The 57,671-nt window shown below is 49.6% G+C and carries 41 protein-coding genes (1 of these 41 only partly in view); 30 read left to right on the forward strand and 11 right to left on the reverse strand.

Features of this window, described 5'->3' with window-relative positions; translation table 11 throughout:
• Positions 1-1,042 carry the 3' portion of a helix-turn-helix transcriptional regulator gene (locus MHH48_RS06455; protein ID WP_076322788.1) on the forward strand. It extends 332 nt beyond the left edge of the window, so 1,042 of the gene's 1,374 nt are visible here — the last part of the coding sequence; its start codon lies off the left edge, out of view; the stop codon is at positions 1,040-1,042.
• Positions 1,043-1,172: 130 nt separating this feature from the next.
• Here the strand turns inward: MHH48_RS06455 and MHH48_RS06460 are convergent, their stop codons facing one another.
• Complete coding sequence (locus MHH48_RS06460; RefSeq protein ID WP_256720562.1) at positions 1,173-1,274, reverse strand: DUF5780 domain-containing protein; 102 nt, start codon at positions 1,272-1,274, stop codon at positions 1,173-1,175.
• Positions 1,275-1,496: 222 nt separating this feature from the next.
• Between MHH48_RS06460 and MHH48_RS06465 the strand changes: the two genes are divergently transcribed.
• The 10 genes from MHH48_RS06465 (at position 1,497) to MHH48_RS06510 (ending at position 14,997) form a co-directional block, all read left to right on the forward strand.
• Positions 1,497-3,311 (forward strand): alpha-L-fucosidase, encoded by a 1,815-nt coding sequence (locus MHH48_RS06465; RefSeq protein ID WP_076322789.1) that lies wholly within the window; start codon positions 1,497-1,499, stop codon positions 3,309-3,311.
• 6 nt (positions 3,312-3,317) lie between these two features.
• Positions 3,318-4,352: a glycoside hydrolase family protein gene (locus tag MHH48_RS06470; RefSeq protein ID WP_076322790.1), complete on the forward strand. Its 1,035-nt coding sequence runs from the start codon at positions 3,318-3,320 to the stop codon at positions 4,350-4,352.
• Between the two features lie 379 nt (positions 4,353-4,731).
• The gene (locus tag MHH48_RS06475; protein WP_076322791.1) at positions 4,732-5,682 is read left to right on the forward strand and encodes an ABC transporter permease subunit; all 951 of its coding nucleotides are present in this window, start codon (positions 4,732-4,734) and stop codon (positions 5,680-5,682) included.
• 16 nt (positions 5,683-5,698) lie between these two features.
• Positions 5,699-6,571 (forward strand): carbohydrate ABC transporter permease, encoded by an 873-nt coding sequence (locus MHH48_RS06480; protein ID WP_076322792.1) that lies wholly within the window; start codon positions 5,699-5,701, stop codon positions 6,569-6,571.
• Positions 6,572-6,711: 140 nt separating this feature from the next.
• Positions 6,712-8,292, forward strand: a complete 1,581-nt coding sequence (locus tag MHH48_RS06485; RefSeq protein WP_076322793.1) for an extracellular solute-binding protein — start codon at positions 6,712-6,714, stop codon at positions 8,290-8,292.
• 212 nt (positions 8,293-8,504) lie between these two features.
• Entirely contained in the window at positions 8,505-9,530 is a 1,026-nt protein-coding gene (locus MHH48_RS06490) for a response regulator (protein WP_076322794.1), read from the forward strand.
• On the forward strand, positions 9,527-11,368 hold the full coding sequence (locus MHH48_RS06495) for a sensor histidine kinase (RefSeq protein WP_076322795.1): 1,842 nt from the start codon (positions 9,527-9,529) through the stop codon (positions 11,366-11,368). Before MHH48_RS06490 ends, MHH48_RS06495 begins: the two co-directional genes overlap by 4 nt.
• Before the next feature lie 617 nt (positions 11,369-11,985).
• Positions 11,986-13,071 (forward strand): YrpD family protein, encoded by a 1,086-nt coding sequence (locus MHH48_RS06500; RefSeq protein ID WP_076322796.1) that lies wholly within the window; start codon positions 11,986-11,988, stop codon positions 13,069-13,071.
• Positions 13,072-13,188: 117 nt separating this feature from the next.
• Positions 13,189-14,343 carry a copper amine oxidase N-terminal domain-containing protein gene (locus MHH48_RS06505; RefSeq protein WP_076322797.1) on the forward strand — a complete coding sequence of 385 codons (1,155 nt, stop codon included), beginning with the start codon at positions 13,189-13,191 and terminating at the stop codon, positions 14,341-14,343.
• 477 nt (positions 14,344-14,820) lie between these two features.
• Positions 14,821-14,997: a hypothetical protein gene (locus MHH48_RS06510; RefSeq protein WP_179090635.1), complete on the forward strand. Its 177-nt coding sequence runs from the start codon at positions 14,821-14,823 to the stop codon at positions 14,995-14,997.
• A gap of 358 nt (positions 14,998-15,355) precedes the next feature.
• Here the strand turns inward: MHH48_RS06510 and MHH48_RS06515 are convergent, their stop codons facing one another.
• Positions 15,356-17,188 carry a glycoside hydrolase family 97 protein gene (locus MHH48_RS06515; RefSeq protein WP_076322798.1) on the reverse strand — a complete coding sequence of 611 codons (1,833 nt, stop codon included), beginning with the start codon at positions 17,186-17,188 and terminating at the stop codon, positions 15,356-15,358.
• A 285-nt stretch (positions 17,189-17,473) separates the two neighbouring features.
• Here MHH48_RS06515 and MHH48_RS06520 point away from each other — a divergent pair, with 285 nt between their 5' ends.
• Both MHH48_RS06520 and MHH48_RS06525 read left to right on the forward strand, forming a co-directional pair.
• Positions 17,474-20,254: a discoidin domain-containing protein gene (locus MHH48_RS06520; protein WP_076322799.1), complete on the forward strand. Its 2,781-nt coding sequence runs from the start codon at positions 17,474-17,476 to the stop codon at positions 20,252-20,254.
• Between the two features lie 72 nt (positions 20,255-20,326).
• Positions 20,327-22,933: a glycoside hydrolase family 95 protein gene (locus MHH48_RS06525; protein ID WP_076322800.1), complete on the forward strand. Its 2,607-nt coding sequence runs from the start codon at positions 20,327-20,329 to the stop codon at positions 22,931-22,933.
• A 206-nt stretch (positions 22,934-23,139) separates the two neighbouring features.
• Here MHH48_RS06525 and MHH48_RS06530 read toward each other — a convergent pair whose 3' ends face one another.
• On the reverse strand, positions 23,140-23,685 hold the full coding sequence (locus MHH48_RS06530) for a cupin domain-containing protein (protein ID WP_076322801.1): 546 nt from the start codon (positions 23,683-23,685) through the stop codon (positions 23,140-23,142).
• A 337-nt stretch (positions 23,686-24,022) separates the two neighbouring features.
• Between MHH48_RS06530 and MHH48_RS06535 the strand changes: the two genes are divergently transcribed.
• From MHH48_RS06535 to MHH48_RS06545, 3 genes are all read left to right on the forward strand, one after another.
• Positions 24,023-25,519, forward strand: coding sequence for a PQQ-binding-like beta-propeller repeat protein (locus MHH48_RS06535; RefSeq protein ID WP_083659668.1), 1,497 nt, complete (start codon positions 24,023-24,025; stop codon positions 25,517-25,519).
• Positions 25,520-26,220: 701 nt separating this feature from the next.
• Entirely contained in the window at positions 26,221-26,403 is a 183-nt protein-coding gene (locus MHH48_RS06540; RefSeq protein WP_144023453.1) for a hypothetical protein, read from the forward strand.
• A gap of 145 nt (positions 26,404-26,548) precedes the next feature.
• Positions 26,549-27,511: a phosphotransferase gene (locus tag MHH48_RS06545; RefSeq protein WP_076322803.1), complete on the forward strand. Its 963-nt coding sequence runs from the start codon at positions 26,549-26,551 to the stop codon at positions 27,509-27,511.
• A 181-nt stretch (positions 27,512-27,692) separates the two neighbouring features.
• Here the strand turns inward: MHH48_RS06545 and MHH48_RS06550 are convergent, their stop codons facing one another.
• Together MHH48_RS06550 and pyk are read right to left on the reverse strand one after the other, a co-directional pair.
• Positions 27,693-28,910 carry an L-dopachrome tautomerase-related protein gene (locus tag MHH48_RS06550; protein WP_076322804.1) on the reverse strand — a complete coding sequence of 406 codons (1,218 nt, stop codon included), beginning with the start codon at positions 28,908-28,910 and terminating at the stop codon, positions 27,693-27,695.
• Between the two features lie 151 nt (positions 28,911-29,061).
• A complete protein-coding gene (gene pyk, locus MHH48_RS06555) occupies positions 29,062-30,477 on the reverse strand; it encodes a pyruvate kinase (RefSeq protein ID WP_076322805.1) in 1,416 nt (471 codons plus the stop codon).
• A 159-nt stretch (positions 30,478-30,636) separates the two neighbouring features.
• On the opposite strand from pyk, the gene MHH48_RS06560 reads away from it, so the two are divergent.
• Entirely contained in the window at positions 30,637-31,416 is a 780-nt protein-coding gene (locus MHH48_RS06560) for an AraC family transcriptional regulator (RefSeq protein ID WP_076322806.1), read from the forward strand.
• Between the two features lie 51 nt (positions 31,417-31,467).
• Here MHH48_RS06560 and MHH48_RS06565 read toward each other — a convergent pair whose 3' ends face one another.
• Positions 31,468-32,424: an LCP family protein gene (locus MHH48_RS06565; protein WP_076322807.1), complete on the reverse strand. Its 957-nt coding sequence runs from the start codon at positions 32,422-32,424 to the stop codon at positions 31,468-31,470.
• Positions 32,425-32,608: 184 nt separating this feature from the next.
• Here MHH48_RS06565 and MHH48_RS06570 point away from each other — a divergent pair, with 184 nt between their 5' ends.
• Positions 32,609-33,358, forward strand: a complete 750-nt coding sequence (locus MHH48_RS06570; protein ID WP_076322808.1) for a MerR family transcriptional regulator — start codon at positions 32,609-32,611, stop codon at positions 33,356-33,358.
• A gap of 68 nt (positions 33,359-33,426) precedes the next feature.
• On the forward strand, positions 33,427-33,477 hold the full coding sequence (locus MHH48_RS06575) for a hypothetical protein (RefSeq protein WP_340390699.1): 51 nt from the start codon (positions 33,427-33,429) through the stop codon (positions 33,475-33,477).
• 141 nt (positions 33,478-33,618) lie between these two features.
• Here MHH48_RS06575 and MHH48_RS06580 read toward each other — a convergent pair whose 3' ends face one another.
• Positions 33,619-33,957: a helix-turn-helix domain-containing protein gene (locus MHH48_RS06580; protein WP_071221283.1), complete on the reverse strand. Its 339-nt coding sequence runs from the start codon at positions 33,955-33,957 to the stop codon at positions 33,619-33,621.
• A gap of 160 nt (positions 33,958-34,117) precedes the next feature.
• On the opposite strand from MHH48_RS06580, the gene MHH48_RS06585 reads away from it, so the two are divergent.
• Together MHH48_RS06585 and MHH48_RS06590 are read left to right on the forward strand one after the other, a co-directional pair.
• A complete protein-coding gene (locus MHH48_RS06585) occupies positions 34,118-35,056 on the forward strand; it encodes an aldo/keto reductase family protein (RefSeq protein WP_076322809.1) in 939 nt (312 codons plus the stop codon).
• A gap of 275 nt (positions 35,057-35,331) precedes the next feature.
• A complete protein-coding gene (locus MHH48_RS06590) occupies positions 35,332-39,393 on the forward strand; it encodes a tail fiber protein (protein ID WP_076322810.1) in 4,062 nt (1,353 codons plus the stop codon).
• An 82-nt stretch (positions 39,394-39,475) separates the two neighbouring features.
• Here the strand turns inward: MHH48_RS06590 and MHH48_RS06595 are convergent, their stop codons facing one another.
• Positions 39,476-40,450 (reverse strand): aldo/keto reductase, encoded by a 975-nt coding sequence (locus tag MHH48_RS06595; protein ID WP_076322811.1) that lies wholly within the window; start codon positions 40,448-40,450, stop codon positions 39,476-39,478.
• Positions 40,451-40,654: 204 nt separating this feature from the next.
• Here MHH48_RS06595 and MHH48_RS06600 point away from each other — a divergent pair, with 204 nt between their 5' ends.
• The 6 genes from MHH48_RS06600 (at position 40,655) to MHH48_RS06625 (ending at position 46,164) form a co-directional block, all read left to right on the forward strand.
• A complete protein-coding gene (locus MHH48_RS06600; RefSeq protein ID WP_076322812.1) occupies positions 40,655-41,119 on the forward strand; it encodes a DinB family protein in 465 nt (154 codons plus the stop codon).
• A 128-nt stretch (positions 41,120-41,247) separates the two neighbouring features.
• The gene (locus MHH48_RS06605; protein ID WP_076322813.1) at positions 41,248-41,757 is read left to right on the forward strand and encodes a CYTH domain-containing protein; all 510 of its coding nucleotides are present in this window, start codon (positions 41,248-41,250) and stop codon (positions 41,755-41,757) included.
• Between the two features lie 363 nt (positions 41,758-42,120).
• On the forward strand, positions 42,121-42,792 hold the full coding sequence (locus tag MHH48_RS06610) for a PAS domain-containing protein (RefSeq protein WP_076322814.1): 672 nt from the start codon (positions 42,121-42,123) through the stop codon (positions 42,790-42,792).
• A gap of 56 nt (positions 42,793-42,848) precedes the next feature.
• Positions 42,849-44,021 (forward strand): MalY/PatB family protein, encoded by a 1,173-nt coding sequence (locus MHH48_RS06615; protein ID WP_083659669.1) that lies wholly within the window; start codon positions 42,849-42,851, stop codon positions 44,019-44,021.
• 146 nt (positions 44,022-44,167) lie between these two features.
• A complete protein-coding gene (gene nhaC, locus MHH48_RS06620) occupies positions 44,168-45,694 on the forward strand; it encodes a Na+/H+ antiporter NhaC (RefSeq protein ID WP_076322815.1) in 1,527 nt (508 codons plus the stop codon).
• An 83-nt stretch (positions 45,695-45,777) separates the two neighbouring features.
• Positions 45,778-46,164, forward strand: a complete 387-nt coding sequence (locus MHH48_RS06625; protein WP_076322816.1) for a RidA family protein — start codon at positions 45,778-45,780, stop codon at positions 46,162-46,164.
• A 110-nt stretch (positions 46,165-46,274) separates the two neighbouring features.
• Here MHH48_RS06625 and MHH48_RS06630 read toward each other — a convergent pair whose 3' ends face one another.
• Positions 46,275-47,030, reverse strand: coding sequence for a YheC/YheD family protein (locus tag MHH48_RS06630; protein ID WP_076322817.1), 756 nt, complete (start codon positions 47,028-47,030; stop codon positions 46,275-46,277).
• Between the two features lie 210 nt (positions 47,031-47,240).
• Between MHH48_RS06630 and MHH48_RS06635 the strand changes: the two genes are divergently transcribed.
• Positions 47,241-47,606, forward strand: a complete 366-nt coding sequence (locus MHH48_RS06635; protein ID WP_076322818.1) for an MmcQ/YjbR family DNA-binding protein — start codon at positions 47,241-47,243, stop codon at positions 47,604-47,606.
• 124 nt (positions 47,607-47,730) lie between these two features.
• On the opposite strand, the gene MHH48_RS06640 is transcribed toward MHH48_RS06635, so the two are convergent.
• Positions 47,731-49,005, reverse strand: a complete 1,275-nt coding sequence (locus MHH48_RS06640) for a chitinase (RefSeq protein ID WP_076322819.1) — start codon at positions 49,003-49,005, stop codon at positions 47,731-47,733.
• A 395-nt stretch (positions 49,006-49,400) separates the two neighbouring features.
• Between MHH48_RS06640 and MHH48_RS06645 the strand changes: the two genes are divergently transcribed.
• Positions 49,401-50,753 (forward strand): MATE family efflux transporter, encoded by a 1,353-nt coding sequence (locus MHH48_RS06645; protein ID WP_076322820.1) that lies wholly within the window; start codon positions 49,401-49,403, stop codon positions 50,751-50,753.
• A gap of 221 nt (positions 50,754-50,974) precedes the next feature.
• Here the strand turns inward: MHH48_RS06645 and MHH48_RS06650 are convergent, their stop codons facing one another.
• Positions 50,975-53,596 carry a LuxR C-terminal-related transcriptional regulator gene (locus tag MHH48_RS06650; protein ID WP_076322821.1) on the reverse strand — a complete coding sequence of 874 codons (2,622 nt, stop codon included), beginning with the start codon at positions 53,594-53,596 and terminating at the stop codon, positions 50,975-50,977.
• 191 nt (positions 53,597-53,787) lie between these two features.
• On the opposite strand from MHH48_RS06650, the gene MHH48_RS06655 reads away from it, so the two are divergent.
• Positions 53,788-57,651, forward strand: a complete 3,864-nt coding sequence (locus tag MHH48_RS06655) for an S-layer homology domain-containing protein (RefSeq protein WP_076322822.1) — start codon at positions 53,788-53,790, stop codon at positions 57,649-57,651.
• Positions 57,652-57,671 lie beyond the last annotated feature (20 nt).

A 57,671-nucleotide genomic window follows, 5' to 3' on the forward strand; every position in this document is an offset into this window, starting at 1 on the left:
TTATGTGCCGATGCTTTATGACACAGCAGAGGATTTGTTTAATCAGGGTAAAAATTCAGCTGCCTCAATTATTTACGAATCAGTAGCCGAGAGTGAGAAATATCAACATTCTGAACGGTTAGCTCTGTGCCATTATCGACTGTTTACAATCTCATTAGGTCATGACCAGGAAAAAAATCTTCGGGCAGCCACCAAATTTGAGGAATTCGTCGCACGTTTAGATGAAGTGGATCAGCTTGATGCACTAAAAGATTTGGCCAATGTATACTGCTCTCTGCGCCATTGGAGTAAGGTTGATATGTTGGCTAAAGAGATGGGACGAAAGGCAAAGATTCAATATGCTTTTAAATATGAGAAGGATGGCATTCGCTATCATCATGATAAAGAGCCCCAAAAGCCATTGTTTTTATATATCATTTATTCATATTTGATGTGTTCAGCTGTCTGTGATGAGCGTGGTGATTATGAGCAGGCATTACGATATGTGGCATTATATTCCGACTTGAGCTGGGTTAAAGAGGACTCGGAAGAAGCACTTGCGATTAAAGATAATTTTAAAATGTGGGCTATAGCGAATACATATTTATATAAGGTAATGATGGGTGATTTTGAAATTATTACTGAATATGTGGGATTTATTGAAACAAAAGAAGATGAAATCCTGCCTGCGTTAACCAAGATTTTTCAAGCTGCTAATCGTTTTCAGTTCGATATAGATCATGTTTTACTAAAGTTTGAAGATCATATTTTATCATTAAATCAAAAGGACGACGGTACATATAATTATTTAGTAAGGGCAGAGCGATATGTGCGGTTTCAGGCCGAACTGTCACGTTATTATTTTACAAAAGGAAGATATGATGAGGGAGCTAGAAGTGCTTTAGATGGGCTTACGTCTGCTATTAAAATTCGCAATGAAAATGCGACACTGCAATGTGTAAAATTATTTGAACAATTCAGACATGGAGTATCTGATGAAGATCAGCAACGTTATGACAATTTATGGGAACGGTTAGAGTATCGTGGTCTTAACGCTTGGTAATTCCCATATGGTAATTTGTTGGATATAGGAGAGTACTTGGACAAAAGCACATGAATAATTCGATGGGTGATTATAAAACTCAAGCATTAACAGGGATTATTTCTTCAATGCTTGGTTTTTTCTCAGTTCATCATTTCAGCGGCTTCTCTAACTGTTCTTGCACCCAGCTAGGATAATATTCATTGGTCCAGGTTGTCCCGTCATAGTACTGGACTTCCTTGACGCAAGCGATGAACGTAACCGCTTCAGTTGTTCATATCCCATGGTAAGTTTCCAACTCCTGTCTACCCAGAATGTGCTTAAAGGCTGTATGTTTTCTGCTTCTCCTTCGACCCCCCACCTCAACAAAACACAACCCCAACCCAAAAAAACAAAGAGGCTGTACCAGCGTTACTTCTATAATGGAGGTTATTAGACAGTTTGAGCCAATGGCAAGCGAGTGAGGAGGGCATATATGAAGCGGGATGAATACATGGATGGGGCAGGACTGGAGCAGGGAAGGTCGGATGCTCTCATGAGCGATAAACGGGTAACCGATCATGATCATAACCGTCGGATAGCCTGGTGGAGGGAAGCACGCTTTGGGCTTTTTGTGCATTGGGGGCCTTATTCGATACTGGGCGGGATGTGGAACGGTGAACGGGTGGATGCCAATTATTCGGAGCATATCCAGTTAAGGGGAAAGATTCCGGTGACCGAGTATGCGGAGGCCGCAGCCGGGATGAACCCGGAGGCTTTCGATGCGCATGAATGGGTTGCGCTGGCCAAGCGGTCCGGAGCAAAATATGTTATCGTGACAGCCAAGCATCATGATGGGTTTGCGATGTACGATTCCAAGGTCAGCGAGTATTCGATTACTCGTCATGCTCATTTTCCGAGAGATCCGATCAAGGAGCTGGCAGAGGCCTGCGAAGCGGAGGGGATTCGCCTGGGAATCTATTATTCCCATGCCATGGACTGGCATCACCCGGATTCGCAGGGGAACACGCTGGATTACCCGGGGAATATCGGCGCATGGGATCAACTGGAGGAATGGATCGAAGATGACGATAAGCGGGAACGCTTCGAACGTTACCTTCACGAGAAAGCTCTTCCTCAAGTAGAGGAGCTGCTGACCGACTATGGCCCGATTGGGTTGATGTGGTTTGATTGCGGTCATAAGATCAGCGACGAGCATGCCGTGTGGTTCTATGATCTGGTACGCCGGCTGCAGCCGGATTGCTTGATTAACAAGCGGCTGAGGGATGACCGATTTGCCGATTACGGCAATCCGCATGATAACCAGCTCCGGTTCCACCCGGTGCAGCGGGACTGGGAATCGATTCATACGCTGAATGATTCCTGGGGGTTCCGATATGACGATGACCATTGGAAGAGTCCGGACGAATTGATCGAACAGCTGCTGCGCGTGGCAGCCACAAACGGTAATCTGGTACTGAATGTCGGGCCGCTCGGAGACGGAGCGATTGACGATACATCGAGAAGTCTGCTGGAGACGGTGGGCAGCTTCTTGGAACGGAACGGCGAGGCGATATACGGCACGAGCGGCAGTCCGATCGGTACGCCGCAGTGGGGTTATTGCACATGGAAGCCGGAAGAGAACATCTTGTACCTGCTGGTTAGAGATTGGCCGCAGGGCGGTTTCTTGATCCTGCCCGGTCTCGCTAGCGGAGTTCAATATGCGAGGCCTATCGGAGCAAAGGCGAAGATGGGCCACCTGCCGTTCCGAAAGCTTGGGCCGTGGGATTGGCAGATTGATGTACGTTCGGTACCTCAGGACGCCTATGCTACTGTGATTGAGCTGAAGCTTAACGGGGAGCAGTTGGAGAGCAACGGGACTCCTAGATTCATATCTTCAATGCCGAATACGTTCTGGGCCTATGATGGTGTTATCGAGGGCGATGGCCTGCGATACGATAATGGAAAACGTGGTCATGATGGTGTTACCGGTTGGACCGCTCCAAATGTAGCTGTTCAATGGACGTTCCGTTCGGAGGAAGAAGTGCCCGTCCAGTGCCGAGTGATCGTCACCTTGGCCGCCGGAGCGGATCAGGCAGGAGGACGTTACGAGTTGTCTCTGGATGGACAAAAGCTGACTTGTACCGCTTTCGATACGGGTGGGGACGGATGCTGGGGAGAATTTGAAATGGGTCAACTGACCATTCTCTCGGCAGGCGTACATCATCTTGAAGTACGGGGACTATCGTTGGTTTCTGATTCATTAATGAATTTGCGCAAGGTTACGCTACTGCCAATAGAGAGGGTGTGATGATTCATGAAAATCGTATTTGATCCTGCACCGGTTGCAGGAGGCTTTCGAATGCCGGGTTACTGGATATGGTGCGGCAGCGTCATCAAGGGTGAGGATGGCCGGTACCATATGTTTGCTTCGCGCTGGCCGAAATCTTTGCCTATGCATCCCGGCTGGCTTGTGGCCTCGGAGATCGTCCGAGCGGTCTCCGACCATCCGGCCGGACCGTATGTATACGAGGAGACGGTACTCGGGGCCAGATCCCCGGCCTATTGGGACGGATGCAGCGTGCACAACCCGCATATCGTGAAGGTTGAGGGCTCATACGTCCTCTATTACATGGGCACGACGTTTCCGTTTCCCCTCCCTGAAGAAGGGGAGCCGCTGCTTCCGAATGATCCGCTCGTCGTGGTTGCCAGGGCGAACAAACGGATCGGGGTTGCGACCGCTCCTTCCATAACCGGCCCTTGGACACGGAGGGACCATCCGGTTCTGTTGCCGCGTCCAAATCATTTTGACAGCTTCTTGGTGTCTAATCCTGCCCCCTGTGTTCATGAGGACGGTTCGGTGAAGCTCATCTATAAATCTCGTCCCTATGAAGGGCATTCCTATGGCAACATGCAGCTGGGCTTGGCCTGCGCCGAATCGGTGTACGGTCCTTACACCCGTCAGCCTGAACCGCTGTTTCCCCCGGCGATTCATATTGAAGATCCCTTCATTTGGCGTACGGCACGCGGGTACGAAATGATTGCCAAGGACATGGACGGCTCCATCTGCGGGGAGCGCTATAGCGGAGTCCATGCGTGGTCAGCGAACGGGGAACAGTGGAAGATAACAACCAAACCAGGGGAACCCGTGTACTCTCGCAGAGTACGGTGGGACGATGGCACGGAACGGTTGATGGGTAACCTCGAACGCCCGTTTTTGCTCATGGAGGACGGTCGTCCGGCCTGGATGTTTGCTGCGACTTCAGACGGGAGCCGCGGGTTTTACGATTGTACGGAGACCTGGAACATGGCGATTCCGATTCGGGAGATTACGGAGAACGACGACGAATAAGAGCGATCCATATCCGACTCGAAGCATGATAAACAGCACCAAAAATGGAAGGTCGACCACCGTCATGCAATGCATGCACCATGTATGGGGAGAACGCGCGGTGAGAAATGCCAATTACTCTCAGCGGCCCATGCTCTCATGTACGGCAGCGTTTTACTTCCCCGTTTTCTTCCCCTTGCAAGCCCTTCTGCTTACCATGGCCGGATAGACCATGATAGCAGAAGGGCTTTTTTCTCTATTCCGCCTCAAATCCCCCATTTTGAACAACCTCTTATTCACAATCGTAAAAAAACACATCGACAAACAAATGCCGCCATTGTTGGCAAGGCCCTCCGCTTATACGATGAATACGAAGGAAAACTTACAACGGGAGGTCCTTATGGCGAACATCAGCCCAAGCACGCGGTTAACACCGTCAGCGCGGAGCCGGGAATGGTTATCCAGCTTTCGCAAGTACAAGGCGATATACCTCATCTCGATTCCGGGCATCCTCTATTTTTTGGTATTTAAATATGTCCCTTTATTTGGCAGCGCCATGGCTTTTCAGGAGTACAACTTATTTAAAGGCATATGGGAAAGCCCATGGGTGGGGCTGGATCAGTTCTATCGCATGTTTCAGTACGAAGAGTTTCTGCGGATCTTCTGGAACACCCTTCTGATCGGGATGTACAGCATCGTATTCGCTTTTCCAATCCCGATCATTCTGGCCTTGCTGTTGAACGAGATTCGTCTTGTCCTGTACAAGCGGGTGCTGCAAACCGTTATCTACATGCCGCACTTTCTGTCCTGGGTCATTATCGGGGGGATTGCGGTAGGCATTCTGTCTCCGACCACGGGCATCATGAATCAGATTCTGATGTGGGTGGGACTCGAACCGATTTACTTCCTTGGTGAGGAAAGCTATATTCGCAGCATTCTGATCGGCTCCGGCATTTGGAAGGAAGCGGGATGGGGGACGATCATTTACCTGGCGGCGCTGGCCGGGATCAATCCGGACCTGTATGAAGCTGCACGCGTAGACGGCGCAAACCGGTGGCGCCAGACTCTGGCGATAACGATTCCGTCGATTCTGCCAACGATTATGATTCTGTTCCTGCTGAACATCGGCAATTTCCTTGATTTCGGGTTTGAGCGGGTGTTTGTGTTCCTGAATGCCTTGAACGAGAATAAGGGCGACATTCTGGATACATACATTTACCGCGTCGGTCTGCTCGGACAGCAGTACAGCTACACCACGGCCATCGGGCTGTTCAAATCTCTCATCGGGCTGCTGCTCATTGTGGGCGGAAACGCCATAAGCCGCAAAACGACCGGAAATTCCTTATACTAGGCAGGTGACCGAAAACATGATAAAACGATCAAAAGGTGAATCCGTATTCGAAATTTTCAACTTTATCTTCCTGGCCGTTGTGTCGGCTGCCATGATATTCCCGATTCTGCACGTTGCGGCACAATCGCTCAGCAGTGATGTGGCCATTTCACGGGGAGACGTTGGCCTGTGGCCGGTGGAGTTCACGCTCTCCAACTATGCAATCGTCTTGAACGATACTTCCGTATGGCGTTCCTTTATGATCAGCGTATTCGTGACTGTCGTGGGGACCGGGATCAACCTGATCGCAACGGCCTCGCTGGCCTATCCGCTGTCGCGCAATGAATATCGGGGACGAAAGGTCATCCTCATGCTCGTGCTGGTCACCTTTATTTTCAGCGCGCCGCTCATTCCGAACTATCTGCTCATTAAATCACTGAACATGCTGGATACGGTATGGGCCCTGATCATTCCGGGCGCGATCAGCGCATACAACCTGTTCATCATGCGCTCGTTCTTCATGAATCTTCCGAACGAAATCATTGATTCGGCCCGGATCGACGGGTGCGGGGAGCTGCGGATTATATCGAGCATCGTGCTGCCTTTGTCCAAGCCGGTCATGGCGACGATGGGATTGTTTTACGCTGTTGCGCATTGGAATTCGTACTCGTCCGCTCTATACTATATCAATAGCCGTCAGCTGTTTCCGCTCCAGGTTCGTCTGAGAGAGATCGTCATAACCGATCAAATGGGAGAGATGGATACCACCTTTGAGAATCTGGCGAACATGTCCCCGGAGGGCATCAAGATGGCCACGATTGTGATCGCTACGCTGCCGATCATCCTGGTCTACCCGTTCCTGCAGAAATATTTTATTAAGGGCATGCTCATCGGTTCGATCAAATCTTGATCGTAAAAGAACACAATCCCATAATAAGAACGCCAATACTGCATATGAGGGTTATGAGCTACGATGAAATGGATTTTACGAAAGCGCTTACCTCATGAATGAGCCACTTGTCTATTTTTTAGGAAAAAGGGGAGAGGTTGATGAAAAAAAGTTGGACGGTCTTACTGATCAGCGTCATGATGATGTCACTGCTCGCTGGATGCGGGGGGAAACCGGAAGAAGGAACTGTCAGTCCCAAGCCGGAAGAAACGAAGCAAGGTACAGACTCGAGCAAGCTGTCCTTCTCGATTTCTTTCTCCACGGGCGGCAACACCTACATTGAATCGTCACCCGATATCAATAAGGACAAATGGGTGCTGAAGCTGGAAGAGATGACAAACACGGATCTAGATATCCGCTTGATGTCCCACAAGGAATTTGATCAGAAGATGAGTCTGATGTTTGCAGGCAACGAAATCCCGGACGTTGTGGGAAATATGCGGGGAGGTCCAACAACAGGGTCCATGTCAGGCTCGGTGGAAGCCGGGGTGTTCATGCCGCTGGATGATCTCCTCAAGGAACATGCTCCGAATTTGATGAAGATGGTCACCCCGGCCGCGTGGGAAGAAGTATCCTATAACGGCAAAATCTACGGCATCCCGGCCTGGCTGGAAAATCCGTCGCGCCGCGCCACATTCATTCGCACGGATCTCATGGAGAAGGCCGGCATCAAGGAAGCGCCTAAGACCGTCGAAGAGTACCTGGATATGCTGCGTGCCTTTAAGAAGCTGGGTGTAGAGCACCCATACCAGTACCGTGAGGGCTTTAAATATGCGGATACTTTCCTTGGGGCATACGATGTGCTGCCGTTCCAGTTCATGGAGCTGAATGGGGAGGTCGTACCGAAATTCTTCGATGTCGAGAACATGACCAATGCGCTCAAGACGTATAAGACGATGTACGATGAGGGTCTGATCCCGAAGGATTTCGCTTCGCTCTCTCAGGAGGATTACGGACGCAATATCAATGCCGGCAAATCCGGGATGTGGGCCTCCAACGGCGAGGGGCTGATCGGGTTCCGCACCAAGCTGAAGGAAGTGGATCCTTCGATGAAGGTGGATATTTACCCATCCCCGACCGGATCGGACGGCAAGGGCGGACTCGGCTTATACAGCTCGGTATCGACCACGTACTATATCAATAGCAAGGTTGGAAAAGAGAAAGCCATCGAAATCATTAAATTTCTGGATTGGATGCTGACGGAGGAAGCCGATATGTTCTTCTCTTTCGGGATTGAGGGCGAGAATTACACGATGGAGAACGGGAATGTCAACTATAAGTGGCCTGTGACCAAACAAGAGGTTGATGAAGCGGGCTTCCGGGCCAACCAGCTGTGGTTCGTTCATGAGCTGACCTACAACAAGAAGCAGACGGCCCTTACTGAGGATGGCCAGGACGTGATCAAGGCTTTCAGCGATGTACTGAGCAATGAAGGCCGCGGCGGCATTACGTTCATGGCGAATCTGAACAGCTTCTCCAAGTTCCCGGATCTGGCCTCGACCGGAGATACGGGACCTAAATTCATCCTGGACAGCATGGTGAAGATGATCTACGGCAAGCAGCCGATCTCCGATTGGCCGAAGGTGCTGGAGGAATACCGTGCCAAGGGCGGGGATGAGATCATCAAGGAAGCGACGGAGCGCTGGAAGAACAAGGAGAATGTGGTAGACCGTACGAGATAACATCCAAGATAGGAAGTAGGGCATCTCCTGTTTGTTTCTAAAATCGTGTACAATAGATCCAATATGTAAGCGTTTAACCCAAATGAGCGAAGGATGAAAAATCAAGGTATCCGCCGGTCTTACCATTACAGGTAGCGGCTGCGGGTACCTTATTGTTCCATTCGATGTTTGCCTCATCCCTTATTCTTCTACATACAGGAGGCTAAAATGATATGCGGTTGCTTATTGCTGACGACGAACCTGTAATCCGAAGAGGGCTGGTCAAGATGGCGGAGACTTACCGTCTGCAGTTTGATGCCATTGACACGGCCGTGAATGGTGAGCATGCGCTCTCACTGATTAAGGAATTCGAGCCGGATGTACTATTGACTGATATCCGGATGCCCCGAATGGGCGGACTGGAGCTGTGTCAGGAGCTTCATGAGCAGTATGGGCATATTCAAATTATCGTCATATCGGGTTATGGCGAATTCCAATATGCGCAGCAATGTCTGGCTTATGGGGTTAAGCACTATCTGCTAAAGCCGGTCACCGGCGTGGTGCTGCACCAAACCTTTGACGCGATTGTCAAACACCGCAATAAAGGCATTGTCTCGCTGGCTTCCTATGTCGATTGGATTGAAAATATCGGGCAGGAGATCTGGATGTTGCAGACCGAACAGCTCGATCGGCTGTTGGTCGATTGGAGGGCGCATCTGCAAGCGGCAGGACTCAGTGTCCCACAGCTTCAGCAGCTGCTGGATGATGCGGTGGGCATGATTTTCCGTCGTCTCGTCTCGAAGGGGTATATGGAGGTTTCGGTGATTGAAACGATCGGTCACCACACGGTGCAGGAGCAGCTGCTTAACGAATTTGAGCTGAGGGTCAAGCAGATGACCGCCGATCTGGTGACGCAGCGGTGGGGGAATTTCAAGAACCCGCTGGATGAAGTGAAATCGTATATCGACACGCATCTCTCCGAGGAGATCACCCTTGAGGAAGTGGCGGAGATGGCCGGTTATACGCCGACGTATTTCAGCGCAATGTTTAAGAAGATGACGGGCGATACCTTTGTAAGGTACCGGATTCACCGGCGAATGGAGCGGGCGAAGGAGCTGCTGGCCCTGCCGCATATGCGGATCATCGACGTGGCGGCGAACGTCGGTTACGAGGATTATCCCCATTTTACGAAAATGTTCAAGAAGGTAACGGGACGTACGCCGACGGAATATCGGACGATGCTGGGCTTTAACGGATGAAAAATAAACTGTACCGCAAGCTGTTTCTGTACTTTGTATCCATCATTGTGCTGACTTCCTTGTTGATCGGCATCGTTACCTACACGCGCTCATCAGCTGAGCTGGACCGCCAGCTGGACCGGCATATGTCGCAAATCGTGCAGAATGCCTTGAACCATACCGATCTGTATATTAAATCCTACGACCGTACGATGATCTCCTTATTGACCAACCGGGAATTGAAGAAATTCGTGGATTTACCTAACCCGGCGGACCATTATGATTACTATCACATCAGCTCCACAATCAAGGATACGGTATTCCGTCCTCTCATGGAACGGGGGCCCGAGCTGCTGACCATGTATCTCCTGTCTTATAACGGACATGCCACATACAGCTTCGGTTCTGATTTTACGGCTCCGGTATTCAGTGCAGAGGAGAAAGCAAAGCAGCTGACGGATCTCCGTAATACCACGAAAGATGAAAGCGGTCTCATGATACATACGGAGAGTATTATACCTGGGCGCAGCGGCAGTGTGGTACGCATGACGAGACTGATCAAGGGATTATCCTCCACAGCGGAAAAAGGCGTGCTGGCCATGGAGGTGCGTTCCCAGGAGTTATCCTCCCTCTGGAAAGGAATTGATCTGGGCGAACGGGGATACTTCTATATCGCGGATGCCAGCGGCCATGTAGTCTATCAACCTGAGGGACTGGAGCAGGAAGCCTCGTCTCCGGCCGAGGATCCGAAGCTGACGGCCGCCATCATGGGCGCAGACGAGGAATCCTTCAAATATACGACGGCCGATGGAGAGCAGAGAGTGTTCATGACGCGGATGTCTCCCTATTCCGGATGGCGTCTGGTTGCTTCGTTGCCGCTGGAGGAGTGGCGCAAACCGATAGCCAGCATTCGTTCTACGGTCTGGACGATCGGCTTGATCAGCCTCATTGCTGCTTGTCTGCTTGCTTATCGTTTCACCCGTTCCATTACCCAGCCCATCCAGACGATTATCCGCGGGATGCGCCAGACGGAGCAGGGGCGGTGGATTCCCTTGGAGCTTCCTAAACGCGAGGACGAGCTGACGGAAATGATGCAGCGGTACAATCTGATGGTGACCCGGCTGTCGGAGCTAATCGAGCGGGTATACGAGACCGAGCTGCAGCAGCAGAAGACGATTATCGAACGGCAAAAGGCCGAGTTCCAGGCGCTTCAGCTCCAGATCAATCCGCATTTCATGTACAACACGCTGGAGACCATCGTGTGTTATGCCGAGGTTGAAGGCTCATCGGAGATTACCGAAATGGTGTCCTCTCTTGGCTTTATGATGCGGTACTCCTTGCTGACGTCGCTGGAGGAGATCACGGTCGCCAATGAGCTCAAGCACGTGTTGAACTACATGACGATCATGAAGCATCGGCACGATCTGGAGTTTGATCTGCGGGTTGAGGTTCCCCATGAGCTGCTCCTGTACAAAATGGTGCGGTTGACGCTCCAGCCTCTAATTGAAAATGCATTCCAGCATGCCTTTCCGGACGGCATCGAAGCATCGCAGTACATCATGATCACTGCCGGATGCGATGCTGATTCCTTCTGGGTCAGCGTGACGGATAACGGCATCGGCATGACGGATGAACAGCTGCAAGAGGTTGCGGCACGGCTATCCTACGAGTACGACCAAGTGAATCATGTGCCTGAATCTTCCTTGAACCTTAGCGGTACCGGCGGCATCGGGCTGCTGAATGTGCATCGGAGGATTCAGCTGGTATTCGGCGAGAACTACGGACTCCGTTTAACCTCGGCAGGCCAGGGGCAAGGAACTACCATTCGCATGGTCATGCCATGTCCGCCGCGTACATAGCATAAGGCCTGCTTCCGGATTGGAGGTCAGGCCTTGTGCTTTTTTGAGGAGACAAGAAAGTATAAACCTTGGAGGCAGTGGCCGCTACTTCTCCGTCAGCAAGGACTTATTCATCGTACGCTTCTCGGTCTCCCGTGTCCCATACGTGAGCACAAACAGCTGGCTCAGAGACACTTACCTGAGATTTCCCAAAATGCAAAGTGAAATTGAGCGGAGCTGTTGAATCCCCGATAGCCAGGTATAAATATTTCCAAGCGTATGATCTGGCCACAATTATCCGAAAAGCTCTTTCCCATATTCTCCATACAAAGAAGGAATCTCCTTAAGTAGAGGCTCTTGATCTGAATGCACTTCTACGACTTTAATCATCGCTTGATCACCGCCCCTCTCACGGCTTACGTACTTCATTCAAAACATAGCATACGCTAGGGACGCGCGCATGAAACCAAACCTTTATTCTCCAACTAAAGCTATAATTACGACATATGAAACTATCATATTATATATTTTGTGTATTATATTCCAATAAAATGAATTAATTAAAAATTATGTTTGCTAAACTTAAATTTCGTTGATATACTCGTATTTGTAATTCCAATATTTGGGGGAGGTTCATTATGAAATTTAAAAAAGTGATTTTAACGGGCATTTCAATTCTCTTAACAACTTGTTTAAGCGCACCTATGTATGCAGATTCAGAAACTACAGCTTATAGTGCCACTAACTTCTCGCTGGAATCAGTAGAAATAACTAATCCTAGTAATTTGAATCTTTCTGAAAACGAACTTTTAAATGTAATTGAGAGAGCGGCAGGTGTTGCAACAGAAGAGAAGGCACTATATAACTCAGCCTCTTCCGATGTTAAAACTACCTCCACTGAAGATGTTATATTTAATTACTACTTTGATGATGAGGAGCACCTATACTTCTACGAAGAGACAAAATACGGTAATAGTTTAATTGTTGAAGAAAAAGATCAAACCCTTAACAAACAAACAAATCAAGCAGATCTGGAACTGTTTTCTAATGATATCACTAACGGAATTGGGGGGAGAATTTTAGTTAATAGTACAACTGGAAACCTATTTGAATCTAAATGGAAGCTCCCTACTGCTAGTGAACTTACAGGAGCTCCAAATGAAGCCACCTATATTTACACTGGCTTAAGAAATAAAACTATTGAGGTCGATGCAAACCTTTCATACAATAACGCCAGTGGCGAAGCTCGATTCAGACCACGGCTGTGTGTTAAACCTAACTCAACTGGGGTCTGTATGGCTGCGGCTAATCAACCCGATTATGATAAAGTACATAGCAGTAATGGGTATAAGTTAGGTGGAACCGTTACTACTGCATTTTGGAGGAGTTATAGTGATACACAGAGGGGAATCAGCAATGCTGTCCGATTAAAAACAACTGGGTTAGCAGTCTGTGCAAATGCCTCCTGTTCAGATTCAACGGATACGAATTTAATTCACATTATTGAAACAAACAAAGTTAATTTGACTGATCAAGTGTATTTTAAGCTACTAGTTACTATTGCAGGTGGGGAAAATCCTCCAGGAAAAGTACGTTCTACATTTAGTGGAATTACTTTGGATGGCGTAGCAAAAACTCCAGTATTGGATGCAACTGATAGGGCCACGGTGAGTATAAATGGGAATAGCGCTACAATAATAGTTGATTCAACATTACCTGAGTAATTGTATCGGTATAAAATCTCTGCCCAAATTGGAGCAGAGATTTTTTTCTCGAGACTGCAACTTTTACCAAATATAAAGCGTTAACGTAATTGTATTGAAAAAAAAGGAGGTTTTTCCATGTTAAGAAAACGAGGTATCGTCTGTTTTTTATCAATATTCATTCTACTGACAATCAGTTTTACTGAAGCAGCAGATGCAAAAGATGTTAAAGTAAACGAAGTATTAGTGGAATCAGGACCAGATAAAGAACTTAGTAATCTAAATGATCCTGTAATTATAAGCAACGGGAGGGTTCTTTTACCGATACGAGAAGTTGGCGATCTATTAAACTTAAAAGTGTACTGGGATCAGAGTTCAAAAACAGCGTCCTTATATGGAGTCAATAAAGAAATCAAATTAACAATTGGTAGTAAAACAGCTTATGTTAATAACAAGCAAACCTCACTAGACGTGGCTGCCAAAGTAATAAATGGTAAAACATACCTTCCGTTAAAATTTGTAGCTAAAGCCACTGGAGAGTCTGTTTCATGGAATTCATATTCAAAAAATTTAACCATGTCTAGAAGTTATGCAATGGGTAGTGATAAAGAATTAACTTATTGGATTCACCTTGAAACAGGGGTACTAAGTAAAGCAGAAACACGCCAACCTGGAGTTAAGATTGGAAGAATAGATAATACAGAATTATCTATCTTAAAGAAATTCGATGTTTCTAAATTATCCGATTCTTCATCGTACATTGCTTATAACCAGATTTCAGGCCCTTCCGCAACAGTTAAGGTCTCGGGGCAGGCTTTAATTGTAAATGATAAGATTGTAGACCAAGGTGATTTCCTAGTCATGGGATACTATCTCGTAACAAATATACAAAAAGCAAAAGATCAGGTTTTGATTACAGATGGTAAAAACGCAAGATTTTTGGATCAGCAAGGAAAGATTCAATCTTCGTTTAACCTGACGGAAATCATGGGAAAAGACGAAGTTTATATGATCGAAGAGTACAATAATGATTTTATGATTCTAAGGGAATACAGTTCTCAGCACCTTATTGTATATGATTTTAAAGCGAAAGAGGCCATTTATGTTCATGAGGTTATTGAACTTCCTGCTTTTGAGAAAGACTATCTGATTCAAGCAGGACTTGATCGAAATAATGAAATGGAGTACGATCATATCGTTCTTTTTGATAAGGTAGACAGCCGCGGGGATTTATTGTTCAAGTATAAAAGTAAAAAGAACGATAAAATAAATACGTACAAATTAGCTTTGTAGGTAACATAGCAACATGTTTAAACATTAAACATTCAGTAGATGTTATTCAAAATTTTTGAAACTAACTCTCTCTAAAGAACCTTGAATGTCCTGCTCGTTTTTAGGTGCTGGTTAAAGACCACCGTCTTACTGAAGCGCACCTTTTAGAATAGACATTGGAAAATTCTTGAGTAAATCCGATGTAATCCTAGGAGGTGCATTTTTAGTCCAGCACAGAGAAAAGAATGAATTGTTTTAAATTCAACACATTGCTGTGTGCGTACAAACTTATCAGAGGAATATCATACGCCTGTTTGCTATGAGTATCAGTCGACCCATCAATTCTTTATAACCATCTGAAGTGCGGGTGTGTATGACATAATGTCGTCTATAAATATGTAGGCTAAATTAGCCGCAGAGAACAACAAGTATGCTTTTTCGGTATGCTTTTTTTGTTTTCCGCGGTTTTTTTTCCTAAAAACAAGGAGGAAGAAAAAAATGAGTATAAACATCAACTTGGAAAAACTAAAGGAACATCTGCCGGCAGCACTCGAACCCTCTCATTATCCGCCTGGGCTTTTTGCCGTCATTGTTATTGCTCACAATGAGGCGTATAGCAATGCAGTGGATTGGGGTTCATTCACATTACAGGAGGTGGAATCCATTTACAATTAATACATTTTCAATTGTTTTTTAGTTTACTTATATTAAACTTTGAGGCTGAAAGCGACATGTTTACATAAGAAAACTGCATATAACCATGTGATTTCGAATTTATGTTTTTTGTTTTTAATTTCTTGAGTTGCAATTGGGTAACTAGTTTTTTTACCAATAATCCAAATAATTTTAGAATGTCCTGCTTAATCGTGGGCGTTGGCTCAATACCTTAGACTGATATAAAGATAGGTTAGCTAGATTTAGGTAAGTGGTATGCTACCACCACCAAAGTGCCACGCCCGTCGCTCATTTTTCCAATATAACAGTTCCGACAAATCAAAAGACTACCCCTCTTATCCCGCAAGACTGATTGGTATTACTTGTTCTTGGCTTGCGGCGTGAGATGGATGGATACACCTCCATACACTTTTAAACGCTGTATGATGGTATCCTTGGCGCTGCACGTTTCCGTATGGACCTCAATGGGAGGAAGAATGGAACGATATCGATATTCGTCCGCTTCCGCCTGTTCCTGATAGATCACGGCTTGGTAGGCTTGGTTATCTTCAAGGAAATCCAGCGGAATCTGAACGTCTCGTCCTCCGGCAGCACAAATGGAGGCGACAAACCATTCCGTACCCGATCGTCTTGCTATCGTAACGAATCGGCCCGGATAACCTTCCAGGAGCCGCGTCTCATCCCAGACGGCGGGAACGGCGGCCAGCAGCGGCTTGCCCGGATGATCCGCGAAGACGGAAATCGCATCGGCATAATGCTGGATGCCGGATTCGAAGAGGATGGCCAGGGCCAGCTGAAGCCCTTGGGTCGTCGTGGTCCGCCTGCTGAACGTGACCGGCGTAAAATCCATGGACCCGATCAGGTTCCGCGTAAACGGCAAGGTACAGAGATGAACCGCATTAGGCCCTTCACTCTGTGCCCGGTAGTATTCCGCACCGTAAACGCCTTCTCTTGTCATCACGTGTGGCCATGTCCGGTGCTCGCCGCTTGGTTTGGTGGATCCATGAAAATTGACCATCAGCCGATGCCTGGCAGCGGATTCCGCAATGGCATCATAGACCTGGAGCGTCTCTTGATTGTCGCTGTCAAAGAAGTCGACCTTGATGCCAACGGCACCCCAAGATGCCCACAGGCGTAATTTCTCTTCACGGAGTTCCTCCGTGTTCAGCCCTTTATAATGCGTCCACAACCAGATGCCGACGCCGTGCGCCTTCGCGTAATGGATGAGCTGAGGCGCATCCAGCACACCCTCCCAGCCGCCGTCCACAACGCTGTATTCCCATCCCATCCCCGCGGCAAAATCCACATGCTGCCGTTGAATGTCCATATCGCCACAGGAATCGCCTTCCGCGTACCAGGACCAGGCCGCTCTGCCGGGAGAGATCCAAGAGGTGTCTTCCAGCACGGGCGGAGGACATAAGTGAGTCGTTACCGATGAAGACACCAGATCCCTGAGCGATCCGATGATCATGACACGCCAGGGCGTCGAGAGCGGAAGCTTGGCGGCAATCGGCGTTTCCTGATCCGGGGCGTAAGCGATGCGGAGCTTCCGGCCGTCTTGCTCATCCGCTTCGAGATGACTGGCGCCATACCCCCCGTCCACAGCTGCTTCAGTCAGCAGCAGCCAATGATCCCCTGCCGATTGGACCAGCAGCGGGAAACCGAAATGCCCTCCCCGAAGATGATCCGGCATGGCATGGTCATAGGTTCGTTCATAACACCGCATGAACGGCTGAGCCCAGACATTGAGCATTCGGTCCTCCGGCAGATGGAAGCCGGAGAGCTCGTTCTCGAAACGAATATCCCCTTCTCCTTGCAGCTCATACCGGTATGCGACGCCGTCATGAAAAGCACGGAAACGGATTCTCACCTGATGATTCTCTACCGAAGTCAGAAGCACCAACTCGTTTGCTTCGTAAGACTGCGATTTTTGCTTGCCGGTCACAAGCTCGTAACGCTCCGTGATCGTGTTGTGCTCAACCCCTTGGATGCGGATGCCTTGCTGAAATTTGTATTGGTCGGTGATCAGCCCGAGCGGCGACCTTTCAAGAACGCGATATCGGTTGTTCATCACCGTGTAAAAAAGGGGGCCGTTATGCTCCTGTTCCAGTGTGATATGCAGATTCCCGTCAGGTGAATGAAGCTGTGCATGAAACGGCGCTGACAGAGACTGGGATAACTCATGATCCATAAACGAAACTCCTTCCTTGTCGCTCCAAGAATGACGTATCCATTGCAGCCTCATTGTAACGGACAATGCAGAGGCTTAGCATACGGCTCCGTTCGCTCCGGGTTGTGTTTTCTTACGTTGTGTTACTCCATAAAAAAACACGGCCATTCCGCAAGTTACGGCATGGTCCGGCGAGCAGCGGCTGTTTTATCATAGAAGCATATCAAGAGGTGTTTGAAAGGGGGGCATCATGTAATCGTGGGTGGATCGTAATCACTACATATGACAAAGGATGGGTGATGATTGATGAGACAGGTACGCAAGCGTAACAGGCAGGTAAGAAGAGGTGGGTTCATACTGCTGTTGGGTATTCTGCTGTTTTCGTTTGGCAATCCGCCAATACAGGGGGAAACGGCTGCACCGGATGTGATGGAACGGGTCAACCTGGCATGGAATAAGCAGGCGACGGCCAGTTCCGAGATCAGCGGGCGTGAAGCCGGGAAGGCCGTTGACGGCAGCCGTGATACCTACTGGCAGCCGGCGAGCACAGACCGTGAGGACATGAGTGTATTCATACAGGTGGATCTGGGGAGTGAGCAGTCCTTCAATCAGGTTGTCCTGGATTTAAATCGGGGAGATCATTTGGGAAGTATCGAGATCGATTATTCCCGTGACGGTGAGTCTTGGAGCAGAGCCTATGCGAAAAATGGGGGCATTCGAGCGGACGGTCAGGAAGTGATGACGTTTGATTCCGTAAGCGCTTCCCACATTCGGGTAACGCTGCTTCTAAGCCGAAATCTCAATGTTCAGCTAAAGGAGTTGGAGCTTTATATGCAGGATGGAGATCAAGGGATTCCGTCCGATGTAACGGAGCTGGCCTTCGTGAAGCCGGATGGAACCCCTTATACCAACAATGAGGAACTGACCTTGGACATTGGAGGTACATCTGCCGTGGAGGCGCGCGGCAAACGGGTCAGCGGGGAATGGATTTCGCTGCCTCAAGTCCAGATTCAATATCACGCCGTGGGAACCAGCGCTGCGGTTACTTCCGAAGGTTCGGTAACGGGGGTCAAGGTAGGAGCGACCCGGTTATATGCGGAAACCAGCATCAACGGTCAAGGGATACGTACACCGGATTTCTGGATTGTGGTGAAGGATGATCAGGAGTTCCAGGATGCGAAATACATTGCCTTCAGCTCGTTCACGCATAAGGCGTTGGTCCAGAAGATTGGCGAGGCGGCGATCTTGGGTGAGGGCGAGGAGCTGCCAGTCGTAACCATCGCTCCGAATAGGGATGGAACTGTATCCGCCAGATGGTTCAAGGACGATCAATCCAGAGGTTCGCTGGGCACGAAGGCGCTGCAGGCGGGGGTAACGCAATCGATAATGCTTCCGGGTGGGATGAAAGTACCGGGCACGTACGAGGTGCGGATGACTTTTCAAACCACAGACGGGGGAACCTACTTCGACAGCTTGTTTTATACCGTCATGCCCAAGAAAGGAATACCTGAAGGTCAGAGTCAAATCGCCTTTACCGGAAAAGACGGAAGGATGGTGTATGTTCCCGATTATAAGGGGAACCGGATCATCGATTTCTCATACGTCGGTTATATGGGTGGCGGTGTGAAACTGCCCGACGTTCAGGCGAGAATTGCCGTACAGCCGACCGGCGGGGACGATACGGCGATGCTGCAAGCGGCGATTGATGAGGTGTCGCGGCTGCCTCGTGATGCGGACGGCTTCCGGGGGGCAGTGCTGCTGAAGAAGGGCACATATCTGGTCGGCGGTTCCCTGAACATTCAGTCCAGCGGGGTCGTGCTGCGGGGTGAGGGCAAGAGTGAGGACGGCACCATCATCCGCGGCACGGGAACAACGGCCAGAAATTTGATTGTTGTCGGTGGAACGAACGGTGCCGCTGTTGTTGACGGGACGGAGACGGACATTCAGGATCTGTATGTTCCGGCAGGATCGCGATCGTTCCATGTGCAGAATGCCTCCGGCTATCAGGTGGGCGATTCCGTCATTGTTCGAAGAATCGGGAATGACCGCTGGATTCATGAGATCGGCATGGATCATATCTACATGCGACCAGGAACCGGAGGAACGCAGCAGTGGTCCCCGTTCAATCTGGATTTTGACCGCGTTATTACGGCCATCGATGGCAATCAAATTACGGTGGATGCTCCATTAGCGAATGCCATTGAACGTCAATGGGGTGGAGGCAAGCTGTTCAAGGCGACGGATGAATCTCGAATCGAACAGGTTGGGATTGAGAACATGCGCGCCATATCCGATTTTGATCCGAGCAAGACCGATACCAAGATGGATAACGATGTTCTGGATACCCCGTATTATTCCGATGAGGCACACGCGGAGCGCTTCATTATGATGAACAGCGTGAAGAATGCCTGGGTGCGCGAGGTGGACGGCTACCATTTCTCCTACGCCTTGGTGCAGGTCGGGCGGCAGGCCAAATGGGTCACCGTACAGGACAGCGAAACGTACGACATGGTCAGCGTGATTACGGGCGGTCGTCGTTACAGCTTTTTCATCCAGGGGCAATTAAATCTGGTACAGCGCAATTATACGGAAACTTCACGTCATGCTTATGTCATTGAGAGCCGCGTACAAGGACCGAATGTCATGTACGACAATAAGGCCACTCGCGAATACAATACAAGCGAGCCGCACCACCGCTGGTCCACCGGCGGCCTGTACGACAACGTCAGTGCGCGCATCAGCGTCCGCGACCGCGGATGGCTTGGCAGCGGACATGGCTGGGCGGGAGCGAATTACGTCATGTGGAATACCGAGGGCGGGCTTGTTGCGCAGAAGCCTCCAACGGCACAAAACTATGTCATCGGACACATCCCGACGGAAGACGGTTTGAACGTGAAACCGCTCGTTCCAAACGATTATGATTCAAGACCGCGTGAGGACGGCTATTGGGAATACGCCGACCGGCATGTAGCGATTCAGAGTTTATTCGTCCAGCAGTTGAAGGATCGTCTGGGTCAGCAAGCGGTGGATAATCTGGCCCGTACGCCTGTGGGCGGCGGTGCGATCGATATACCAGAGCAGCCTTAATTATATATAGCGAACAGGGGATTATCAGGGGAGACGCTGATCGTCCCCTTCTTCGCGAAAAAGGAGTCGTGTATGAAGGTGGAGAGGGAGACAACAGGAAGAGGTACGGAACGTTCTCTTGGCGGACATCATGCGGAGCCGCATGCATTACGGCACGGCAAGAATGAAGCGGCAGGTTATGAAACCGCATGGCGGCAGCCTGACACGTCTGTAAGTCGGCGATTGCGGTTATGGTACGCTTCCCCAGCGGACGAGTGGAATGAAGCATTGCCCATCGGGAATGGGCGCTTGGGCGGCATGGTTTTTGGCAAGACCTTGCTTGAGCGGGTGCAGCTCAACGAGGATTCCCTCTGGTATGGTGGTCCGGGAAGGGGAGCCAACCCGGACGCCACCGAATATTTGAGCGAAATCAGGCAGATGCTGCGGGATGGACGTCAGGCCGAGGCCGAGCATCTGGCCCGGATGGCGATGACCTCATCCCCGAAATACGAGCAGCCTTACCAGCCGCTGGGCGATCTGCTTCTCAAATTCCTGGATGCCGAGGAAGCGGTGGAGCATTACGAGCGAGAGCTGGATTTGGAGCGGTCCATGGTGACCGTATCCTATTCTTCGAGCGGCATAGGCTATCGCAGGCAGTATTTTGTCAGTGCGCCGGATGGCGTGATGGTGATTCGCCTAACTGCCGATCGGCCCGGGGCGCTGACGTTTGCGGCAAACCTGATGCGCCGTCCTTTTGACAGCGGAACAGAGTCGTTAGGGCATGATACCTTGCTGATGAAGGGCGAATGCGGCGCAGACGGCATTTCCTTCTGCACGGCACTGCGTGCTGTCGCTGTGGGAGGAAGCGTACGAACCATCGGTGATTTTCTCTCGGTTGAAGGCGCGCATTCGGTTACGCTGCTGCTGTCAGCCCAGACGACCTTTCGGTGTCAGCAGCCGGGCCAGGTATGTCTGGAGCAGTTGGATCGTGCGGCAGGCATGTCGTTCGAACAGTTGAAAAGCCGTCATCTGGAGGAGTATCGGGAGAAGTTTGAGCGGTTTTCGCTAACTCTCGGTTCCAGCAAGAAGGATGTGAATAGAGCGGGCTTAACCGAAAGAGAAGTTGACATTCCGAAGGGGATAGATCGCGTTGTCGGTCCAGATCAAGTTGAAATTTCAAAGCGAGCAGAAGACGATTTGTTATCCCTGCCTACCGATCAGCGGCTGGATCTGCTGCAGGAAAGAGTGAAGAGGGAAGGAGCCTCTGCGGAGAACAGTGATCCCGACTTGATCGCGTTATACGTGCAGTACGGGCGGTATTTGCTCATCTCCTGCTCCAGACCCGGATCTCTCGCAGCGAACCTGCAGGGCATATGGAATGACAGCTTCACCCCGCCCTGGGAGTCGAAGTATACGATCAATGTGAACATTCAGATGAACTACTGGCCGGCAGAGCTGCTGGGCCTGGCGGAATGCCACGAGCCGCTGTTCGACCTGATTCACCGCATGCTCCCGAATGGCCGGGACACGGCTCGCGAGATGTATGGCTGCCGTGGTTTCGCAGCGCATCACAATACAAATCTTTGGGGAGAGACCCGGCCTGAAGGAATATTGATGACCTGTACCGTATGGCCGATGGGAGCCGCCTGGCTGTGCCTTCATCTATGGGAGCATTACCGGTTTGGCCGGGATGCGAATTTCCTGCAGGAACGAGCGTATCCAGTCATGAAGGAAGCGGCGATATTCCTGCTGGATTATATGACCGTGGATGAGGAAGGGAGACGGATAACCGGACCTTCCGTTTCGCCGGAGAACCGATTTGTGCTTCCGAACGGAGCCGTCGGCAGCCTCTGCATGGGACCCGCTATGGATGCGCAGATTGCGACGGCCTTGTTCCGGGCCTGTCTTGCGGCAGGCCAGCTTGTCGGAGATAAGGACACCTTCCTTGAAGAGCTTCAAACCGCGCTGCAAGAAATTCCGGCACCGCGGATTGGAAGGCAGGGAGGGATCATGGAGTGGCTGGATGATTACGAGGAGGCCGATCCCGGACACCGGCACATCTCGCAGCTGTTCGCCCTGTATCCGGGAGAGCAAATTGATCCCGTTCAGTCACCTGAGCTTGCCGAGGCAGCGAACAAGACCTTGGAGCGACGACTTGCGAATGGCGGCGGCCATACCGGCTGGAGCCGGGCCTGGATCATCAATTACTATGCCAGGCTGCAGCGGGGCGCGGAAGCGCACGAGCATCTTGTGAATTTGCTGGCTTCTTCAACTTATCCGAATCTGCTGGATTGCCACCCGCCTTTTCAAATCGACGGTAATTTCGGCGGGATTGCCGGCGTTGCCGAAATGCTGCTGCAGTCGCACACGGGAGAGTTAAGGCTGCTCCCGGCCCTGCCCCCGCAGTGGAATAGCGGCAAGGTGAAGGGGCTTCGTGCCCGGGGCGGCTTTGTTGTCGACATGTGCTGGGAGGAAGGTGAACTGACCGAGGTGAAGATTCGAGCCGACAAGGCGGGCGAATGCAGGGTATGTTCCCGTTCACCGCTTGCCCTCATAGTGGAGAAACAGCTTGGAGAGGTTACGCTGACGAGTACCACCATATCCGGAGGGGCATATTGCTACTCGTTCTTGATGCAGCAGGGTGCCAGCTGTAGCTGGAGAAGGTCTGTGGGGGAGACATATAAAGACGTTGAAGAATAAATTTAATCTAAAAGAATGGAGAATCTATCTGTGAGGGAACAAATATTCGCAGGAAGATAGCTGATGGCACAGAGAGCACGGCTAATACATTGAAATTGATGGTTTTTTTTGAGCAGGATAATGTGGAGTTTTTACAGGAAAAAAAACAGCTGCAAATTAAGATGTCAATTTGCAGCTGTTTTTAATTAATGTTGCTATCCAATATTTTACCCAGCAGCCATGGTATCTGCCTTTGTTTCTTGAACCGTGCCGTATGGGTGTTCAGGAGGAGCATAGATCACGTATATTTTTAGTGGTACATTACCCGTATTGGTTACATTGTGCCATGTTCCAGCAGGCACCATGATTGCATAGTCATCATAGGCCATCTGTTGAAAATCTAAATTATCTTTACTATTGCCCATTTGAACGAGTCCTTGACCTTGTTCAATACGTATGAATTGGTCGGTTGAGGGATGAACTTCTAGTCCAATATCATCTCCAACATTAATGCTCATTAGGGTTACTTGAAAGTGATTCCCTGTCCATAAAGCGGTTCGGTAAGTATTGTTTTGTTTAGTTGCTTGATCAATGTTCAACACGAGTGGTCTTTTTCCATAATCTTTTAAGCTCATATTTTCATTAAAACGATTCCAGTTACTATTATCCCAACTCATATAACGAGGACTCAAATAATTGCTCCAATTTTGGTTATTCCAGTAGTTATACGTAGGATTGTGCCCTTGATAAGGGTGGTATGGATAACAGTACATGTTCATTCTCCTCTACATGGTTTCGTAATCTTCTTTTTATTCCTATGCAGTTGTCTATTTAGAGGAGACGAAATTGGGCTGGAGCCTATGGATTATACAGTAAATTGACTTTAACTCGACCCTAAGTTGAGCACCACATGACGGTTTTTCCGTGATAGGATGTAACCATAGAAAAAGGCGAGAATGACACGCACGGCTGCATGAATGCGGCATATGACCGGGGCGTAACTCTTCTCGTCTTTTTTTCTAGGTATATAGACATAAAAAACTGAGTTTAATAATTCTATAGAACTATCCGATATATAATATATTCAAATAATGGGAGGATGAAGGAGTTTTGAAACTAAGAAAAGGAACTCTATTTCTTACTGCACTAATAATGTTCTTCTCAGTATTAACAACACAGGTTAACGCTGCAAGTACACCTTTTACTCAAGGTACTGGATATCAACAAGGAGTGTATGATACATCAGCAGTGCAACCCTTAGGTTTTAATTGGGACATGAATTCAAGATTTGCTGGTGTAACAAAAAACTTGAATGTTAAGTGGACTTTTCAAAAAGCTAGTTCAGGGAGAGCCGCGATAGTAATAGATGATCAAGGAAACCTCTTGTCTACTAGTTACTCAGCTTTGGGGACTCCCAAATCAAATTTGTACTCCATTTCGCCAGATGGAAATCAAAGATGGGTTTACTCTTCTGATTTAAGTATGAACTTATCATCACCTTCAATCTACAGTAACAAGAACATTGTTATGCATGTTGGAAATGAATTAAATACATTTAGCCCTGACAATGGTTCGGTTATAAATTTAGTAACAATAAGCAGTGGACAATACTTCACTGAGCCTGTTATCGATGTCAACGGTATTATTTATATGATATCTGCTTCGGGCCCTAGTATTGCTGCTTATAATTCTGACGGGACACTTAAATGGTCAAAACAGATCACGTTGAGTAATAATAGTCAAATTAGCCTCTCTAAAGACGGAGTGCTTTATTTTAAAAATAATGCTGGTTTACATGCATACAACTCCTTAGATGGAGAAAAGAAATGGGAATATAGTTTCACAAACGGCGGTAGTAATAGAACCGCCCCAGCTATTGATTCATCAGGTGTGATCTATATAGTTGATAGTGTTGGATCTATACATGCTATAAATCCTGATGGAACCTTAAAATGGACGTATCAAACAGAGAAATTAACTAACTCATCAACTCGGAAATTAATTGAACCCGTAGTTGGGAAAGATGGTACGATTTACGCAACTAATGGTAATCATAATTTGGTTGCTCTTGATCAAAACGGAAATTTAAAGTGGACATTTAATACAGTTGGAGCTGTTAACTCACTAATTATTGATAAGAATAATAAAATATATATCACGAATGGTGATTACGTAATATGTCTTAATTCCCAAGGGGATCAATTATGGGCTGTTCAAACGGATGATGCGGTAACAGGTGGCTCCTTGGCCATTGGTGAGGACGGAACAATTTATTCTGAGACCACTACTGGTAAAATTTACGCAATAGGTGGGGACCTTGATGATAATGAGCTACCTACTGATCCAGAAGAGCCGAAACCGCCGGTAGAGCCAGTAGGTGAACGTGCAATTTTCGTCCTAACATTAAGTAATGGAACTGAGAAAGAATATGACCTTTCTATGCTAGAAGTACAGCAATTTATTAGCTGGTATGAAGGAAGAGCTGCAGGTACTGGCCCGATAACATTTGCGATTAATAAGCACGATAATAATAAAGGACCATTCAAACAGAGACAGGACTACATTGTTTTCGATAAGATTATCACTTTTGAAGTAAATGAATATTAGAATATTGGCCGCTGCCTGACAACGGCTTTTGAATTAATGAGCACGATGTTGAAAATGGGAAGGATTGAAGGGATAGTCAGCTTTTTTCCGAATTGATAATGTTGACTCCGTTTTTAAACCAACAGTAAAATGGTTTTGTTCTTCCTCTTTAGTTACTAAGTACAGATGCTTTTAAAGCAAAGAGCGCAGCGTTTTTGCTGCGGCCGGCACGATCGCAATGCTCTGACGGATCTCTTTGCAGATAAGAATTGAATATATAATCCGAAGTCGTTCCTTTTTGGAGCGGCTTTTTTTATTTTCTAATAGGGGCGTGGTGTTATATGAAATGGATTGAATGATTGGTTAGAGTGACAGCAGGAGTTTCACCTCGAAACAGAAAGGAACGACGACATGGCCGAAAAATGTAAAAAGATCAAGCGTCGAAAACTATCATAAATCAATGATTTATGGGGGGGCTATATGAGGAGGTCTGTTTTTGCATGTTCGCTGTTTGTTAGCATCTGCAGGATTGGTTGCTTTAACAGAATAAGATTAGTGATTATCAATAATAGTGTTTAATGAATCGAGAGGTGTTGGAGACCTTTTTCAACTATAGGACAAATCGGTTTTATTTATAAAAGGAGGATTGTATGGCACGATTGCAGATGCGGACAGTCTGCTTGTGGCTGGTCCTTATTATACTTATTGGAGGATGTCAGAACGTGAGTAGCCCGAAAGAACAGGAATTATTATCTCAGGCGGAGTCCGAAGCCATTCAATTTTTTAAAGATACGTATCAGTTGGATGTCGAGATGACGGGGTCCAATAACTTCATTTCGTATTTTTCCCCTATACTTATTCTCTCCCATCCACTCCTCATATGGCTCCTGTACAATACCTATTAGGCAAGACTCATGCTTGCGTCTATGTGCGGAAAGAAGTGACGTTGTTGAATACGATTCATATTCACAATGGTGTACAGATGAGAGGGCTGGTTACTAAAGCCGAAGTGTAAGTCCTCTCAGGCTGTAGTGGGAGGAAAAAGAGTAGATGATGAAGTTAACAACGATGGTTCGCGGATTAATGGCAGACAAGGTAGCCCACGAACTCATCCGCAACTGGGAGTTTGACGAGGACACATTGAAGTTCTGGCGGGCAAGCTCCAACTTTGTGTATGTGTTTAACCATAGCGGAGATCGATATTTTCTCAGGTTTAATGATGAAGAGGAGAGCAAGATCGAACAGGTGATGGCCGAGCTGGAATTTATGCAGTATCTGGTAAAGAACGGATATCCTTCTGTCGCGCCGGTTTCTTCCGTGAACGGGAATTGGATCGAAACGGTTCAGGCATCCGAGGGACATTACCACGGCGTTGTGTTTTCCGCTGCTGCAGGGATTGCATTAGATGGCAATCTCACGACCACCCAGTTCAAGGACTGGGGGAAATCGCTCGCAAGGCTGCATACGTTATCCAGCCAATACGAACCTGGAACTGTAAGACGCCGAAGCGCAGAGGACATATTGCACATGATCGATCAGGTGCTGCAGCGGCATCCCGAGGAGCAGGATGCTGTTGAGGAGCTTCACCGGGTTAGTCTCTGGCTGCAGTTCATGCCATCGTCGAGACAGACGTATGGCTTAATCCATTATGATTTTCAGTTGGATAATGTCTTTTATGAAGCGAAGGAGCGTTCTTTCCACGTTATCGATTTTGACGATGCAATGTACCACTGGTTTGCGATGGATATCGTGATGGCTCTTGCGGATACCGAGTCGGAGGATGAGAAACGGGCTTTCCTGAGAGGGTATCGTTTTATCCGAAGCTTGGATCACGAGCTGGAGGCGGAGTTTTCAAGATTTCGCCGATTCGAGCGGCTGTACAGTTTTGCCAGAGTGCTGCGTTCCCTGGAGGACAGCGATTTGACGGATGTTCCCCCTTGGTATGAAGGGCTTCGAATGAAGTTGTTGCGCATCTGCGAGAATGATAGGCAGGGGTTCAGGGAGCCGTGGTAAGGGCCCGATCATAGTGAAGGAACCAGTCGCTTTAGGATAATCGAGCCAGACAACCATATCGCTTACGCAGGTCAATGACTGCAAAGGTTGCCAGTCATTGAGGTCCAGTGTTGCAGATATAACAAAAGGGTTAGGCAGAGGGCATGAACACCCGATCTGCCTAACCCTTTTTTCTTTAACATCAACCATACAAATAGGACTTCACGTCCTGCCCGATGTAGGCTCTCCATATGATCAGATTGTAAGGATCGTCCCAGTCGATCTGCTGCGGCTCTTCAAACATGCGGTGCAGGCGGTTGTTGTTGAAGATGATGGAGCCGCATTGATCAAAAGCCACCCCGTCTACCCACAGCATCCTGTCGTCAGACAGCAGCTTGTTGAACGAGCGCGTGTACGGTGAATAGTAACCGATCCCCTTGCCTTCGAGCATGGTGTAGAATATATGGCCTTGATTGTCGGCATGCATGCCGTCGGTTGTCGTTCCTTTGCTGCCCAGGGTCTGAACGGAATTCCGAATGATTGAATCGGGAATATTGAAATTCCGCAGCAGTCCTGTATCGATAGCGTACAGATTGCGCCCCGTTACCTGGCAGTAGAATAGAGTTCCGCGATCCGCGGATAATGCTATGCCGTCGGCGCCGATCCGGATCGGCTTGTCGCGGTATACCGGCTCGGTATCAATCTCAAACCGGAATCGGGTCACGTCCTGCGTACTGTAATGACTGTCGAGGACGCGCCGGAATTTCTTCGTTCTCATATTGTAGATGATAATTCCGCCATACAGCGGATGGTCCGGCCAGCCGGAGCCCGAATCGGTGATATAGGCATAGCCGTTTCGGTTATCCACCACGATGTCGTTCAGGAACGACGTTCGGGGTGGGGCAATATCATCCGGAATGACAATGGAATCGAGCAGGCGGTTAGCGTTCAGATCCCAGATGACCAGCTTTTGCGAGCCTTCGGGCGAAGTATCGTATGCGATTTTTCCTTGATCCAGAATCCACATCCGATGATGCTCATCAATCTCGTAGCCAAGGATGGATTGCAGCATTCGCACATCCCCCGGTGTATTCCACTCCCAGCTTGGAAAAGCCTCCAGTACGGGCTTGCCGTTCACCATCACAATGGTATTCAGCGTAGCGGGAACCCCTTCTGCCCAGCGCGGCACCGATACATAGAAGCGTCCCTTTAGGTCCACTTTGACGCCTGCGGGCATGCAGTGCTTCCAATACTGATGCTCCTCGAATCGCTGCTTCATCGCAGCATTCGGGAAGTTCCAGTCCAGGCGGTTCCAATGGAAGAGGATCTGGTACGGACTTGTATAGCTATGGGCTTGCTTATCATGAAGGGCGGCAGGCTGCTGCCACTGGTCCTCCATGGAATGATACGGTATACGCATATTTGTATGACCTCCCGATAACATGCTCGGTTCATCCATTACGGCAGCGATAATTCATTCTTCGCGCTGATTCCTCTGAATTAGTTATATGCCCAGAGGGATGGATTGGCACCGAAAATATTTACGAAGAGGTCTTTTTTCAGAGTACCCGTTACACTTGCATAACCTTAATCAGATTCGTGTTACCGGATTGACCGATCGGCACGCCTGCAGACAATACGATAATGTCGCCTTTTTCGATGTAACCTGTCTTGATGGCATTGCGGGTCGCGGATTCGAACATTTCGTCCGTCGTTGTGACCTTGTCGCCTTTTACCGGAATGACGCCGGAGAGCAAGCAGATTTTGGCCAGCACTTCTTCATGCTGTGTGACCGCGATAATCGGTGCCTGTGGCCGATATTTCGAAATCATCCGCGCCGTAAATCCGCTCTCCGTTGACGTAATGATAGCTTTGGCATTCAGCACGAGGGAGGAGCTAACCGCACCCTGACTAATAACCTCGGTAATATCGGCTACTTGCTGTCTGGATTTGAAAGCGAATTGGTCTTTATAATCGATCATCGTTTCGGCACGGCGGGCGACTGCGGCCATCGTGCGCACGGATTCTACCGGATATTTGCCCGCAGCGGATTCCCCCGAGAGCATGACAACGTCAGCTCCCTGGATCACCGCGTTAGCCACGTCGCTCACCTCGGAGCGGGTTGGACGGGGATTGACCTGCATCGATTCCAGCATGTGCGTTGCGACGATTACCGGTTTGCCGGCCAGGTTGCATTTATCGATCATTTCTTTTTGCATCATAGGTACTTCTTCAATTGGCACTTCTACGCCAAGGTCTCCGCGAGCGACCATAATTCCGTCGGATGCTTCAATAATGTCATCCAGGTTCTGCATCCCCTCTTCATTTTCAATCTTGGAGATGATTTGTACATGATCCGCGCCGCGTTCCTTCAGGATGCTGCGAATCTCACGGATGTTGTCGCCATGGCGCACGAAAGAAGCAGCAATGATCTCAATGTCGTTCTCGAGACCGAAGCCGATATGCATGACGTCACGCTCGGTGACCCCAGGAAGTGTCGTTTTGATTCCGGGGAGGTTGACGCCTTTACGCGGTTTAAGCACGCCGCCGCTAATGATTTTACAGTGAATGTCCTTCCCATCAACACGGAGAACGTTCAGGTCTACGAGGCCATCATCAATCAAGATACGGTCTCCCGGCTTAACCACTAGATGTAATTCGTCATAATTGACCGAAATGCGGTGTGCATCGCCCAGAATTTCTTCTGTAGTCAGGATCAGCTCCTCACCTGGCTTCAGCAGGCAGGAAGCCTCCTTCAGCTTGCCGATCCGTACCTCGGGTCCTTTAATGTCCATCATGATGGGCACATACGTGTTTAATTCGGATGCGGCCTGGCGAACATTCCGGATACGGGCCACGTGATCTTCCGGCTCTCCGTGTGCCATATTCAAGCGGGCAACGGTCATTCCCTCCTGAATCATGTTCTTCAACAGCTCAATGGAATCGCACGCGGGTCCCATCGTACAAATGATTTTTGTTTTTAGCATGGCTGTTTGTTCCTCCTTTGTATTTGCACTCGTCAGCTTTTTGCAGCATTCGAGCCCATTTCAAACTACCCTAATGATCACATTGTAGCCTGTCTTGTCGAATCGTGATATGAACTATAGTACAATGGATGGATTATAGTATCGTATTTGAGGTGGGTTATGATCACTCCGGTAGAAGTTAAACAAATTAGCGGTGTCGATTGGTATGAAGAAGCTGACAATGAGAAGCGAGCATGGCGCTTAAGCCTTGTGACATATGGAAAATGTGTATATTGGGTGAATGGGGATAAGCAGATTATGGAGAAAGGGGAATTGCTGCTTATTCCAGCCGGTGTTCCGTATTATGGCAAAAGCATCCCTACCGTGACACACACGCAAATTGCCGTTGAGTGGACAGACCAGCTATCGACGGGATTATCGGTGCTTGAACGAGAAGAAGCATTAAAACATAAACCCGGCTGTTATGAGTTGATCCGCGAACGGTTGAAGGTGATCCATCAGCAGTGGCAGGAACGCCCATCTTATTATGTCTTGATGATAGAAGCATTATTGACAGAAGTGTTGATTTATATCAGTCGTGAGCTGGACAAGGGAGTCATTACGCCGGAGAAGCACTTGCATGTGGAACGGATGAAGTCTTATATTGAGCGGCATTACCGTGAGAAAATAACGAAAGAAGAGCTGGGCGATGCCATCGGCAAAACCCCCAATTACGCAGCGGTACTCTTTAAGAGTGTTACGGGGCAGACCATCAGCCAGTACGTGCACGCCCAGCGGATCAAACGGGCAGTGTATTTGTTAACGGAATCGCAGCTGACGGTACAGGAGATTGCCGTATTTCTCGGATATCAGGACCTCTCCTATTTCTATAGAGTTTATAAACGAGTCACAGGCAGCGCCCCATCGGATTTATTGCATGAGCGTCCACGAACGATCTAGGAAATTTAACGCAAAAAAGAGGGCTGCGCCCTCTTTCTGGTACTTGCTACTTTATTGAGCAGCGTCATTTTCGAATAACTGCTTCACATACTGCCGCAGTTTCGTTTTATCTACGCCGAGCACTTGTGCCCGTCCAGCCTTCTCGTTGGTCAGCAGAGAGAACGGCGGAAGCTGCTGCTGGTCGATTTTATCCATATTCACATCAAAACCGAGAGCCATCAGCTTCAGCATTTCTTTGGGGCTTAGATCGGTTTCGATGTATGGCGCAATTGAATCCAGGATGCTGGGCAGCTTGAACAAAGAGCTTGTGGTCTGCATCTTTTTGGCGACTTCCGTCATAAGAATCCGTTGTCGTTCCGTACGGGCAAAATCGGACTTCGCATCGTGCCGGAACCGGACGTATTGCAACGCCATCTTGCCGTCGAGGTGCTGCAGCCCTTGCTTTAAATCGATGTCATACATATGCTTGTCCGCTTTGCTTGTGTAATACATATCTTTCTCAACCTCAATGTCGACTCCGCCAATGGCGTCGACCAGGGCTATGAATCCGACAAAATCGGTGTAAACATATTTATGTATGGGCATGTCCAACAAATCGCTGATGGTTTGTCTGGTCAGCTCGATTCCGCCGTAAGCAAATGCCGAATTCAGCCGTCCTTTGCCATGGCCGGGGATGTCCACATAGGTATCTCGCAAAATCGAGAATAAATGAGCTCTTTTCGTGACAGGATCGATGGAGGCCACCAGCATGGTGTCGGATCTGCCGGCATCGTCTCCCCGGGAGTCTCCTCCAATCAGGAGAATATTAATGCGTTCTTTACCCTCCCACTTGGGTATTTCGATGATTTCCTCCGACGCAGCGCCCGAGGATTCCGTTGGCTCCGCCGGATTCGAAGCGGTCGAAATTTGGTTTGAGAATTGTATGATAGCGTAGGTATAGTACGAGATAATCCCCAAGATTCCAACGGATAATAAGAGCATGGTGTATTTTAACCATTTCCTTTTCATAGTTCCTATAACATCCTTTCTGTTGTTCTACTGCATAATTGACCATTCTAGCAAAATAATGAACAAAAATCATATTTTCCCGGAAAAACGATTCGGGAAAGTCGATATATTCCGGTCGGATAAACGGGTTGACTCTCCTCCAAGGGGAGACCTTAGACTGGAAGTCGAAGGAGGGAACCACCGTATGTTATACACGGTAAAAGAGGTTTCGGAGCTGTCCGGGGTGACCATCAAAGCGCTTCATCATTATCATAAAATCGGCCTGCTCTTGCCTGCCGAGATCAGTGAAGCGGGTTATCGCTTGTACGGTACTGCCGAGCTGGAGCGATTGCAGCACATTCTGTTTTACAGGGAAATGGATTTTTCGTTGGACCAAATCAAGGCACTGATGGAGAAGGCCCCTGAACGGCGGAAGATGCTGTTACAACAGGAGAAGCAGCTGATGGATCGCGCAGATCGATTGGATACGATTCTGAAAACCTTAAGAACATCCTTAATCAGTACGGAGGAGGGCAAGCGCATGGAGCCTCGGGAATTATTCAAAGGTTTTGAGAGCGAAGAAGAATGGAAGGAAGCCTTAGCGGAGCAAAATGAGCATCTGAAAGAGCAGTATGATGTGGATTTGCTCGAGGGTGAACCCGTTGATGTGCCAAGCATGAACGAGCAGGCAAGGGAAGCGGCTGCCTTTATGGCAGACATGGCAAATGCGTTGAAAAAGGGGATCAAACACGATGATGTGCGAGTACGGGATTCGATTCGGGATCATCTGCAGTTTATGAATGAGCAGGGCCACGCCTTTACGGCTGCGGATTTTGCGGGTCAAACGAAGTTTTTCCTGAATGATGACTTTCATCTCCGGATGCTGGAGGAGCAGCAAACGGGGCTGGCTTATTATCTGCATGCGGCTGCGGAGGCGTATGCGCATCTGACGTAAATAGGGTGATTAAGCCGCGCGGGTCGTGGCTTTTATCATTTTTAAGGGTGTAGGAATTCTATGAGGAAATCGGCCGCAAGGGCGGGGAATCCCGCGGCAATCAAAACAATAACGATTAAATGAAATCTACAATCATAAAAAAATAGCAAGCTTTAAAAAGCAGCGGCGGATTCCGTTCAAAGGGAATCGCCGCTGCTTTATTTTTGAGCTAACCGTAACCGCCGAGCCCGGCGTTTGCCGGACGCTGTCAGGCATTGAATTCAAGTCCACCGAGCCGCCCACAGCTTCATTTCCTTGCAGATGACATGAAGGTCCATGCCTTTGGGTGTCAGCGTGTATTCCACCGTAACCGGAACGGTAGGGAATACTTCGCGTTCAAGCACGCCCTGTTCCTCCAGATGGCGAAGCGTCGTGGTCAGAGCCCGCGGACTGACATTCGGGATTTGCCGCTGCAGCTCGCCAAATCGTTTCGTGCCGCCAAAGAGCTCGCGGATGACGAGAAATGCCCATTTTCCGCCTAAGACCAGCAATGTTTTTTCAATATTGCATTCGATATGTTCGGGAGTTTTCGGTATGTAACTGCTCGATTTATTTCCCATAACGGTAGGCTCCTTCCGGTTTTCTATTAACTATACTCAAGTATATCAGCTATCCTTCTTATAATATAGTGAAGAACATTTCACTTCTTCCCTGAGAATAGGAACTACTTTAAAATAGCAAATGTAGCATTCAAGTAATTCTATTGAAGGAGGAGTTACCATGAAATACAGAAGATTAGGACGCACAGGTCTCAAGGTCAGTGAGATCAGCTTGGGAAGCTGGCTTACATACGGTGGTTATGTTGAACGCGAGAATGCGGTTAACGCAATTAAAACGGCTTATGATCTGGGCATTAACTTTTTTGATACGGCGAATGTATATGAGAAAGGTGCAGCCGAAGAGTTGGTCGGCGAAACCCTGAAAGCGTATCCGCGCGAGTCTTACGTGCTGGCGACAAAGGCTTTTTGGCCTATGGGCGATGGCCCGAACGATCGCGGCTTGTCCCGCAAGCACATTATGGAGCAGGCACATGCCAGCTTGAAGCGTCTTGGCCATGATTACGTGGATATTTTCTACTGCCACCGCCATGATCCGGAAACGCCGCTTGACGAAACGCTTCGCGCGATCGACGACCTTGTCCGCCAGGGCAAGGTACTCTATGTCGGCGTCAGCGAGTGGCAGGCATCGCAAATAGCAGAAGCGTTGACGGTAGCGGATCGTTACCTGCTCGACCGCATCGTGGTCAATCAACCCATCTACAATATGTTTGAACGTTACATTGAGAAGGAAATCATTCCGCTGAGCGAGCGTTCCGGCATTGGGCAGGTCGTATTCTCTCCGCTGGCGCAAGGTCTGTTGACGGGCAAGTATACCTCAGCTTCCGATATTCCAGAAGGCAGCCGTGCCGCGAAGCTGGAATGGATGCGTAAAGGCATTACCGAGGAGAAAATCGCGAAGGTTCGCGAGCTGGAGAAGATTGCGGCAGAGCTTGAAGTATCCGTAGGCAATCTGGCGCTTGCCTGGATTCTGCGCCAGCCGAACGTAGCCAGTGCGCTTGTCGGCGCAAGCCGTCCGGAGCAGGTTAGCGAGAACGCGAAGGCATCCGGCATTGAGCTCAGCGAAGAGGTTCAAACTCGCATTGAAGAGATATTGAAGTAGGGAAGTAGATCGACTACGACGTTTATCGCAATCATCCTTGGGAATAAGAGAATCCGAGGACAGGTAGAAAGATTTATATTAAGATGGCTTCTGACTCGGTTCAGGGGCCATCTTTTTTGCGTGTCTCTTTAGCTAATGAAGCCTTCCCTATTAGATGACATTTTCTTGTTGAATTATATCGTCTACCATTTATAATACTTTCTAGTAATGTTATACTACTCATTAGTATTATATTACCGAAATAGGACAAATGTATTAGGGGGAGAAGCAGCAATATGCAAAAACGAAGGCGAATAGCATCTACGAAATGGTTGAAGGTGATGTTGTCCATTCTAATAGGTTTAGAGGTTGTATTGGGTGTGCTCGCGTCTCCGAAGACGGTTAGGGCTAATCTTCTAGACGCTCAATATCTGGGGGAGATCCGTCTATTTCCTTACCAGAACGGTCCCGAAGGGTGGATATACTGTGCAGGGCAAGTGTTAACGCTAAGTCTGGAAAATTCGGCTTTGTATACTCTATTGGGCAACAACTTTGGCGGGGATGGCAGCAAGACGTTTGCATTGCCTGATTTACGGGAGGAAGAACCGGTGCCGGGCATGGGGTACTATATCGCGGCTGAGGGATTATATCCGAGAGGCAGCAGTGACTTGACCTACAATACGATGCTGGGGGAGCTTCGACTTTTTCCCTACAACATGGAGATGAATGATAATTGGGTGACGACTAATGGCACCGCTTTAAGTGATTCTAATCCTCTATACAGTGTGTACGGTACTACATTCGGCCAAGACTGGCAGGGTAGCTTTAAATTACCGCAGATTAACCCTGTGCAGCCCAACATCCGGTATTTCGCCGCCAAGGCAGGGATACATCCAGGCAGCGCCGGTGAGGTGTATGCTGGCGAGATACGCATTTTTCCTTTGGAAATCCCTGGGCTAGCATCCTATAAGGCGGATGGCAAGCTTGTAAATGTTGCAGCGAATAGGGCACTTTATGAGTTAATCGGCAACAAGTTTGGGGGAACTCCGAATCAAACCATTGGAATTCCTGATCTGAGAGGCAAACCTTTGACGCAGTATTACGTATCCCATTACGGATACGTTCCAACCCTGCAGCAAGTTCAGCCTGTAAGTGTTTCCGACCAATATACAACAGCTGTCTCCACACCATTAACGGTACCGTCCCCTGGGGTGATGAGTAATGATTCCTATGTTCTGACAGCCAAAATATTGAATCCGCCTGCTCATGGAAAGATTACATTTCATAAGAATGGCTCGTTAACTTATACACCGGATGTCGATTTTGTTGGTACAGATTCTTTTACATATATAGCGAGCAATCATAATAAGAGCAGTGGCACAGCCATCGTTAACATTAACGTTACGGAGATTGAGCCGACGATAAGTGGAGTAACCGATGGAGGACTTTATAATCACGAAGTGACGCCCGTTTATACCAATGGCACGGGAACGCTGGACGGGCAGCCTTTTGCCAGCGGCACGACCATCCGCAAAGATGGCCAGTATAAGCTGGTCGTCGAGTCGCCTCGCGGCAAAACGGTCAAGGCCGATTTTGAGATCGACCAAACCGCACCTTTGGTTACAGGCGTGGCAGATGGAGGCCAGTATGATCGGGAGCGGCAAATCTTCTTTAATGAAGGGAACGCGACGCTCAATCAACAAGCGTTCCAGAGCGGAGACAAGGTAAACACGGAAGGGGTATTTAACCTCGTCGTAACCGACCGTGCTGGGAATAAGACTCAGGTTCATTTCTCGATCTATTTCCCAAAAACCGTGACGTTTGACAGCAACGGGGGTTCGCCCGTGGTGGAGGCGGTCGTCCCTTATGCTACGACCGTAACCCAGCCCGTCGATCCAGTGAAACCCGGTTATGCCTTCGGGGGATGGTATATGGATCAATCCTTCCAGCTTCCATTTGATTTCGCGGCACCGATTCTGGCTAACCTGACGCTGTATGCCAAATGGATCGATGCGGATTCGCCTGTCGTGGTGGATCGGACGCCTGCGAATCTGGCTGATGAGGTGTCGATCGAAACGAAGCTTGAATTCAAGTTCAATGAACCCGTAACCGGAGTTACTGGCAAGTACATATCGATTATGAGGGCGGAGGACCATCACAAGATCGAGTCGATCGAAGTGACAGACGGTTCTCATGTCAGGGTGGTCGATGAGAAGGTAGCGGTAAGTCTGTCTCAACGTCTGTCGTACTTTACGCGTTATTATGTAGAGATAGAGGAGGATGCATTTCAAGACGCTGCAGGCAACTTCTATGAAGGCATGAAGGGTCCTCAAGATTGGAGCTTTACAACGGAAAAAGAATCTGTTTCAGCGCCGCCTGCTCCTGCAAGCTTGAGTGCTAGAGCTGGAGATGGTGAAGTGACCTTGCAATGGTCTACCGTAACGGGGGCTACCTATTACGATATTTATTCCGGGACGGAATCCGGCGTATATGGAACAGCACCGATCGCAACGGTCACGGATACTACGTATTCAGCAGGTGATTTACTGAATGGAACGACTTATTATTTTGCGGTTAAAGCAGGAAATGATGGGGGCTCCAGCCCATTTTCAGAAGAAGTGAGCGCAAGGCCGGCCGGTGCTGAGATTCCCGTTCCGAGCGATGCGGATTTAAGCGGATTAGCATTATCTCATGGAACGCTCGCTCCGGCATTCAACCCTGCTGTCACAAGCTACATTAGCCAGGTTGGAAACCGTATAACGGAGATCAGCATAACGCCGAGCGTTTCCGATCCTCAGGCAAAGGTGACGATGAACGGCAAGGCCGTATCCGCCGGGCAGCCGTCAGATCCGGTCAGCCTAGCAGTAGGAAGTAACAGCATTCATCTCGTGGTTACGGCTCAAAATGGGACGACAAAGACATACACGGTGGACGTGAACAGAGAGGCAGCGGCTTCCGCTGAGCCTGAACCTGGGAATCCACCCCATCCTGGTACGCCAGGCGGTGGATCTGGCTCTCCTGGAGGTCAAGGACCAAGCGGTGGTGAGGGTTCCCAAGCAGGTCAAGGGTCAGGTTCGGGGCAGAGCTCCACAGAGAGCAGCCGCGTAACGTCGTATATAAATGATGTATTACAGAACGGCATGATATCATCAACGTTAACGAAAGAGAAGAATGGGCAGGCCGTGTTGACTGTCAAGGTGAACGGAGACAGACTGCAATCACTGCTGATGAAAGAGAAGAACCGTCGGCCGATTGTGCGGCTTCACACCACGGACGATTTCGATCAAGCCGTGCTGGTCCTGGACAACGAGTCCGCAAAAACACTTGAAGGAAACAGCGCGATGATCGAATTCGAGACCTTGGCAGGCAGCGTTCGGGTTCCAGTTCAAGCTATATCGGAACAGCTTCGCAAAGCTGCGGTATCGAAAGAAGGAACGCTTCATCTGGTACTTACCACAAGCGAAACGGCGATAAGCGCAAAGCTGAAGCAAAACGGGAATGCGACATATCTTGGTACAAAATATGGTTTCATTGATGTTAAGGTCATCGCTTATGATCAAGGGAAGCCGGTGGGCGGAGATTCCTATTCTGCTTACGTGGTGCTCGAGATTCCCCTTCAAGAAGAATCCGCGGCGAAAGTTGTGACAACCGCCGTGTTTTTGGACGAAAAAGGAAACGTCCATCACGCGCCAACCCGATTGGCAACACGTGAAGGCAAAACGTACGCTATCATCCAAGGTCTGAATAATGGCACTTATGCCTTGATTAGCCATACCGAAGGATTAGCGGATATGGCAGGCCATTGGGCCGAGGCAGCGGTGAACGAGATGGCGTCACGCCTCATTCTAAGCGGCAGAGATGCTGCCGGGTTCCATCCGGATGCACCCGTCACCCGCGCCGAATTCGTCTCCATGATGGTTCGCTCACTCGGTTTAACAGAGCAGGGAAGCACCAGCACATTTCAAGACGTAACTTCCCGGGACTGGTACTTGGGGGCCGTATCGGCCGCAAGCAAGAGTGGGCTTATTCACGGCTATGCCGACGGCACTTTCTTGCCGGATAACCCGATATCAAGGCAGGAGGCTGCGGTCATTGTCGCAAGAGCCCTAGAAATTGCAGGGGTTGACCTGATATCCGGCAGCTCGGATTCGGATGCTGCGCTAGGTTCCTTCCAAGACGGTATCGAGTGGGCAAGTTGGGCGAAGGCGGCTGCAGTGGATGTGGTCGGAAGTGGAATCATGAGCGGTTATGATGGCAAGCTGAGGCCGCACAGTAATATGACCCGGGCTGAAACGGCAATCATGCTTCTGCGGATGCTTTCCGCATCGGGGATGATTGGAAATGTGCCTGCTAAATAATGGCTTGTCGAATATAGAAAAAAAGAGCTGCGCCAAAAGGAATTCATTCCTGGCGCAGCTCTTCTATTTGAAATAACGCTATTTACCCCAGCCGATAAGTCGCGAACGGCTTGGCATAAACAAAGTCGTCGCTGATTTCATCCAGGCTGGAACCCAGTGCCTCATCGATCTCAATCTCCAGGCTCTTCAAGTTATCGTCCAGCTGCTCGGTTTTTGTCGCTCCGACAATGACAGTGGAGACAGCAGGGCGATTCATCAGCCAGGCTAGGGACAGGGCACTTGGGGAATGACCATGCTCTGCAGCCAGCTGACTGACTTGCTGTGCGAGCTTCAGATTGCGATCTTCCAGGAAACGATTGAAGTTAGGGTCCGTTTCCGCACGGGAGCCGGAGGGCGTGCTTGCGCCTTGACCGTATTTGCCGGTGAGAATGCCGCCGGCCAGCGGGAAATACGGGATGATGCCAACGCCCTGATCGAGGCAGAGGGGAACTAGCTCCAGCTCCGGCGTACGGTCGGCCAGGGAATAACTCGTTTGGGTGGATACATACCGGGCATATCCGCGCTGCTCGCTGATCCCAAGCGCCTTCATGATTTCCCAGGCGGCATAGTTGGAAGCGCCGATATATCGTACCTTGCCCGACGACACCATGTCATCCAGCGTGCGCAAGGTTTCCTCAAGGGGCGTATTCGGGTCAAACGTATGAATCTGATACAGGTCCACATAGTCGGTTTTCAGCCGCTTTAAGCTGTTCTCCAGCTCTTGCTGCAGATGATAGCGGGAGGAACCGCGTTCGTTCGGCCCTTGGCCATTCACGAGTCCAGCTTTTGTAGCTAATACGACGTTATGGCGTTTGCCGGCGAGCGCCTCTCCAATGATGCGCTCGGATTCCGAGCCTGCGTAAATATTGGCGGTATCGATGAAATTGATGCCATGGTCCAGTGCATGGTCTATGATGCGGGTGGATGTCTCTTGATCGGCTCTTTTGCCAAAAGCGTTCGTGCCAAGACCGAGCTCCGAAACCTTCATTCCGCTGTTGCCAAGACGGCGGTAGTTCATCTTGATCCACTCCTCTATGTATAGATTTCCAATAGTATAAACATGATCCCGCAATCGCCTTTACTATATTATATCCTCTAGTCTAATCGATGAAGCGGTTTGTGGACAAATGCTAAAGGTTGTGCAAAATGCCTTAGGACTCCTTGCGATAGGCTGAATATTACGATAGGATAGTTACGAACCATTTGGAAGGGGGATTGTCTTATGAATGAAGCGATTTTTAATCAATTGGATTTTGCCAGAGGAGCGACCTTAAAGTCGGTAGAACATGTAACGGAGCAAGAGGCTGATATCATCCCGGAAGGATTTGCGAATAGCATTCGCTGGAACCTGGGCCATATCTACACCGTGCATGAGCAGTTTGCTTTTGCAACGGCGGGCGAGCAGCCCCGTATTCCGGAAGGATTCGAGGCATGGTTTGCAACCGGAACTAAGCCTGCCGATTGGACGTCGAAGGCGCCTGCGATTTCCGAACTGGTAGAGCTTTTGCAGGAGCAAACGACCCGGATCCGTGAAACCTTCTCGAATCGCCTCGACCAGGCTTCGGCTCATCCGCTGACCATCGGTCCCGTGACGTTCCAAACCGTTGGCGAGTTTCTTACGTTCAGCATGTATCACGAAGGTATGCACACGCAGGTGATCAAGTCTTATAAGAAATTGATAAAGTAAGATGAAAACGAAGCGATAGAAGGGTGCCCCCGCGCATCCCTTCTATCGTTTTTGTTTGTCGCTGCGGTGATCGATCCTTATAATGGAATCAGCACAGATGGGATCATCGATTGGAGGATATGACAATTATGGCGATTGAAATCGAACGCAAATACCTTTTGGAGGCTTATCCGGAAGAGTTGATATCGGAAGGAACCATCGTGGTCGAGAAGGAGCAGTTCATCGAGCAGACGTATTTGGCGCTGGATGGGGATCAGGAGCTTCGGGTCCGCAAAATAACGGATCTGAAATCGGGTCAGGTTGAATTCACTCATACGTTCAAAAAAGGATGGGGAATTGCCAGGGAGGAAATAGAGTTCGCCATTTCCGAAGGACTCTATGAGCAAGTGGTGAAGGCGCATGGCGCGATTCCGCTGACCAAGAGACGGGTGACCGCCCGCTTAGGGAACACGATCATCGAAATCGACGATTATGCGCAGATTCACTTGCTGGTGCTGGAGGTAGAGTTTCCTTCCATGGAAGCCGCAGACGGCTTTGTGCCGCCGGCATGGTTTGGACAAGATATCAGCACGGAGAAACAATACAGCAACAAGAAAGTATGGCGGGACCTGCAGCAGCAAGCTGGCAGGGAATCGTAACGGCGTTAGTCACGAAATGGTTAGCTAAAACATAGGAAACATATGCAGCTAGAACGTGGATACTACGCGTTCTCATATGGTTGCAAAAAGGCTCTTGCGAGCGGTCATACCGGACCGCCCGCGAAGAGCCTTTTTTTATAGCATTTAACCCAAAATTCTGTCGTAAGGCGAACTGTAATGGTCCATTGAAGAGTGTTTTGAGAAGCATTCGACTTTTTTAGACAAAAGCATTGAAAACGTTTTATTATTATAATATAATATTATCATGATAATTAATTATTATATCTTAAGGGATGATATCCATAACAAATGATGGCGTATCAGAAATAATTAATGGCGTAACAGAGAAGGGAGAAGCTCTTCATGAATGAAAACCAGCAGCTGCTTGAAAGCTATTTTCCGATTGCCTCTTTTATCGCGGCGATCATCGGACCTCAATGCGAGGTGGTTGTGCACGATATCAGCGATCCGGAACGCTCCATCATTTTTATCGAGAATGGCCATATTAGCGGACGCCGGGTCGGCGATGCATCCACAGACCTCGTATTGAAAATTTTGAAGGCTGAGGCCTACAGAGAAGAGCAGTTCATCGCGAACTACAAAGCTTCCAGCGCCCGTGGTCAGACTTTTCGATCTTCGACGTATTTTATTAAAAACGGCAGCGGCGAGCTGGTCGGTCTGATGTGCCTAAACATCGACATTACGCATATGGAGGTTGCGGCCGACTGGATCAATAGCATTTTGCAGGGAGGATCGCTGACGCCGCCAGCAGCTCTTGATGCATCCAAGGAGGAGAAACCGTCCACAGAATATCTGCAGGGGAACGTGGACGATTTGCTGCAGCATATCGTCCAGACCGTCCTTAGCAAAATCAGCATTCCGGCGGACCGTTTATCTTCGAACGAGAAGATCGAGATTGTGAAGGAATTGAATGAGCAGGGGGTATTTCTGCTGAAGGGCGGAGTATCCAAGGTTGCCGCGGCTTTATCCATATCGGAGCCTACCGTGTATCGCTATTTGCAGAAGCTGAAATAAGCGGGTTTCATCCGAATAAGAACGCATTGCATCCTGAGACAATGGAAGGTGACATCATGACATTTAATTTCGACAAGGTGGTCAGCCGGTTTGGCACGAACAGTGCGAAATGGGACGGGATGGCGCAGAGCATGGGGAGCGATATGATCGCTCTCTCCGTGGCGGACATGGATCTGCCAGCACCGCCAATGGTGGTGGATAAGGTCGCGGAGGCCGCACGTCACGGCATTTACGGATATACCGATCCGTTCCCGCCTTACTTCGAAGCTGTCCGCACTTGGCTTGATAAAGCCTATGACTGGCAGGTCGAGCCCGAATGGATCGTATTTTGTCCGCGCATTGTGCAGGCCGTTTCGGTCATTGTTCAGAAATTCGCGGAAGCCGGAGACAGGATTCTTGTCCACACGCCTGTTTATCAGCCTGTTGCGAAAGCGGTTACGCTAAACGGCCGGATATTGGTTGAAAGTCCGCTTGTGTTTGCGGACGGGCGATACGAGATCGATTTTGACGATATGGAACGACGGATGCAGGAAGGGATCAAGATGGTCCTGCTCATATCCCCCCACAATCCGGTGGGCCGCGTATGGACGAGGGAGGAGCTTGAACGCATGGCGGAGCTTTGCATCCGGTATGACGCACTGATTGTGTCCGATGACATCCATGCCGATTTCATACATGAAGGTCACGAGCATACCGTCATCGCCAAGCTGTCCGAAGAGGTTGCGAACCGTTCCATAATCTGCACGTCGCCGGGCAAAACCTTTAACCTGGCGAGTCTCGAAATCGCCAACATCATCATTCCCAATGCTGCGCTGCGGGAGCAGTTTCAACAAGGTTTGCAGCAGGCGGGGATTCATAATCCCACATTCTTCGCCGTGCCCGCGCTGGAAATTGCGTATACTTCGTGCGATGAATGGCTGACGGCGCTGCGCGCTTATATCAAAGACAATATTGCTTATGCTCGAACCTTCATTGCCGATCATATGCCTGGGCTGAACGTCATCGATCCTGAAGGGACGTACCTGCTATGGATCGACTGTAAGGCAGTGAGCTGTCATGAAAAGGATCTGGTGGAGTGGATCCAGGAAAAGGCGCGCGTCAGCGTCAGCTTCGGCTCATCCTTCGGTCCTGGCGGTGAAGGCTATATCAGGGTCAACGTGGCTGCGCCGCGCCCTGTGTTGCAGGAAGGCCTGAAGCGGCTTGCCGCGGCTTATCCACTAAAGCGTTAACAACCAAAGTCTAAGAGATCAGAAGGAATAAACTTCAAAGGCTTACCATCCTTATCTCGCAAGAAAAACTTCCGCTATATGCGGTCTGTCTTCTGAGAAGGTACATCGATAGACATTTTCTTATTTACATCCAGGGGGAATCCATGATGGCTAAACCAAAAGAGGAACGAATGATAAAGCAGCCGACCATGTTTTTGGCGTTGCTTCCGATTTTTACGATGGTGATTTTGCTGTGCCTTGGTTACGTATTATTTGAGCTGCCGCCCGAACCGCTGATTATTGCATCCGCCATTGTCGCAGGCCTGATCGCGATTAAGCTGGGTTACAGCTACAACGATATTTTGGAATCCATTTCGCAAAAAATTGCGAAAACCATGCCCGCCATCCTCATCTTGATTGTGGTCGGATTTATGATCGGCGCGTGGATGGTCGGTGGAACTATTCCTATGATGATCTACTACGGCCTGAGAATCATTGATCCGCAATTTTTGTTGATCACCGCTTTTCTGGTTACATCTGTAGTATCCGTATGTACGGGAACCTCCTGGGGATCTGCCGGGACCATCGGGGTTGCCTTCATGGGGGTCGGCGCTGGAATGGATGCCAATCTTGCCGCTGTGGCAGGTGCAGTTGTAGCGGGTGCTTACTTCGGGGACAAGCTTTCGCCGCTTTCGGATACAACCAATATTGCTGCCTTGTCCACTGGCGTTAATCTGTACGAACATATCGGCCATTTGCTGTATACGACGCTGCCGTCCTTTTTCGTGGCGGGGATCGTTTATGTGGTCACAGGACTGAACACGCATGTATCCAGCGTTGGGGTTCCTGAGAAGGTCACCGAGATCATGAACACGATGACAACGATATACGATTGGAATTTGCTCCTGATCCTGCCCGTGTTAATCGTCCTGTATGGCTCGATCACCAAGAAACCGACGATTCCTGTCATGCTGCTGTCATCCATTGTGGCCATGGCGAACGGCATGATATTTCATGGCTTCACTTTGCATGACGTTGTGACTTCGGTTGTAAGCGGATTCGATATCGCGATGGTTCATGTTAGCGGCTTTGATCCAAATACCGTCATTGCTGATATTCCGCGTCTCATTAACCGGGGAGGCATGAGCTCCATGATGGGGACACTGCTCATCTGTTTCAGTGCGATCACGTTTGCCGGCACGATATCGCTGACCAAATCGCTGGAGTTGATTGTGGACAAGCTCTTGAAGCATGTGCGTTCCACCGGCTCGCTGATCCTGGCTACGATTGCAACAGGGTTGACCATGATCGGCGTAACAAGCAACGGACAGGTCTCCATCCTGATGCCGGGCGAGATGCTCCGTGAGGCTTACATCCGGCGCGGTCTTCATCCGAAGAACCTGGGGCGGACGGTGGAGGATTCCGCGGCCATTACCGAACCGATTCTGCCATGGACGGCAGCAGGTGCCTATATGGCCGGTACACTTGGCGTAGCGACATTATCCTATTTACCTTGGGCGGTGTTGTGCTGGACAGGCATTATTTTCGCAACGATCTGGGGTTTTACCGGGTTCGGCATCGCGAAGCTTACGCCCGAGCAGCAGGAGGAAATGCTGAAGGAGTACGACAATCCGCATAAAGGAAGTCAGAACAAGCCTCATGCGGATGATGCAGGTGCTGCATCTGTCCATTAATGCAGGATGAATATTTCTTGGATCAAGGCAAGAAATCATCAATATAAATGCGTGAACGTATGCGCTAAAGAGGAGAGAACACCATGACACAACAAGAGAGAAAAACCATCGCTACTCAGCAGGCACCCGGAGCCATAGGCCCTTATTCGCAAGCGGTGCAATACGGAAATCTTCTGTTTACATCCGGTCAGCTTGGGATGGATGCGTCGGGGCAATTTGCCCCGACGGTAGAAGAGCAGGCGAATCGCTCACTGCTTAACGTGAAGGCGATTCTGGAAGCGGCCGGCTTTGGTATGGAGGATATCGTCAAGACTACGGTCTTTTTAAAGGACATGAATGATTTCCAAGCCGTCAACGAGGTATATGCTTCTTTCTTTTCAGAGCCATATCCGGCACGGAGCGCCGTGGAGGTTGCCCGTTTGCCGAAGGATGGGCTGGTTGAGATTGAAGTGGTAGCTAGCAAGTCGTAACCCCATCGTCCTTCAATGTGCTGAATTAGGGATATGAACATCATTAGGTTTTAATAAAACTGCCGGGCACTAAACCCGGCAGTTTTTTGTGTGAAAAGGGGTTATCATTTTTATTTCGTACGCCCATATTGCTTCCCGTAAGACAGCACCTTATGGTACAGGCTTTTGTCTTTCAAGTTTTTGAGCGGATAAACTTGGGGTCTGGTGTTGACCTCTAGAATCCAGGGCCTCCCCTTGGAATCGACTGCCACATCCAGGCCGAGTTCGTTAAATCCTTTGTAATGGCGGTCAAAATTTTTACCAACGGCAACGCCGAGTCCCTTGAGCTCAGACTCCAGCTGCTGGGTGAAGGTCGAGTCGAAATTGGCGCCGCTCATCGTCTTCTTGAACGTTCCGATGGAGCCGCCTTGATTATAATTGGTGGCGACTTTGTTCGGGTTGCCGACTTTGGTGAACAGCGCGGTGCTAACCCAGGCTCCCTGCCTAGTCTTCTGGACCATTACCCGGATATCAAATGGCTTGCCATTGCTTTTGGCTAAACGAATTCCTTTTTGCAGCAGATATGCCCTGCTCCCGGCAAAGCGATTCAGACCACGAAGCAATTGAGATGAGCTGGAATACGACGTTTTCGTGGTATTCAGCTGGCTTTGATAGCCCCTGTCTGTTTTGCGGATTCGGATAATATTATTGCCACCCGAACCATCCGTGGGTTTGAAGAAAACCGTGGAGTAGTCCGCCAGCATAGAGTTCAGGTTTTTTTTGCTGAACGGCAATGTGTGCGGCACGTATTGTCTGAAATAAGAATCTTCGTTCAGCCATTTCGTTTTCTTCCATTTGCTTTTGATGGTGCTGCTTTTATATTTCATAGCTAAGAGGCTCACCCCTCTTTTTTGTTCAGCATATGCCGAAAAAGTAGAGCAAGCCTCCACGATGGCCTTAAACCAAGCGTTGTGCTTGAAAAAATTCTTTTATCAAAATAAACAAGATGATAAATAAAACTGCTGCGACAAGATTGAACAGGGAAACGTCATCTACTATAATCAAATAGATCTGATCTAGAAGGAGAGAATTCCCAGGTGCGAAGCCCACTCATTGCTTACTGTCTTTCGAAGAAAGCTGCAACCGAGGATTATCCGTTCGGCCCGCTTCCGATCGTCATGAAAGTCGGGGGCAAAATGTTTGCCCTGATTACCATAACGGCAGGAGAGAAGGTTAGTCATATTTCCCTGAAATGCGATCCGGTGATTGCAGAGAATTTGCGCCAGCAGCATGACGCGGTGCAGCCTGGTTATCATCTCAACAAAAAACATTGGAATACCATTACCGTGGATGGCTCCTTAACGGAAGCGGACCTCCAGGATATGATTGATCATTCCTATGATTTGGTGCTGAAGAGTTTACCGAAGGCTCAGCGCGATGCGATCTCTCAGCGGCTGGTATGAAGCCTGCTGAAATAAATAATCGCCCTGTGGCACAGTGGTGGCAGATAAACATCCACTTGCCAGAGGGCGTTTATTAGATGGTACCATCAAACCTAGTTCAACCCATCCGCTGGGCGGTTTCGTATCAGAATGGTCTCATGCCCAAAGTATCCACTTTCTCCCCGGTAATATCAACGCCCATACGGCTTGTAATATCGCGGTAGTGACCGGCGCGGCGCTGCACCGGGCTGCCCTCGGTTTCACCGAGGTTAGCTTCCAGGCCGTTCAAGACCATCACGGTCGTACCGAAGCCGGGATCGCCCAGCCCTCTGAACTTCTCAAGCGGGGAAGGCTTCCATCTGCCAACCATCACGTCATGGGCAGAAGGCTTCGGGTCCTGCGGCGTCATCCAGAACAGGATGGCGGTCATGTAGCCGATTTTGCCGTCAGCGGCAACGATCTCCGGATGGTCCAGCAGCACGCTTTTGTCTCCATAGATGATGGAACTGAACAGGCCGTAATTAAAGTTCCAGCTGAGCATGATCGGTCCCCGTCCATAATAGCGTTTGTCTGGTGTTCCGGGATACAACACCGCGCTGGCAGGATCGACGAAAGCATCCTTGTTGACACCAGTCCGGCCGGCGATGTTCTCGTTCCAGAACAATCCCCAACGGAGCGGTCCTCCCGGAGCGGTAGCCCAGCCTCCGCCCGTTTCGTGGGACAGATTGGCGAGGAAGGCGGCCAGTTCACGCTTGCGGTCCTTCTTGAACCCTTCCTTCAGGAAAGTGCCGCCATCAATGATAACGGTTTCAATATCTTTGTTAAGGTTCTCAACCGAATGGAAGTCAGCTGAACGCACAACGAGTGTTTCAACGCGGGCGTCCTTGTCTAATCGGTAAATCTCCTGCGCGGAAGGGGTTCCTTGCCGCGTGTTGATCTTGATCTTCAGATTGGAGACCTCCGCGACCGCGTTGATGAGGTTGTCGTATGAGAAATAGTCGGTCTGATCGGCTTTATAGTATTCTTTGCCATTGGCGATTTTAAACCATTCCGCCGAGCCTAGCCGGTAAGGGAACAACGCTTCGAAGTCTTCCTCCGAGAGCAGTGCTCTAACAGCGGCGATCGCCTTCTCCGGTGTGTAATCCGGATCGAGGCCATCCCAATTCTGGTCGATCTCCTTACGACTGATTAGCCGGTGCTCCCCGATCGCTAGGGAACCGCCTAGATTCTCCGTGATTTGTGCTGGAGCTGAGGTGCTGGATTTGGTGCTGGCTGCCGGATGAGCGGAAGATGCTTCGGGCTGGGGCGCTTCATCGGCTGCAAAGGCATGAAGCGGGGTCATGAGGAGCGCAGCGCCGAGGGCTGCAATCATACTTCGCTGGATCATTTTGCGGGATAACGGATATTTCCACACGGTCATACACATTCTCCTCTGTATCATTGGGATTGGAATACACTGCCATCATATATACGGTATGTTGTTTTGTACATAGTCAGGAAATCCCACGATTTAACGCGCAGTTGACATTGAAGGGGAACCTCTGGCGCGACCAAGCGGGGTAGATGTGACGATAGTCAGGGGATTTGCTGTGGAATCGCTAAAGATGCCGTCGAAGTTCGATACTGGCATTCGCAGTGTCCTCCAACTTGATGACTAGTTTTTTAATGTAAAAACATTATAATGTTATTATGTTTTGATTCTATCAATCTACTGATCTATGGAAAGAATGCTTCACTTCATAATGTTCTGTTCATTTGTGTAATTTCATACATATTAGAGATTCATCATCTTATAGACGAAGAAGGTTAACTGACATGAGTTTATTTGTTCGCGAAAAAGGGTTCTACAAAAGCTTTTTCTGGCTGACGCTTGTGATCGGGATGCAGAACCTGATATCGGTCGGCGTGAATTTGTCGGACAACGTCATGCTGGGAGGATACAGTGAATCGGCGCTATCGGGCGTTGCCCTCGCGAACCAGATCCAATTCCTGCTGCACATGCTGGTTATGGGCGTATGCGAAGGATTGGTCATCATGTCGTCCAGATTCTGGGGAGCGAAGGATTTAGGCTCCATCAAAAAAGCAGCAAGCATCGGCATGCGCATGGCCATTTTCCTCAGTATTGTGTTATGGATAGTCGTGTTCTTTTTCCCGCATGAGGTACTGTCCTTGTTTACGAAGGAAGAGAATGTTATAGCCGCAGGTGTGGAATATTTACGAATCATCTGTTTCTCTTATATCTTCTTTGCCGTCACCAGTTCCTTGCTGGCTTCACTGCGAAGCGTGGAAACGGTGAAAATCGGCTTTGTGGTATCGTTATCGACCCTGATTATCAACATCTGCCTGAACTATATCCTCATCTACGGGTATTTAGGTTTTCCTGAACTGGGTGTGACCGGATCGGCTATCGCTACCCTGACGGCTAGAATCATTGAATGTGTGATCGTCCTGGTGTACATTAAACGATTTGATCGCAAAATTTTGCTGAAGCTGCAGGATTTCCTGCAGTTCGATATGGATCTCTTCAAACAGTACATTCGCGTAGGCTCCCCGATTCTGCTGTCGAACACGGTATGGGGGCTTGCCATGGCGGCACAAACTGCCATTCTGGGGCATATGGGAGAATCGGCAATCGCGGCCAACAGTATTGCGACTACGATTTTCCAGATGGTGACAGTCATCGTTTACGCTTCGGCCAGCGCAACGGCTGTGCTGATTGGGAAGACCATCGGTGAAGGGTTGATGGACAAAATCATATCCTATGCCAAAACGCTGCAGATTCTGTATATCCTGCTCGGCTTGCTGACGGGCGCTGTGCTGTTTGTAATTAAGGATTTCGTCCTGGGCTTCTACTCCATATCCGATGAGGCGAAAACACTCGCGCTCCATTTCATGACAGTGTTGTCGATCACCGTAGTCGGAACGGCTTATCAGATGCCGGCATTGACGGGCATTGTGCGAAGCGGCGGAGACACCCGCTTTGTGCTTTACAACGATTTGATTTTTATGTGGCTGATCGTGCTGCCCTCCTCGGCATTATGCGCGTTTGTGTTCCATTTATCACCACTCGCCATATTCATTTGCTTGAAGTCCGATCAGATACTGAAGTGTTTTGTGGCGATCGTAAAGGTTAACCGATTCAAATGGATACGCTCCTTCAGCTCATGATGGATAGACGGTTGTCTTAAGGTAAATTGATCAAATAAAAGGAACCCCGGGTCCACGGACCGACCGGAGTTCCTTTTTCGATATTACAGAATGTATAAGTTTTCAGCGAAGCGTAAGCCATTCTGTATCCTCATTTATATGTTTAAGGGGTCCCCGCAAAGTATTTGGAATAAGCATCAAAGCATAGGCTCCACTTTGTGGGGCTATTTGGGATATAAGGTTCAATCCTCTAGCAGGTTCAATGACTGGGCTTTAACCAGAGCCTGCGTGCGGGTAGTCACGCCGAGCTTGCCATACAGTCTGGATAAATATACCCGGACTGTTCCTTCGGACAGGCCAAGTGCAGCGGCCATCTGTTTATTGGCGGCACCTTGCCGGATCAGATGCAGGAGATTCATTTCATTCCGATTCAGTTGTTCCGGGAGAACAGACGGGGATAGCTTGGCGGATGAAGGGTCCGCTTGGGGATAATCAGGAAAATGCTCCAACAGGGTGCGTACATATTCAAGCAGCTGATGCTGCTCCGGCTGTAAGCCGCTTTCTTGTCCTTGGTGGTTTGCATACAGCTTCAGCAACTGGTACATCTCCTCTCCTTCGTCCAGGAAGGAACGGACATAACCGTTCTGTGCTCCAATACGCAATGCGTCGCCAAGGAGATGAAGAGACTGCTTTCGCTGACCACGCTGATATTCCAGCAGCGCTTGCAGGCCTGTGATCTCGATGATGCTGGATCGTTGCTGTTCGCGCTCAGCTTGGGGTTTTAACAGCTCCAGGAGGTGAAGCGCCTCGGCTTCCCTGCGCTGTTTGCCTAACAGGCGAACGAACGCCAGATATTCGGTTTCCCGGCTATAGGTTGGTCGGTCCTTGACGGAAATCGGGAGACCGGCCGCTTCCTTGCGGGCTTCGGTTATACGCCCTTCCCGAATATAGAGCATGCATCGTATAGCCTTTAATGGAGCAAGCCATGGGCTGGCTTTCCTATCGAGGACAGCGGTCCATGCTTCATCCAGAGCATAATGGGCCAGATGAAACTTGCCCTCCGCAGCGTACAGCTTGGCTTCGGTTATATGAAGCGGCACGAACAAACCCATGGTTTCTTTGGCCGGGGGCGCATTTCGAATCTGTACCAGCAACTGACGGCATTCGGCAAGCCGATTCCATTCATAATACCCCTCGCACAAGGATTGCTTTACATATAAATTCATGAGCGAATGCGCCCATCCATGGGATTCCAGCACGCCGATAAACAGGTGCGCGATCCGCTCCGTATCGGCGGAGAGAGCTCCCTTCATGCCAAGCGGTGTACGTCTTACGTAAGGCTCCTGACGGTTGTAATCGAATTGATAGTAGATCGGATTGTCGGGCATAGCGTTGTCGAGGATGCCTTCGCTGAAAGCTAACCATTTGCCGAAGTCCCCGTTCAGAAAAACAAGGTTGGAACGCACGAACAGGAGGCTGCTTCGGAGCTGCTCCCGTCGATCTGATGACGCGAGTGCGGCGCACGTTTCTTCAATCTGGGACAGCATGCGCTCAGATCGCTCCAGATCCCCTGCCAGAACCATGATAAAGGCATGCGCTAATGACATTTCAAGTGTCGTCGAGAATGGGGATGGGATGCGGTCAAACCATTCTAGCAAGGTAGCAATTTCCCCCCGTTCAAGCACGGTTTGCATATGCTGCTCCAGCAAGTTCACGGCCCCATCAATGTCCTGCGCTGCAAACATATGGTCAATGGCCTCATCCATAGAACCGGTAGAAGCGTAATATTGCCCAGCAAGCCGATGACGCTTCGTATACTCCCCGTTATCTTCACGTAGCAGGAGGTCCAGCAGAAACTGCGAGAACAGATGATGATAGCGATAGCAGGTATGATGTTCATCCAGTGGAACCAGAAACAGATTCAGCTTCTGCAGCTCCTCCAGCATCGGGCGGCTGTCGTTGAGATCGGTTACCGCATCGCACACCTGTGGATGAAGCTCCGACAGGACTGCGGTCTGCAGCAGAAAAGTGAGTACCTCGGGAGATAGCCTGCTTATCACCTCCTGGAACAGATATTTTGAGATCAGAAGTTGATTTCCCTTCATATCTTTGACGAATGGCTCCAGATCGCTGCCGGTTCGCAGGGAAAGCGAAGCAAGCTGGAGCCCGGTTATCCAGCCTTCCGTTCGATTAAGCAATGCATCCAGTTGCATCGGAGTTAGACGGGGCTGACTGCTATCTGATTCATGCCGGAAAAAGCGCTCGGTTTCATCAGAGGTGAATTCCAGCTGCTTCATTCCGATATGGTTGACCTCATGGTTAACCATCCCTTTCATTGTGGGGAATGGAAGCTCGGTTCGGGAGGAGATGAATAGATGAATAGGCTCAGGGAGGTAATCAATCAAGTAGGAAATCCCCGCATGGATTGCATGATAGTGAATGCTATGCAGGTCCTCGAGAATGAGATTGAGGGGTTCATGCTCCTCGTATAATTCACTGATCAGCGTATCCAGAAAGCTTTCAATCGAGGCGCTTGGCAGCAGATGCGTATGGTTCATAAGCCGATCTCCTTGCTGTTCTGGAAGAACCGAAGCCAAGGAGGCTGCAACGTATCGCCAAAAGCGGACAGGATCGTTATCCCGTTCATCCAGCGACACCCAGGCGCATCGCTCGTTGGCTCCATGGGCCCACTGGGCCAGCAGCGTCGATTTGCCGTATCCGGCAGGGGCAATAATGGTAGTCAGTTGTCCATTGTGGCCTGCTGTCATCGCTTGAATAAGCCGATTCCGGTGAATGAGATGCTTTTTTAACCCGGGAAGGCTTATTTTCATTTTTAGAATAGGTGAATCAGTCAGTAATTTCATAGATACCCTCGCTATATACGAACGTTATTTTTACGAAATTTGAGTCAAGATAACTAGATTATATGAAAAAAATGATGAAAAGTTAACGTTTGTCAATCGTTTCCCTTCCATTTATTTGATAGCATCCATAGTACCGCGGTCCCGACCGGGATTGTGGTTGATAAGCGCTGATGAAATGAGGGAGGAGATTTATGTTAAGGCGTTCAGGGAAAATCCTGCTATGTATAGCTTTGCTGTTGATGCAGATGGATTGGGTATTCGGATACCGGCAAGCCTTCGCAGCCACCGCGATTGCACCGAAGCTTGTGGCCGGTTATTATCATACCGTTTCGCTTGCAAGCAGCGGCGAAGTTTACTCATGGGGGTTTGGAGACAGGGGGCAGCTAGGTGCCGGCATCTGGAGTGCCCGGGTCACTCCCGTTATGGCGAAGGGTTTGAATCATGTCATTGACATTCATTCCGGCGTCCGCAGCTCGATGGCGCTCCGTCAGGACGGAACGGTATGGACGTGGGGGGCGAACGAGAACGGACAATTGGGAATTGGAACGACAACGAATGTGAACGCTCCCGTACAAGTTGCAGGTTTAAGCGGGATTAGGGCCATATCCGGCGGATTGGGCTATCACGGCATGGCGCTTTCCGAGAACGGCACCGTATGGACTTGGGGGAAAAACGACAACGGCGAGCTGGGCAATGGAACGACGATACAACAAAACACCCCGGTTCTCGTGACCGGTCTAAGCGATGTGAAGGCGATTGCGGCTGGAGGATATTACAGTCTTGCCTTGAAATCCGACGGTACCATATGGGCCTGGGGCGTGAACGGAGACGGGGAACTCGGCGATGGAACGAGGATGGATCGATACATGCCGGTACAGGTGGCGGGGCTGACAGACGTCGTTGCCATTGCCGCCGGAGGGTCTCATAGTTTGGCGGTTAAACAAGACGGCACCGTCTGGGCATGGGGAAAAAACACATACGGCATGCTTGGGGACGGCACGAGAACAAACCGAACGACACCGGTGCAGGTTAGAAACCTGGAGCACATTGTTGCGGTTGCAGGCGGAGGATACCACAGCCTAGCAGTAGACCAAGCAGGGAACGTATGGAGCTGGGGGGAAAATAGTCAGAAGCAGCTTGGCCTGCCGAATGCTTACAGCCTCATTCCAGCCCCTGTGCCGGGGATCAAGCATGTACGCGAAATTTCCGCCGGCGGCTTTCATAGCGTGGCGATGAAGAAGGATGGGACCGTCTGGGGATGGGGCTTGAATTCCGGAGGGCAAATCGGAGACGGAACGATAAACACGAGGGAAATACCTACCCTGTCGAAGGCCGTGCTGGATACCACGTCCCCGGATACAGGAAGTGGGGTCTTGAATCCGTACAGCATTACCGCGGACTCCGTTGGATTGGAGTGGCCTAAGGCCCGGGACAATATGACGGAGCAGCACGACCTGCAGTATCTTTTATATTCGTCTGGCAGCCCGAATATCGGGGACGTAAGTCAAATGGAGAGGTACGGAAAGCCGATCGGTAGCTACACGGCCGATCAAACCGCACTTGTGGTAAACGGACTGGCGGAAGGCACGGATTATTATTTTAATGTCATCGCCAAAGATGCCGTCGGCAGAAAAAGCGCATACCGCATGCTGAAAGTGACAACGAAATGGCCGCAAATCTATTCGTTAATCTATGATGGCAACGGAAATACGACAGGGAATGTTCCGGCAAGCAGTGGTTTGTTTGCCAGAGGCGAAGAAACGGTTGTAGCGGGCAATACAGGCCAACTGGGCAAGGATGGGTACAGCTTCGTCGGCTGGAATACGGAGGCCGATGGAAGCGGGATCGATTATCCGGCTGGCGGCAAGCTTATCTTCGGTACGCAGGATGTTACGCTGTATGCCAAATGGAGCGTGAACCCGGAACCGATTGAACTTACGGCGGTATCGTATGCGCCGGCTCATCAGTCTGTCGGCGTTGAAAGTGATGCGACCCTGCAGGTTGTCTTCAATGAAGACGTGACGGCTGTGTCCGGTAAATCGATTACGATTAGGCAAGCTTCGGATCAGCGTGTCGTGGAGACCATCGATGCTGCCGATGCAGGTAAGGTCTCGGTTCTCGGGAACGCGGTGACCCTAAACCCGTTGACTGCTTTCGACTATGGAAAGACCTATTATGTCGAGATCGAATCGGGGGCTTTTACCGGTAACCATTCGGGTACTTATTTTGCCGGAATTCAAGGCGGGGATACCTGGAGCTTTACGGTCAGGGAGCCTGCGACCACGCCGTATGACGCCACCTTGCAAGCATTGGCGCTGAATTCACCTGGAGCGGAAGTGGGTCTGAGCCCTGAATTCGATAGATATCATTATGACTACAAGGCACAGGTAGCCAATGAAACGGATCGCCTTACGGTGACTGCCCAGGTGTATGACGCTCGTGTGCAGGTAACGGTCAGCGTGTACGGGGAAGCCGGGGATTTGGAAGTGGGGCCGATCGATATTTTCTCCGGTCAGGAGAGCCCGGAACTCCCGGTTTCCGTAGGTAACCATATAATCGAGGTCGTTGTGACGGCGCCGGATGGCCAGCATCTGAAATATAGAGTGATGGTGACAAGAGCGTCGTCAACCGGAGGCGGAGGTGTAACGCCTGAAGAACCGGGAGGAGGTTTATCTCCTGGAGGTACTGGCTCAGGCTCAGGATACGCAAATTCAGGTTCATCAGGCAGTGCCACGCCAGCAGAGAACAGAGTGAATGTCAGAGTTACGCTAAACGATGAATCTCAGGAAGGGATGGTTACAGGCTTGTTCCATGAGACAGATGGACATACCGTCGTTTCGATGAAGCTGGATACGGCAAAGCTGGAAGCCCGTTTAAAGACCGTGGACTACAATCCGGTCATCGTCATTGCGCTTGCACAGCCTGCGGATCATGTCTACCTGGAAATAAGCGGTGCTGCAATTGACCTTCTTGATGCTAAGCAGGGCGCCATTGAAATCCGATCCGTTCTCGGTACCTTCCATGTTCCTGCTGCCGTGATGGCATCATCGCGCTGGCAGAAGTCGGGAAGTTTGGATAAGCCGATAGCGGCGGATCAAATATTGGTGACTCTAACGATGGCTGCCAGCGATGCAGCTAAGGTAAAGGCTGTTCAGAAGGCGGCGCTGCAATCCGGTATAACCCTTGTCGGTTTGCCTGTCGATTTTGAAATTACAGCTAAGGTTCAGGACATATCCCTGCAATTAGATCCGTTTCCACAGTATGCGGAGCAGCGGATTTCATGGCGACAGGGAGTGTCAGGCCCGATTACTACAGCTGCCCGGGTGGATGAGAATGGAGATTTCCATCATATCCCGACGCGAATAGAGATGAAGAAAGATGGAAGCAGCGAGGCCGTTCTGCATCGCCTCACCGCCGGAACCGTTGCTCTCATATCACATCAAGCGAGCGTTGCCGATGTTTCGTTTCATTGGTCCAAGGATGCCGTGAACGATCTGGCTTCGCGATTGATCCTCGATGGAAGCGGCCGAGTGAAGGAGCCCACAAACCCAGGTGCGAATCAGCCCGAGAGGACCCGTTTCGCTCCGGACGCTCATGTGAATCGTGCGGAGTTTGCTGCCATGATCGTCAGGGCACTCGGTTTGCACGAGGTGAAGGGCGAAATCCCTGCTTTTCAGGATGTCAGCGCAAGCGACTGGTATAGCGGCGTCATTGCACAAGCCGTACAGTATGAGCTTCTTCAGGGGTATGAGGACGGCCGTTTTCGGCCAACTCAAGGGATTACGCGCCAAGAGGCCATAGCGGTTATGGCTAGAGTGATGAAGCTGGCAGGATTAACGAGTACAGTGAATGAGATGGAATCAGCTGATATCCTTTCATCTTTTCAAGATCTCCAAGAGCTGTCCGCTTGGGCCAAACCGGCTGCTGCCGCGCTTGTGCAGCAAGGAATAGTCCATGGAGCCGACGCAGGGCTTAAGCCGCTGCAGAAGCTGTCCCGCGGCGAGGCGGCCGTCATGCTGCAGCGGTTATTAAAGGCAGCAGAGCTGATCGATTGATTCAGCGGGATTAACTAGGT

Source organism: Paenibacillus sp. FSL F4-0100 (genome assembly GCF_037993005.1).
GTDB lineage: Bacteria > Bacillota > Bacilli > Paenibacillales > Paenibacillaceae > Paenibacillus_AQ.

Coding starts and splice junctions, on each gene's coding strand:
- MHH48_RS06495 (WP_076322795.1), top strand. CDS start 9,527: ATGAAAAATAAACTGTACCGCAAGCTGTTTCTGTACTTTGTATCCATC.
- MHH48_RS06530 (WP_076322801.1), bottom strand. CDS start 23,685: ATGTACTGTTATCCATACCACCCTTATCAAGGGCACAATCCTACGTAT.
- MHH48_RS06480 (WP_076322792.1), top strand. CDS start 5,699: ATGATAAAACGATCAAAAGGTGAATCCGTATTCGAAATTTTCAACTTT.
- MHH48_RS06585 (WP_076322809.1), top strand. CDS start 34,118: ATGAAATACAGAAGATTAGGACGCACAGGTCTCAAGGTCAGTGAGATC.
- MHH48_RS06595 (WP_076322811.1), bottom strand. CDS start 40,450: ATGAACTACCGCCGTCTTGGCAACAGCGGAATGAAGGTTTCGGAGCTC.
- MHH48_RS06565 (WP_076322807.1), bottom strand. CDS start 32,424: ATGAAAAGGAAATGGTTAAAATACACCATGCTCTTATTATCCGTTGGA.
- pyk (WP_076322805.1), bottom strand. CDS start 30,477: ATGCTAAAAACAAAAATCATTTGTACGATGGGACCCGCGTGCGATTCC.
- MHH48_RS06580 (WP_071221283.1), bottom strand. CDS start 33,957: ATGGGAAATAAATCGAGCAGTTACATACCGAAAACTCCCGAACATATC.
- MHH48_RS06560 (WP_076322806.1), top strand. CDS start 30,637: ATGATCACTCCGGTAGAAGTTAAACAAATTAGCGGTGTCGATTGGTAT.
- MHH48_RS06465 (WP_076322789.1), top strand. CDS start 1,497: ATGAAGCGGGATGAATACATGGATGGGGCAGGACTGGAGCAGGGAAGG.
- MHH48_RS06650 (WP_076322821.1), bottom strand. CDS start 53,596: ATGAAATTACTGACTGATTCACCTATTCTAAAAATGAAAATAAGCCTT.
- MHH48_RS06655 (WP_076322822.1), top strand. CDS start 53,788: ATGTTAAGGCGTTCAGGGAAAATCCTGCTATGTATAGCTTTGCTGTTG.
- MHH48_RS06605 (WP_076322813.1), top strand. CDS start 41,248: ATGGCGATTGAAATCGAACGCAAATACCTTTTGGAGGCTTATCCGGAA.
- MHH48_RS06600 (WP_076322812.1), top strand. CDS start 40,655: ATGAATGAAGCGATTTTTAATCAATTGGATTTTGCCAGAGGAGCGACC.
- MHH48_RS06610 (WP_076322814.1), top strand. CDS start 42,121: ATGAATGAAAACCAGCAGCTGCTTGAAAGCTATTTTCCGATTGCCTCT.
- MHH48_RS06570 (WP_076322808.1), top strand. CDS start 32,609: ATGTTATACACGGTAAAAGAGGTTTCGGAGCTGTCCGGGGTGACCATC.
- MHH48_RS06625 (WP_076322816.1), top strand. CDS start 45,778: ATGACACAACAAGAGAGAAAAACCATCGCTACTCAGCAGGCACCCGGA.
- MHH48_RS06590 (WP_076322810.1), top strand. CDS start 35,332: ATGCAAAAACGAAGGCGAATAGCATCTACGAAATGGTTGAAGGTGATG.
- MHH48_RS06510 (WP_179090635.1), top strand. CDS start 14,821: ATGAGTATAAACATCAACTTGGAAAAACTAAAGGAACATCTGCCGGCA.
- MHH48_RS06500 (WP_076322796.1), top strand. CDS start 11,986: ATGAAATTTAAAAAAGTGATTTTAACGGGCATTTCAATTCTCTTAACA.
- MHH48_RS06640 (WP_076322819.1), bottom strand. CDS start 49,005: ATGACCGTGTGGAAATATCCGTTATCCCGCAAAATGATCCAGCGAAGT.
- MHH48_RS06505 (WP_076322797.1), top strand. CDS start 13,189: ATGTTAAGAAAACGAGGTATCGTCTGTTTTTTATCAATATTCATTCTA.
- MHH48_RS06490 (WP_076322794.1), top strand. CDS start 8,505: ATGCGGTTGCTTATTGCTGACGACGAACCTGTAATCCGAAGAGGGCTG.
- MHH48_RS06485 (WP_076322793.1), top strand. CDS start 6,712: ATGAAAAAAAGTTGGACGGTCTTACTGATCAGCGTCATGATGATGTCA.
- MHH48_RS06630 (WP_076322817.1), bottom strand. CDS start 47,030: ATGAAATATAAAAGCAGCACCATCAAAAGCAAATGGAAGAAAACGAAA.
- MHH48_RS06515 (WP_076322798.1), bottom strand. CDS start 17,188: ATGGATCATGAGTTATCCCAGTCTCTGTCAGCGCCGTTTCATGCACAG.
- MHH48_RS06550 (WP_076322804.1), bottom strand. CDS start 28,910: ATGCGTATACCGTATCATTCCATGGAGGACCAGTGGCAGCAGCCTGCC.
- MHH48_RS06525 (WP_076322800.1), top strand. CDS start 20,327: ATGAAGGTGGAGAGGGAGACAACAGGAAGAGGTACGGAACGTTCTCTT.
- MHH48_RS06475 (WP_076322791.1), top strand. CDS start 4,732: ATGGCGAACATCAGCCCAAGCACGCGGTTAACACCGTCAGCGCGGAGC.
- MHH48_RS06470 (WP_076322790.1), top strand. CDS start 3,318: ATGAAAATCGTATTTGATCCTGCACCGGTTGCAGGAGGCTTTCGAATG.
- MHH48_RS06545 (WP_076322803.1), top strand. CDS start 26,549: ATGATGAAGTTAACAACGATGGTTCGCGGATTAATGGCAGACAAGGTA.
- nhaC (WP_076322815.1), top strand. CDS start 44,168: ATGGCTAAACCAAAAGAGGAACGAATGATAAAGCAGCCGACCATGTTT.
- MHH48_RS06645 (WP_076322820.1), top strand. CDS start 49,401: ATGAGTTTATTTGTTCGCGAAAAAGGGTTCTACAAAAGCTTTTTCTGG.
- MHH48_RS06520 (WP_076322799.1), top strand. CDS start 17,474: ATGAGACAGGTACGCAAGCGTAACAGGCAGGTAAGAAGAGGTGGGTTC.
- MHH48_RS06615 (WP_083659669.1), top strand. CDS start 42,849: ATGACATTTAATTTCGACAAGGTGGTCAGCCGGTTTGGCACGAACAGT.